Here is a 57,671-nt window from a genome sequence, read left to right as displayed (position 1 = left end):
CGGCTCACCGCAGCGCCGGCCAAATTGTCGTTCGCCGAGCGGCTGCGCAAGGCGGGCGGGCTTTCGCCGGTGCAGGCGGGACTGCTGCGCGAGGGCATGGGGGAGCGGCCCCACACTGCGGAGGCGCTGGCCCATCTCATCAAGGCCGTGCCGCTGACCGTCACCGGCGTCTGCGGCCTGGAACGGGCCATCTCCAGCGCCGGCGGTCTGGCCTGGTCGCAGGTGGGGGCGGACTATGGGGTGCGCGGGCATGACGGCCTGTTTGCCTGCGGCGAGATGCTGGATTGGGAGGCGCCCACCGGGGGCTATCTGCTGCAAGCCTGCCTCGCCACCGGCCGGGCGGCAGCGGAGGGGATCATCGCGTATCTGCGCGCGGATCCGGGTGAAAAGGATCGAAAATCATTCGAGTTTCGCTCCTGATTGATGATGAATAAAAATTTTAGGTAATGGTAGTCGAATAGAACATAGTTCCACCCGTAACCGTAATCTCGGGCGGGTGACATCATGGCCGTTCTTGTCGGGACTGAGGGCAAAGATAATCTGGCGGGGCAATCCGGGACGGGCGACACCATCATCGGTCGTGACGGCGATGATCTGCTGATCGCCCATGCCGGCTCTGGCGCCGACTATCTGGAAGGCGACGGCGGCAATGATCATCTGGTCGGCAATGGGGGGAACGACATTCTCACCGGCGGCGCTGATGACGACATCTTATCCGGCGGGGCCGGCGCCGACCTGCTCATGGGCGGCAGCGGCAGTGATCTGGCGGACTATTCCGCCCAGGCCGGCGTGCTGCAGCAGGGCATCATCGTTGATCTTGCGGCCGGCGAGGGCGCCGGCGGGGATGCGCAGGGCGACCTGTTGTTCGGCATCGAGAATATCCTCGGCACCAGCGGCGCCGACGTCCTGATCGGCGACGATGGCGCCAATGCCATCCATGTCGGCTCCGATTTCTTCCACGCGGTGGATGTGGTGGATGCGGGCGGCGGGGACGACACCGTCACCATCGGCACGGCGGCCGCCATCGTCGATGGCGGTGCGGGCGAGGACCGCCTGATTGTCACCCTGGCGGGCACCACGGGCTCCACCTTCACCTTCGCCAGCGGCACCACCGAAACCGGGGCCAGCTTCACCCATTTCGAGCACGTCACGATCACGGGCACCCAGGCGACCGACACGCTCTATGGGGGCGCCGGTCTCGACGTCCTCATGGGCGGCGCGGGACGGGACTATCTGCGCGGCGGCGAGGGCAATGACGCGCTGTTGGGCGGCGACGGCCACGACAGCCTGCGCGGGGGCGGCGGCGATGATCGCCTGGAGGGCGGCTGGGGCAATGATTATCTCGTGGGCGGGACCGGGGCCGACACCTTCGTGTTCGACGCCCTGAATTCCAGCCGCGATCGCATCCTGGATTTTCAGGCGGGCGCCGACGGTGACAAGATTGAGCTCTCCCTCGCCCGGCAGGGGGCCGCCGAGATCCATTCCTTCGACGACTTCATTGGCCACCTCACGGAGACCGATGCGGGGCTCTATCTTGATCTGTCCGGGGCGGCGCCCTGGCCCGTCGGTGTGCTGTTCGAGAACATGCACATCTCCGACTTCACGGCGGACAATCTGGTGCTGGTGGACCATCTAGCGTGAGCCTGCGCAGTGTCGCGCATACGTCGGGCCGGGCTATTCCCGGCGCGGCGTCGGCGCGGCTCAGCCGCGGCGGGAGAGGCCGGGAGGCGCCAGGGGGTTGTCGGTCAGCGCCGCCCGATCGGGCATGTCCACCGCAGGCACGCCCAGGAAGGCATCGAACAGGCGGCGGATGATCTTCGGGTCGAGATCCCGGACGATCATCACCAGGCGGGTGCGGTGGTCGTCGTCGGGCCAGTGCGGCAGGCGGGTGGGCGGGTGCATCACGTGCTGCACCCCGTGCAACACGATGGGCGCGCTCGGGTCGTCCTGGAGCTTCACGATGCCTTTGAGCCGCAGCAGGCTGTTGCCATGGGTTGCGCGCAGCAGTTCCAGGAACAGATCCAGCGTCGAGGCGGAGATCGCCGCGTCGGTGGCGAGCGTAAAGGCCTTGATGCGGTCGTCATGGCGATTGGGGTCGATGCCGGTCGGCAGGCCGCTCTCGGCCTCCTGCTGCGCGGCCACCCGTTCGTCCGCCAGCCAACGGGACACATCAGGGATCTTGCGCGCGGGATCATAGAGCCCGGCTTTCATCACCTTGTCGGAGGTCGCCTCGCCATCGGCAGCCACCAGGATGGGCGCGGCCGGCGCCAGACGGGACAAGCGCGCGCGCAGGTCTGCGACGGCGGCCTGCTGCTCGGGCGTGGTGGCGAGGTCGGTCTTGGTCAGCACGATGCGATCGGCCACCGCCGCCTGCTTCACGGATTCCGCCTGGCTGTCCAGGGTGTCCATGCCGTTGATGGCATCCACCACGGTGACGACGCCGTCCAAACGGTAGCGCATCAGCAGATAGGGATGGGTCATCAGTGTGTGCAGGATGGGCGCCGGGTCGGCCAGCCCTGTGGTTTCGATCAGCACGCGGGAGAAGGGCGGCAGACGATTGTTGTCGCGGCCGCGCAGCAGGTCTTCCAGCGCGGCCACAAGGTCCCCGCGCACGGTGCAGCAGACGCAGCCGCTGGCCAGCAGCACCACGCCTTCATCCACTTCGCGCACGAACAGATGGTCGAGCCCGATCTCGCCGAACTCGTTGATCAGGACAGCGGTGTCCGCCAGCGCCGGGTCGCTCAGCAGGCGGTTCAGCAGCGTGGTCTTGCCGGCGCCGAGGAAGCCGGTGAGCACCGTGACCGGCAGCGGGTCCGGCGGGCCGCGTCGCGGCTTCGCCGCAAAGGGCGAGGCGGCAGAGGGGGCAGAGACGGACGGCGGTGGCAAGCCGTCACCGGATGCGGCCAGGACGCGATCCGGTGTTTCACGCGTTTCGTTCAAGACATCGCCTTTCGGCCCAAAGCGGGTCAGGTGCCGGGCCGCGTGGCGGTCGCCGGGGCCGGGTCGGACTCTGGTTGCGTCGGCTTGGCGGCCGTCTTGGGCTTGGGCGCCGGCTGCGCACCGTCGGACGCCGGTTTTGCTGCAGTTGTGGTTGCAGGCTTGGCCGGCAGCGTCGGCTTGGGCGCTATGCCGCGCTTCTCCGCATTGGTCAGCGTGGCATTGGCAATGGGCTTGGCCGCGGGCTTGGCGGCTTCCTTGGCGGCAGCATCCTTGCCTGCGCCGGGCTTGGCGGTGCCGGGCTTGGCGGTGCCGGTCTTGGCGGCAGCGGGCTTGACCGGCGCGGGCTTGGCTTCGTCCGGCGCATAGGCGGTGTCGAGCGAAGCCGGAGCGCCCTTGGGGCCGATGAACACCGGAATGGGCGGCATGGAGGGCGGCAAATTCTGCAGCAGGGCTGCGCCGGGGTTCTTGCCGGAGAAGCCAGCGGCCGCTGCCGCTGAGGCTGCATAGGAACTGGCGGTGCCGCCATTGCCGAAGATCGCGTCGTCTTCGTTTTCAGCCGCCAGCATGCCGCGCTTGCCGCCGCAGATGAAGGGCTTCATGTCCGTGGGTTCGCCGCCGGTATCGGCGATGGAATCCAGCGTGGGCGCGGACGAGCCGAAGATAGACCACGAGGGCTGGAAGCCCTTCTCGAACAGCATGGCCGCCTGCTCGGTACGCACCACGGCGGAAGGCGCGCCGAGAATGACAGCGATCAGCCGCTTCTGGCCGCGGGTGGCGGTGGCCACCAGATTGAAGCCCGAGGAGCAGATGAAGCCGGTCTTCATGCCGTCGGCGCCCGGATAACGGTCGATCAGGCGGTTGTAATTGCGCAACACCGTCTTGCCGAGCTTGATGGCCGGGATGCGGAACAAGGCTTCCTGCTCGGGGAAGTGATAGATCAGCGCCCGCGCCAGAACCGCGAGATCCCGGGCCGTGGTATGTTGGTTGGGGTCCGGCAGTCCGTTGGGATTGGCGAAGTGGCTGCCGTTCATGCCGAGCTTGGCGGCGGTGTCGTTCATTTCATCGACGAAAGCGGGCACGCTGCCGCCGACGCCTTCGGCGATGACGACGGCCATGTCGTTGGCGGACTTGACCATGAGCATGCGCAAGGCGTTCTCAAGGGTCAGCTGCGTGCCGATCTTGAAGCCCATCTTGGTGGGTTGCTGCGAGGCCGCGAGCGGCGAGACGGTCATCAGCGTGTCGAAGCTGACCCGCCCTTCGCGCACCGCATCGAGCGCCACATAGACCGTCAGCAGTTTGGTCACCGAGGCGGGGTACCAGGGCTTGCCCGCATCCTGCTGCTCCAGCACCTTTCCCGTGTCGGCCTCCACCAGGAGGACCGGCGTGGCGGCGGCCTGAGTGCCGGCGAAGCACAGAATGGCCATCGCCGCGAGGGCGAGCCGGGACAACGCGGCGCGTGCGGCGGAACGAGACGGCGCTGAGCGCACGGAATAGCTGGACAGGCCCGGCAAAGCTGGCTCCCTCATGCGCGCCACGTGTGGCCTTCCTTGCGGTGATAACCGCCAAGATGACCGGCACTTTTTGCGCGCGTCGATGAAACGCGGCATAGGCGTGCGCCCATTGAGGAACGCTTCGACCATGCTTGGCTGAGACGCCCCCCGGCGACGCTGGTGTTTTCCTTAGCCTTTTTCGCCCCTTCGGAAAAGCCGCAATGGCACGTGTACGTGCAGGGCGGCCCATCACTTTTTGCACCGCATGCTGGCCTGGGCCTGACCTGCCACTCAGGCGAGTCCGTCAGCGGTTTGATTTCGATGGTATTTTTGAAGCTTTTTCGAACGATATGCCGAACTGGGTGGGTCCAACCCGCTCAGGTTTCCACCAGCGGCTTGTGCACCTGTTCCGACGCGGACAGGAACTGGGCCCGCGCCAGTTCCGCGAACCGTCCTCCCAGACGCACCAGATCGTCGAAGGTGCCGGCTTCGATAATGCGGCCCTGGTCGAACACCAGGATGCGGTTGGCATTGCGCACTGTGGCGAGGCGGTGCGCGATGACGAAGGTGGTGCGGCCCTTCATCACCTCGTCGAGGGCCGCCTGAACCTTGACCTCGGTGGTGGCATCGAGAGCGCTGGTGGCTTCGTCCAGGATCAGGATGGGCGGGTTCTTCAGCAACGCGCGGGCGATGGAGAGGCGCTGGCGCTCGCCACCGGAGAGGGAGCGGCCCCGCTCGCCCACCATGGCCTTCAGGCCCAAGGGGTTGCGCTCCACCAGTTCCAACGCTTGTGCCCGCTCCAGGGCTTGGCGCATCTCCGCCTCCGTGGCGTCCGGTTTGCCGACCCGCAGATTGTCCTCGACGGTGCGGTTGAACAGCATGGCCTCCTGAAACACCACGCCGATCTCGTGGCGCAGGGAGGCCAGGGTGACGTCGCGAATGTCGATGCCGTCGATCAGAATGGCGCCCGATTGCGGGTCGAATACCCGGTGTAACAAAGTCAGTGCGGTGGATTTTCCCGCGCCCGTGGTGCCCACCAACGCGATGGTCTCACCGGCGGCGGCATGGAACGAGATGTCGGCGAGGGCGCTGCGCTTGCCGTCATAGGAGAACGACACGCCCTCGAACCGGACATCGCCCTTCACATCGGTCAGGACTTTGGCGCCGGGGCGGTCGCGCACCTGACTTACGGTGTCCAGCACCTCGAAAAACTGGGCGAGGCCGGGCGCCGACATCACCATGCGGTTGACGAAGCTGACCGTATGGTCGAGCCGCCCGATCAGCATGCCGGCAAAGCCCACATAGGTGACGATGTCGCCAATGGCGGCGAGGCCGTGGAGGAAGAGCCAGGTGCCGATCAGCAGGATGGCCAAAATGCTCAGCGTGGTGGCGGCGCGGGTGGCCACCGACACCAGCGCCCACCACGACAGCACCGGGATTTGCGCCTCCAGCACCTGGGTGGCGGTATCCTTGAGGCCACGAACCTCCGCTTCAATGCGGGTGTAGCTTTGTACCAGCGCCACATTGCCCAAGGCGTCCGAGGCGTGCTCGGCGAGGCTGGCGTGGTGCTCCTCCACCGTGCGCTGGAGCGACTCGGTCTTGCGCAGCACGTAGGCGGTGACGAAGCCGAAGACGATGATCAGCGCCACCAGCACCACGCCCAGGCGCCAGTTGATCCACACCCCGACCGGCAGCAGCACCAACAGCGAGACCACGGCGGCGCAATCGTCGCGGAAGAAGGACAGCCACATGCCCCACAGCGCATCGGTGCCCTGGAGCATGATCTTCAGCAGCCGACCGGAATGGGTCTCGCCATGGAAGGAGAGCGGCAGTTGCAGCACATGCTCGAAATATTCGGTCAGCACGCCCAGCCGCCGACGATGGGACAGGCGGTCCGCATGCAACGAAATCAGCACTCCGGCGATGATGTTGAACAGGCCGAATGCCACCCAGGCCCCCAGGAGCGGCATGAGCTCTGCATATTCGGGCAGGCGTCCCTTGCCCTGGGCCCCGGCGAGCGCATCGATGATGCGGCCGAACAGAATGGGCTCGGCGAATTGCGCCACGGCAAGAGCAAGGTTGCCGACGGCCAGGGCGGCCCCGACCTTCGCCAGGGGCCCAAGCAGGGAGAGCGCGCGGGCGTAGATCAGCAACAAGTTCATGGGGTGCCCTGTCTCCCTGAGGCTCGCGAGAGAAGCTCACCTGCCAAAGGTATGCAAGGGGGGGAAACTACGCGCGGTTGCCAAGACCGCGGCGCACAGAGGTCCGGCCATCATCTGGTCCAGCTCTGGCGGCATCTCCCTGCTATGGTTGAAATCGGATCGGTTGGTCCCCTTCGACGCCACCTTGCGAGACTGCATGACCCATACGCGCGACCCCGCCGCTGACGCCCGGTTCCATATCGGTGCGACGGATCTCCAGGACGCCGTCGCGGCGGGGGTTCTCGATCGATCGCAGGCGGACGCTCTGTGGGCCTTCTGGCGCGCCGGCGCGCCGGGGACGGCAGCAGCGCGCGATCCCGGCACGGTCCGCTTCAGTTTCGGCCATACCCTCTATTATTTCGGTGGGCTGTTGGCGATCGGCGCCATGAGCCTGTTCATGACTCTGAGCTGGGACGCCATCGGCCCCTGGGGCGTGTGCATCCTCGCACTCGCCTATGGGGTTGCCTGCTGGATCGCGGCCGAGATGCTGCTGCAGCGCGGCTTGTCTATTCCCGCCGGGCTGCTGGGCGCGCTGGCAGTGTGCCTGGTGCCGGTGGCGGTGTGGGCGGGGCAGCATGCGCTCGGGCTTTGGCCAGAGCTGGCGGGCGGTATTTCCGGGCAGCGCTACAGCCAATACCACCAGTGGATCGACGGGCGGTGGCTGACGCTCGAGATCGCGACCCTTCTGGTGGGCGGGGCCTTGCTGGTGCGGCTGCGGCTGCCATTCATGGTCATGCCGCTGGCGGTGACGCTCTGGTACATGAGTATGGATCTGTCCCGGTTCCCCGCGCGGCCCGAGTCCGACTGGGATTGGGCCCATGCCCGCCTGGTCTCGCTGGTCTTCGGCATCGCCATGTGCCTGCTGGCGGGGGCGGTGGATGTCTATCGCCGCCGGCGCGGCGGGGCGGATTTTTCCACCTGGCTCTATCTGTTCGGCGCCATCACCGCCTGGAGCGCACTTTCCTTTCCCGACACCAGCACGCCGTGGACGCGCCTGATCTATGCGCTGTTCAATGGCGGACTGGTGCTGTTCGGGGCGGTGATCGGGCGGCGGATCTTCACCGTGCTGGGCGCGTTCGGTGTCGCCTTCTATCTGGGCTATCTGGCCTTCGAGCTGTTCGAGGACAGCCTCTTGTTCCCGCTTGCGCTCAGCGTGCTCGGGCTTGGGCTCGTGGCCGCCGGGGTGTGGTGGCAGAAACACGAGACGGCGATCCAGGACCGTATCGGGGCTTTGCTACCGAAGGCCTGGCGTCAGGCCTCCGGCCCTGGGGGAACGTGACGCCGCCGGTTCGGAGTGCGCAACGAATACCATCGCCAAGCGCAATCCCGGAGAGCGGTCCTGACAGGCGTCCGCCGTTGTCACGGTGCTCAATGGGATGGGGTGCGCATCAAAGGGATAATCGCACCCGATCCGGCGCGGGCACTAAGCCCGCACCGGAGAATTTGCCAAGCGATCAGACGTCGACGCTGGCCTTCAGGGCGTTTTCCTGGATGAACTCGCGGCGCGGTTCCACCAAGTCGCCCATGAGGCGGTTGAACAGATCGTCCGCCGCATCCACTTCCTTCACCTTCACCTGGAGCAGCGAGCGGGCCGTGATGTCGAGCGTGGTCTCCCACAATTGCTCGGGGTTCATCTCGCCCAAGCCTTTGTAACGCTGGAGCGACAGGCCCTTGCGGCCGGTGTCGGTGACCGCGTCGAACAAATCCACTGCGCCGAACACCGCATGCTCCTCGGCCTTGCGGCGCAGGATGGCGGTGCCGTCGAACACCCCCTGCAACTGGCGGGCGATGCTCTCCAGACGCCGGGCTTCCGGCGAGGCCAGGAAAGCGGCATCCAGCAGGTTGCTCTCCAGCACGCCGCGCACGGTGCGCGACAGGCGCAGGCCGGTCTCGTCCGCAGCGCCGACCCAGCCGCGCTCGGTGTCGTCGGCAAGCGTATCGAGGCGCGTTGCCACACGGGCGACGGCGGCAGTAGCCAGATCGGGATCGTCCAGCACACCGGCGGCGACCGCCAGGGCCAGCACGGCCTGCTCGGCCACGGCCTTGTTGTAGCGCGGGTGCAGATTGTTCAGCGTGGCACGCAGCTGCCGCGCCAGTTCCACCACGGCCGCCAGGTCCGCGCCGGTGCGCACTTCGCCGGAGGCGAGATGCAGAGAGGCGTCGTCAAGGCCGGCGGTGATGAGGTAATCCTCCAGCGCCTTCTCGTCCTTGATATAGGTCTCGGACTTGCCGCGGGCCACTTTGAACAGCGGCGGCTGGGCGATGTAAATGTGCCCGCGCTCAAGCACTTCCGGCATCTGGCGGAAGAAGAAGGTGAGCAGCAGGGTGCGAATGTGGGAGCCGTCCACGTCCGCGTCGGTCATGATGATGATCTTGTGGTAGCGCAGCTTGGCAATGTCGAAGTCATCGCGGCCGATGCCGGTGCCCAGCGCGGTGATCAGCGTGCCGATCTGCTCCGAGGACAGCATCTTGTCGAAGCGGGCGCGCTCCACATTGAGGATCTTGCCGCGCAGGGGCAGCACCGCCTGGAAGGCGCGATCGCGGCCCTGCTTGGCGGAGCCGCCGGCCGAGTCACCCTCGACGATGAAGATTTCAGACTTGGCCGGATCGCGTTCCTGGCAATCGGCGAGCTTGCCGGGCAGGGAGGCGATGTCCAGCGGGTTCTTGCGGCGGGTCAGATCGCGGGCGCGGCGGGCGGCTTCGCGGGCGGCGGCGGCTTCCACCACCTTGCCCACCACGGCCTTGCCTTCGGAGGGGTTTTCCTCAAACCAGTTGGAGAGCGCATCGCCCACCAGGCTTTCCACCACCGGGCGCACCTCGGAGGAGACCAGCTTGTCCTTGGTCTGGGACGAAAACTTGGGGTCCGGCACCTTCACAGACAGAACGGCGGTCAGGCCCTCGCGGCAGTCTTCGCCGGTGGGATCCACCTTTTCCTTCTTGGTGATGCCGGAGCGCTCGGCATAGCCGATCACCTGCCGGGTCAGAGCGGCGGCAAAGCCGGTGAAATGGGTGCCGCGATCCCGCTGCGGGATGTTGTTGGTGAAGCAGAGAATGTTCTCGTGATAGCCGTCGTTCCACGACAGAGCGGCTTCCACGGTGATGCCATCGCGCTCGGCGCGGATCACCACCGGCTTTTGCAGCAGCGCCTGCTTGTTGCGGTCGAGATAGCGCACGAACGCCTCGACGCCGCCCTCATAGTGCAGCTCCTCGCGCCGGGGCTCCGGCTCGCGGGCGTCCGTCAGCACGATCAGCACGCCGGAATTCAGGAACGCCAGCTCGCGCAGGCGATGCTCCAGGGTGGCGAAATCGAACACCACCTTGGTGAAGGTGTCGGTTGAGGGCAGGAATGTTACCTTGGTGCCGCGCTTGCCGCCGGGGGCGTCGCCCACGATCTTGAGCGGGGCGTCCGCATTGCCGTGGCGGAACCGCATGAAGTGTTCCTTGCCGTCCCGCCAGATGGTCAGGTCGAGGAAGGAGGACAGCGCGTTCACCACCGAGACGCCCACGCCGTGCAGGCCGCCGGAAACCTTGTAGGAGTTCTGGTTGAACTTACCGCCCGCATGCAGCTGGGTCATGATGACCTCGGCCGCCGAGATGCCCTCTTCGTCATGGATGCCGGTGGGAATGCCGCGCCCGTCATCGGTGACGGTCACCGAGCCATCCGCATTGATGGTGACGGTGACTTCCTTGGCATGACCGCCCAGGGCCTCGTCGATGGCGTTGTCCACCACCTCATAGACCATGTGATGCAGGCCCGAGCCGTCATCGGTATCGCCGATGTACATGCCGGGTCGTTTGCGCACGGCGTCCAGCCCCTTGAGGACCTGGATGGACTGGGCCCCGTATTCTTCGGGGGATGCCGCGGGCACGGGTTCGGCCATGGTGTGTCTCGAATCGTTAAAGAGCTTGGGATGCTTTTACCGCAAAGCCGCGGTTATTTGGTGGCAACCGCCACCGCAGTTCCGGCTAAAACTGTGCCGCACACACGATTTATCACCCGCATGGCAGAGGGGCGGGCGACCAGGCGGCGTGCGCGATCGGCCAAATACACGTAAAACGCGAAAATGACGGATAGGACGGCAAAGATGACGCCGGCCATCTCTGCGAAGCCGAGCGCGCTGAGGCTTTCCAGGTCCATCATGGCGGGCAGGAGTGCCAGATAGAAGGCCATGGTCTTGGGGTTGCCCATGGACAAGGCAAGTCCGGCACCGAACAGGCCTAGGGCGCCCTTAGGTTCCGGCAAATGGGCTGCATCCGGCGCGGCGGCAGGCGCGCGCCATAGCCGCACCGCCAGCACGACCAGATAGGCGGCGCCGGCGAGGCGCACCAGAAAGAACAGGCTGCCCAAGGCGGTCGCCAGCGCTGCAAGGCCCATAGTTGCTGCGGCAAGCCACAGCACGTCGCCCAAGGCGAGTGCGGCGATAAAGGCCACAGCGCCATTCCGGCCGCGGGCCAGGGTGCGGGCGATCAGCGCCACGACGGCGGGTCCTGGCGTCGCCGCCGCCACCGCGAGCACCGCGGCGAAGAAAGCGAGGGTGGCTAAATCCATGGGATTTGTGTGCGCTCATGGGCGCGCAAGGTCAAGGCTGCGTCGTTTCCGTTGGGGCAGGCTTTCTTTCCACGCAGAACGCACCCGCGGAAGAGCGGGCGGGGAGGGTGCCCCGCCATCGCATCAGTTGACGACGTAGACCCGGGTGCCCAACGGCACGCGCTCATAGAGGTCAATGATGTCCTGGTTCAGCAGCCGGATGCAGCCGGACGAGACCTGCGTGCCGATGGTGTCGGGCTCGATGGTGCCGTGCAGGCGGAACAAGGTGTCACGGTCGCCGTCATAGAGGTACAGCGCGCGGGGGCCGAGCGGGTTTTCCTCGCCGCCGGGCATGCCGGCCGCATAAGGCTTGTAGCGCGCCGGCTGGGTGGCGATCATGTTGGGCGTGGGGGTCCAGTGCGGCCACTTTTCCTTGCGCTTGATGGTCGCCCAGCCGCGATAGCTGTAGCCCTGGCGGCCGACGCCGACGCCGTAGCGAATGGCCTTGCCGTCCTTTTCCACCAGATAGAGGAAGCGGTTCTGCACATCCACGATGATGGTACCGACTGGATATTTGGTGGGATAGTTCACCACCTGCCGCAGAAACTGCGGGTCAATACCCGTGGTATCCACGGCGGGAACCTCGAACGGCTCGCCTGGGATCGGCCCATAGATGGACATGGGCCCCACCGGGGCCGGGGAGTTGGTAACGCAAGCCGCCAGGAAGAGGGGAGTGCCAACCACGAAGGCGCGCCGACTAAGGGCGGCGGAAGACGGGAAACGATCGCGGGCCATGATTCCCCGAAGCAGTGAGGTGATTCGATCTGGCTTCTAGCATGGGGAGTCCGTGGGCAGGTGGCATCTGCGCCACACCCCTGGGAAAAGGTCCTCACGGCGCCGTGAAACCCGTTGAGTCCATGGGGTTTGCTAGGCGGCCGGGGTGATCTGGCCGGGGCTTACGGTAAAGCGTTGCGCACGGGCGAGCATCTCGAAAGCGAGGGGGTCGGCGCCCGTCATCCAGACCTGTGCGCCCAAGGCCGCCAGGGCAGAGAACAGCCCGGCGCGGCGGTCGCTGTCCAGATAGGCCACCACGTCATCCAGCAGCACCACAGGGGCCAGGCCCTGCATGGCCGCAACCAAGCGGGCATGGGACAGCGACAGGCCGATCAGCAGCGATTTCTGCTCGCCGGTGGAGCAGCGGGCCGCGGGCAGATCCTTCGGGCCATGCGCAACGACCAGGTCGCACAGGTGCGGCCCCTCGAGGGTCCGGCCGGCGGCGCGGTCGCGCGGGCGGTTATCCTGCAGCAGGGCGCGGTAGCGATCTTCCACTTCCACGGCAGGGGCACTTGCCAGCATGCGCTCCAGCGCCCCGTCGAGACTGATGTCCGCGAACGGGAAGGGGGAGGCGGTGTCCCCATGGGCCGCGATCTCGGCGGCGAGGCGGTGCACCGTCTCCAGGCGGGCGGCCGATACCGCCACCGCCAGTTCCGCCAGTTCGTGCTCCACCGCACCGAGCAGGCGGGCGTCCCCGCCATCTTCCAGCACGCGATTGCGGCTGCGCAACGCGCGCTCCAGGGCATTGACGCGGCTGCCGTGGCTGGCATCCACCGCCAGCACCAGGCGATCCAGGAAGCGCCGCCGATCCGAGGGGGGGCCGATGAACAGCCCATCCATCTCCGGCGTCAGCCACACCACTTTCAGATGATCGAGGAACGCATTGGCGGAGGACGCGGTCTCGCGATCCACCCGGAAGCGCCGCGCCGCGCCTTCGGTGCGTCCCGCATCCGCGCCGGTGCCAAGGGCCACGGTCCCAAGCGCCCCCTCCACCTGCGCGGCAACCGCCCAGGCGCCGTCGCTGCCGGACTGGGCCACGGCATCCAGTGGGGCACGGCGGAGCCCCCGGCCGGGGGAAAACAAGGAGATGGCTTCCAGCAGATTGGTCTTGCCGGCGCCATTGGGGCCGGTCAGCACCACCGGGCCATCCGCCACGTCGATCTGCGCCGTCGCATAACTGCGGAAGTGCGTCAGGGAGAGGCGGCGGATGCGGGCGCGGGGGGCGGTCACGTCGGCGGCGACGCTCAGCTGCGTGGTGCTCACACCCGCATGGGCATGAGCACGTAGAGTGCGTCGGTCTTGGTATTATCCCGCACCAGGGTTGGCGAGCCGGGGTCGGCCAGCTTCAGTTCGGCGGTGTCGCCTTCCAACTGCGAGGTGATGTCCAGCAAATACCGGCTGTTGAAGCCGATATCGAGCGGCTCGGAGCCATACTCCACCTCCAGCTCTTCGGTGGCGCTGCCGCTGTCGGGATTGGTCACCGACAAGGTGAGCTTTCCGTCCGCCAGGGACAGCTTCACCGCCCGGCCGCGCTCGCTGGACACGGTGGAGACGCGGTCCACGGCGGCGGCGAAGTCCGCCTTGTCCACCAGGAGGATCTTGTCATTGCCGGCGGGGATGACCCGGCCATAGTCCGGGAAGGTGCCGTCGATGAGCTTGGAGGTCAGCACGATGGCCCCAACCGCCACGCGGATCTTGGTGGTGGACAGCGACACGGTGACTTCCGCATCCTTGTCTTCCAGCAATTTCTGCACCTCGGCCACGGTCTTGCGCGGCACGATGACGCCGGGCAGGCCGATGGAGCCCTCAGGCGCCTCCAGTTCGGCCTGGGCCAGACGATGGCCATCGGTGGCCACGGCGCGCAGCATGGGCTTGCCGCCGGCGCTATCGGCCACGTGCAGATAGATGCCGTTCAGATAATACCGCGTCTCCTCGGTGGAGATGGCGAATTGGGTCTTGTCCACCAGCCGGCGGAACTCCGCGCCCTTCACCTTGAAGGAGTGGGAGAAGTCGCCCGGTGCCAGATCCGGGAAGTCGGTCTCCGGCAGGGTCTGCAAGGTGAAGCGGGCGCGTCCGGCGCGCACCGCCAGGCTGCCGCGATCGCCGCCGGCCTCCAACTGCACCTGGGCGCCGTCCGGCAATTTGCGGACGATGTCATAGAGCACATGGGCCGGAACCGTAGTGGCGCCATCCTGGGAGACCTCGGCTGGCACTGTCTCCACCACCTCAAGATCGAGGTCGGTGGCTTTCAGCGACAATCCGTTGGTGCCCGTGCGGATCAGCACGTTGGCCAGGATCGGAATCGTATTGCGCCGCTCGACGACGCGATGGACGTGGCTGAGCGACTTGAGAAGCTCGGCGCGTTCGACGGTGACCTTCATGGCCCAGACCCGTGACTCTTCGCTCGGGGGAAAGTGAATGCACACGCTGGCAGGCACCACCGCGGCCCCTGCAAGGTTCGTCGAAACGAACCGCAGGGCCGCAGACATTGCCGCTGGCGTCGCCGCAACGCAAGGCCCGCGCCTCGATTTCCTGCGCGGCCTTGTCGCGACAACGCTCCGGGCGGACCCAGGCGGTGCGATGGAGCGAACCTTGTCCGCCGGGGGCTTGGCTGCGCAGGTGGTGCACAGATGATGACGGGCCCGCGGCGACGCGTGTGCAAGAACGCATCCCGTTGCCGCGGATCTCCGCAGGCGCAGGATGGTTTCGGCGAATGCTACTCGGCAACCAGACGCTTCAACGCCTCGATCTCATCGGCGAGCGAGCGGTCGGTGGCGATCAGGCCATCGATCTTGCGCACCGCATGGAGTACCGTGGTGTGGTCGCGTCCGCCAAACCGGCGGCCGATTTCCGGCAGAGACCGCAAGGTCAGCGTCTTGGCCAGGTACATGGCAATCTGGCGCGGCTTGACCACATTGGCGGTGCGGCGCTGCGACAGAAGATCAGCCCGCGACACGTTGTAGTGCTTGGCGACCACGCGAAGGATGTCGTCCACCCGCACCCGCTTTGGGTCACACGGGCGCACCAGATCCTTCACCGCGCCTTCCGCCATGTCGAGCGTGACCGGCTCGCCGGTCAGCTTGTTGACGGCGAGCAGCTTGTTCAGCGCCCCGTCGAGATCACGGCCGCTGGTACCCACGTGTCGGGCGAGGAATTCCAGGACCGCCGCCGGGACCGCAAAGCCCCGATGCTGCTCGGTGAGCACCTGGGAACGGGCGCGCAGGATCTGATGGCGCAACTCTTCCTCGAGCGGCGCCAATTCCACCACCAGCCCGCCGGCCAGTCGCGAGCGAACCCGCTCGTCAAGGGCGTCAAGCTCCGCCGGGGGGCGGTCCGCAGCCACAACCACCTGGCGGCCGGCATCCATCAGGGCGTTCAGCGTGTGGCAGAATTCCTGCTGCATGTTCTTGCCGGTGAGGAATTGCAGGTCATCGATCACCAAGGTGTCGATGGAGCGCAGGGCATCCTTGAAGGCAATGGCCGCATGCGACTTCAAGGCGGCGACGAAGCCATACATGAAGCGTTCGGCGGTGAGATAGACCACCCGGCGACCGCGCGCGGCACCGGCCCAGGCTACCGCCTGGAGAAGGTGCGTCTTGCCCAGACCAACGGCCGCGTGGAGATAGAGCGGGTTAAACAGCGGGCCTGCGCCCGGCACAGCCTCGGCCACCTGGCGGGCCGCGGCATGGGCGAGCGTGTTGGACTTCCCGACCACAAAGGTCTCGAAGGTGAAGCGCGGGTCCAGCGGCGAGCCGGCACCGACGTCCGCCGACGTGGTGGTTGCATTGGTAACGGGCGCCTGACGCACCATCGCAGGGCGTTCGGATACGCTTTCGCGGGTTTCGTTGGCGGCCTTCAGGGGCAAGGTGCGGGTGACGGCGGTGCGCACCGCCAGATCGACCTTGCTGGTCGCGCCGCTTTCCTCGTGCCACAGCTCCGACAGGCGACCCAGATAGTGATCCTGGATCCACGCCTTGAGGAAGCGGGTGGGGACGGACAGTTGCACAGCGTCAACGCCCACCTTGTCCACTTCCAGCCGGGCGAACCAGCTGGTGTAGGATTCCTCGCCGATCTCCTCGCGCAGCCGCTGACGCACCCGGTCCCACTGGTGGACGCAGACATCCGCGGCGACGGCTCCGGGCAATGCGGGCCGATATTTGGCGACGTCTACGGCTTCCGGCTTCAGCATGAGGGCTGCTCCCGCGCGAGGCGGTTCCCTAGTTGTGACGCGAAGGGTAATCGCGCCGACGAACGGCGCGCTCCACGCAGGTTGATGATGACGAATTACGGACGCCCGGGGGCGTGGTTCAGGTCATGCCGCCGTTGGGCTGGCCGACGCTGATGGCGCGGGTGTGGACCCCGCTGCGGTCGAGGATGCGGAACCCGCATCGGCAGGAGGAGCCGCAGAAATAGCGCAGAATGCGTCGCGCTGATCACTTCCGCAAAAAGTCATAGCCGCCCCATCCGCCACCGAAATTGCTTTCAGCGGACTCTTTAGTGATTAGATATATTTTGCTATAATTACAGAATGTCTAGGGTCGCTAAAGTTGCGCCCCTAGCATAACGCGCCCCCGCTCAAGTAATGCTGTGCCCAAACTGAGAGGTATGCAGAGGGGATAAGGATACTGGAGCACATAACATTCCCTCCCTCCACCCACGAAGAGTCGTGAAACCTTCAGTCTGTTGGTGAATGCCCGGGTCAGCCCCTGAGGTGAGATTGAACATACACAGGCCCCGAGAGCGGTGCAACGCCTTTCAAGGCGCTTTGGGATAGTGGGGGAAAGCCCCGCGATAGCGTCGTTCATGTGGTGCTTTATGTCAGCCGGCAAACCTCTGAGTAGACAAGGAGAATCCTGGTGCACTCAACGTTTGCGGCCGGTCGCCTGCGGAGTAGGTTCATAAGTATTTTAATACCGCATCGCGCGGGCTGGAAGTGCCGTCTTCAGCGCTTGGCCCATAACTCGTTCAATCTGATTGGCTTTTCCTGTGCGGTCCGGAGAGAACTCCTGTGTCCGCGCCTTGTTGCCGCCACCCAGGGGGCTTGACCAGAGCTACAAAAAACGTGCAGCGCCCGGGGCGCTCCTGAGTCGTGATGTTCCCGTGCTTCCACAAAACTAAAAAAGCCCGGCAGAGCCGGGCTTTTGTTTCGAAAGCGCTCACAACGACGCGCAGACCTTGCTGTTGCTTCAGGCGCTCAGCTTGCGGACGCGTGCTGCAAGGCGCGAGACCTTGCGAGACGCGGTATTCTTATGAAGAACACCCTTGGTCACCGCGCGCATGATCTCGGGCTCGGCAGCCTTGAAGGCGGCGTCGGCGGAAACCTTGTCGCCTGCGGTCAGGGCGTCTTCGAGCTTGCGCAGATAGGTGCGCACACGCGAGCGGCGCGAGCGGTTCACTTCGGTGCGCCGCTCGATCTTGCGAGCCGCCTTCTTGGCGGAGGGCGTATTGGCCATCGGCCATCCTTCGGTTTGGCGAACGCAGATCGAAGCCCGTCGGGCTTGCCTGCATTACGTCTGGAATGAATATCAATGCGGGCGACCGGAGCCACCAGCGAAGTGCCGGGCTTATAAGGTCAGAGCGCGGCGGCGTCAACTGGGTTCCGGTCCAGGCTGGGCCGATTTGACCGCCGGCGCCCCTTCCTGGAGGGCTTGCGCGACGCGGTGGCGCTTTACGCCCATGGCGACCATCGCGTATGTGCAGGGGCGTCGTATATAGAGTGCGGGACAGCAGGTCGACGGGCGCGACGGCGCACCCGGAACGGCGGGAGAGGGCAGATGAGCGAAGTGACGGTGGCGGATCAGCCGGTGACCAACAGCTTGGTGACCGTTTTCGGCGGGTCCGGCTTCCTCGGACGCCATGTGGTGCGCGCCTTGGCCCGCCGGGGCTACCGGATTCGGGTGGCGGTGCGCCGCCCCGAACTGGCGGGCTTCCTCCAGCCCTTGGGCTATGTGGGGCAAATTCAGCTGGTGCAGGCGAACCTGCGCTATCCCCAGTCCGTGCGCCGCGCGGCGGAAGGCGCTGACGCGGTGGTCAATCTGGTGGGCATCCTGAGCCCTTCCGGCCGCCAGTCGTTCAAGGCCGTGCAGGCCTTTGGGGCCCGTGCCGTGGCGGAGGCCGCCGCCCAGGCCGGCGCCCGTCTGGTTCATGTCTCCGCCATCGGTGCCGATTCTCACAGCGAGTCGGTCTATGCCCGGACCAAGGCGGAAGGGGAGGCGGCTGCGCGCGAGTTGGTGCCCGATGCCATCATCCTGCGCCCGTCGCTGGTGTTCGGTCCGGAAGACGAATTCTTCAACAAATTTGCCAGCATGGCCCGCATGAGCCCGGCGCTGCCCCTGATCGGCGGTGGCCAGACCCGATTCCAGCCCGTGTTCGTGGGTGACGTGGCCGCGGCGGTGGAAGCGGCGGTGGACGGCAAGGCGAAGGCCGGGACCACTTATGAACTGGGCGGGCCGGAGGTGCGCACCTTCGAAGACCTCCTCAAGCTGGTGCTGCACGAGATCGGCGCCAAGCGGCCGCTGGTGACGCTGCCGTTCGGACTGGCATCGGTGATCGCCGGCATCGTGGAGCATTTCCCCATGGCGCCGCTGACCAGCGATCAGGTGACGCTGCTGAAGACCGACAATGTGGTGTCGGATGCGGCGCAGTCCGAGGGCCGCACCCTGGCGGCGCTGGGCGTCACCCCCATGGCGTTGGCCTCGATTCTGCCGAGCTATCTTTGGCGATTCCGCAAGGCGGGCCAGTTCACCCATATCGAGACCTGAGCGACGGGCGCCCACCGGGACGATCCGGACAGGGCGTGCGAGGAGAGCGGCCAAGCCCATGGGCATCGAGGTGAAGATCTGCGGGCTAAGCACGCCGGACACGCTGGAAGCCGCGCTGGAGGCCGGCGCCGATCTGGTGGGCTTTGTACACTTCCCCAAAAGCCCGCGCCATGTGGCGCTAGCCGCCGCTCCGGCGCTGGCCGCCCAGGTGGGGACGCGGGCCGGCAAGGTGGCGCTGCTGGTGAACCCAGATGATGCCACCGTGGCGGCGGTGATCGCTGCATTCCATCCAGATCTGCTGCAATTGCATGGTGCCGAGACTCCGGAGCGAGTGGCGCAGATCCGTGCGGCCTTCGGCTTGCCGGTGATGAAGGCCATTCCGGTGGCCCGTGCGGCCGATCTGGCCGGAGTGCCGGCTTATGCCGCCGTGGCGGACCGGCTGCTGTTCGATGCCAAGCCCGATGCCGGCGATGTCCTGCCCGGCGGCAACGGGCGGGTGTTCGACTGGACGTTGCTCGCCGGCCTTGACCCCGGCGTCCCGGTCATGCTTTCCGGGGGGCTCGATGCCGGTAATGTGTCACAGGCCCTGTCTGTCATCCGGGTAGACGGGGTGGACGTATCCTCCGGAGTCGAGACCGCACCCGGTCTGAAGTCGGCGGAAAAAATCTTTGCCTTCGTCCATGCGACAAGGGCAGCAGAGGCGGCCGGTGCAGCCGCCCCCAGGTGGAAAGTTCAAGCTCCGTGAACGCGCTCAATTCCTATCGCACCGGCCCCGACGAGGGTGGCCATTTCGGCATTCACGGCGGTCGCTTCGTGGCCGAGACGTTGATGCCGCTCATCCTCCAGCTGGAACAGGCCTACGAGGCCGCCAAGGTCGACCCGGCCTTTCGGGCGGAGATGGACGGCTACCTGTCCCATTATGTGGGCCGGCCCTCGCCGCTCTATTATGCCGAGCGGCTGACCGAGCATCTGGGCGGCGCCAAGATCTATCTGAAGCGCGAGGAGCTCAACCACACCGGCTCCCACAAGGTGAACAATGTGCTGGGGCAGATACTGCTCGCCCGGCGCATGGGCAAGGAGCGGATCATCGCCGAGACCGGCGCTGGGCAGCACGGGGTCGCCACCGCCACTCTGTGCGCCCGCTTCGGGCTGAAGTGCGTGGTCTATATGGGCGCCGTGGACGTGGAGCGCCAGAAGCCCAACGTGTTCCGCATGGAGATGCTGGGCGCGGAGGTGATCCCGGTCCAGTCCGGCTCGCGCACGCTGAAAGATGCCATGAACGAAGCCCTGCGCGATTGGGTCACCAATGTGCATGACACCTTCTATTGCATCGGCACCGTGGCAGGTCCCCATCCTTATCCCTCCATGGTGCGCGACTTCCAGTCGATCATCGGCAAGGAAACCCGCGCCCAAATGCTGGAGGCGGAAGGCCGCCTGCCGGACAGCCTGATCGCAGCGGTCGGCGGCGGCTCCAATGCCATCGGGCTGTTCCACGAGTTCCTGGACGACGCCAGTGTGGAGATCTTCGGCGTGGAAGCCGCCGGGCATGGCATCTCCAGCGGCCAGACCGCCGCTGCCATCCTGGCGGGCCGGCCGGGCGTGCTGCACGGCAACCGCACCTATCTGCTGATGGATGACGACGGGCAGATCGCCGAGGCGCATTCCATCTCCGCCGGCCTGGATTATCCCGGCATCGGGCCTGAGCACTCCTGGCTGCACGATATCGGTCGCGTAAAATACATCCCCTGCACCGATACTGAGGCGCTGGTGGGGTTCCAGTTGCTCTCCAAGCTCGAAGGCATCATCCCGGCGCTGGAATGCGCGCACGCCATCGCCAAGGTGATGGAGATCGCGCCGGCCAAGCCGAAGGACCACATCATGGTGGTCAATTTGTCGGGTCGCGGCGACAAGGACATCTTCACCGTGGCGGAACATCTGGGGGGCCAGATATGAAACGTGCAGCATTCGGACTTTTCGCCGTGGCCATGGCTGCGTTCGCACTCCCGGCCTTCGCCCAGGCGCCAACGCCTGCGGGGCTGCAGCTGACGGCGGACAATGTCGTGACGGACCCCGCCGGTGCTTTCGTCAATGTGCGGGTGAAGAATGCTGGCACCACCGTGATCTCGCAGATCGACGTGGGATGCCAATTCCTTGCCAAGGGCAAAGTGGTAGGCAATTCCACCACGACCCTTTATGCGTCCGTTCCCGGCGTCACCGGCATCGGCCAAGTGCGCCTGATGGGGGCCACCGGCGCCACGGATGCGCGCTGCGGCATCCTGAAGGCCAATTGAGCCTTCGGCTCGATTTCCGGCCATTGCGTGCGGCGGGGCTGGACCCTCGCCACCACTTCCTTCGCCCTCCGGCCGCGTGGCGGCCGACCCCTCGCACGGGAGGGGAAGAAACCCACGGATCATGACCACCCGCATCAGCACCCGCTTTACCGATCTTGCCGCCGCAGGCCGTCCCGGTCTGGTGACCTTCATCACCGCCGGTGATCCGGACTATGAGACCTCGCTGGCGCTGCTGAAGACACTGCCGGAGGCAGGGGCAGACCTGATCGAGCTTGGCATTCCGTTCACCGACCCCATGGCGGACGGTCCGGCCATCCAGGCGGCGGGGCTGCGGGCGCTCAAGGGCGGCCAGACCTTGGCCAAGACCATCGATCTGGTCCGCGCCTTCCGTGAGGAGGACGCCACCACCCCCATCGTCCTCATGGGCTATTTCAATCCGATCTACGTCTATGGCGTCCCGCGCTTTCTGGCGGATGCGAAGGCGGCCGGCGTCGACGGCCTGATCGTGGTGGATCTGCCGCCGGAGGAGGATGCGGAACTCTGCCTGCCGGCGCTGGCCGCCGGGATCGACTTCATCCGTCTGGCCACGCCGACCACGGACGAGAAGCGCCTGCCCACGGTGCTCGCCCACACCGCCGGCTTTGTCTATTACGTTTCCATCACCGGCATCACCGGCTCGGCGACCCCGGATGTAGATCTGGTGTCGGCGGCGGTCGCCCGCATCAAGCGGCACACGACCCTCCCCGTTGCGGTGGGTTTTGGCGTTCGCACCCCCGAACAGGCCGCCGCCATTGCCGCCGGTGCCGATGCGGTGGTGGTCGGTTCTGCACTGGTGGAAATGGTGCGCAAGACCCTGGAAAATGGCCAGGCAACGGCCAATACCGTGCCGGCGGTAGAAGCCATGGTTCAGGAACTGGCCGAAGCGGTGCGCGCAGTTCCACGTCGCGTCACTCTCTAGGCAAGCAGCCGGTGGCCGGCGTTGGATGATTGAGATGAGTCATTGCCAGGATGGCAATGGACCTTATTGGTTCTGCTGTACCGTCACTGGGGCAGAATGATATGTTTTGGAATACCTTAAAGCGCCGCCTTCTCGGCGCTGTTGCCATGGCGGCGGCGCTCTTGGCCACCCTGCATCCTGCTGCGGCCTGCACCCGGGCGCTCTATGTGGGCACTGACGGCACCGTGATCACCGGTCGGTCCATGGACTGGGCCGAGGACATGCGCTCCAACCTTTGGGCCTTTCCAAAGGGTATGACGCGGGACGGCGCCGCCGGCCCCACATCGCCGAAATGGGTGTCGAAATACGGCAGCCTCATCGCCGCGGGCTATGACGTGGGCACCGCCGACGGCATGAACGAGGTGGGGCTGGTGGCCAACCTGCTCTATCTGGTGGAATCGGACTATGGCCAGCCGAACGGCAAGCCGCCGCTCTCCATCTCGCTGTGGGCACAATATGCGCTCGATCATTTCGCCACCGTCTCCGAGGCCGTGGACGCGCTCGCCAAAGAGCCGTTCCAGGTGATTGCGCCGACGCTGCCGAACGGGCAGCGGGCGCAACTGCATCTGGCGATTTCCGATGCCTCCGGGGATTCGGCCATCTTCGAATATGTGGGTGGCAAGCTGGTCATCCATCACGGCAAGCAGTTCCAGGTGATGACCAATTCGCCCACCTTCGACCAGCAACTGGCGCTCAACGCATACTGGGAGCAGATCGGCGGCCTCACCTTTTTGCCCGGCACCAATCGGGCGGCGGATCGTTTCGCACGGGCCTCGTTCCTGATCGGGGCCATCCCCAAGGCCACCGACCCCAATTACATCAAGGCCGTGCCGGGGCAGCTCTATGCCAACCAGGCGGTGGCGAGCGTCATGAGCGTCATGCGCAGCGTCAGCGTGCCCTTGGGCATCACCACGCCAGGGCAGCCGAATATCTCCTCCACTTTGTGGCGGACGGTGTCGGACCAGAAGGACAAGGTTTATTTCTTCGATTCCTCCACCAGCCCCAATGCGTTCTGGGTGCCGCTCGGCGATCTGGACCTTAAGGCGGGGGCGCCGGTGAAAAAGCTGACGCTGGAAGGCGGCAAGGTCTATGCGGGCAATGCGGCGAGCCAGTTCCAGGTGGCGCAGGCCTTCGCCTTCCTCCCCGCCAAGCCCTGAGCGTTCAGCGGTAGTCTGGTCTGCATGACGGGCGGCGCCCCGATGCCCGGCATCGGGGCGCACCCGCGAACGGAGCCTCAAAAGGCGCGCGCACGGCTGCAATGCCGCACGATCGGCCTTTCGTTCGCCATCGAGGGGTATTACATGGAGCCCAGACAGACTGGAGACGCGTGTTGAACTGGATTTCCAACGTCGTTCGCCCGAAAATCCGCAATTTCCTGAACCGCAGGGAAGTGCCGGAGAACCTTTGGGTGAAGTGCCCGGAAACCGGGCAAATGGTGTTCCATAAGGATTTGGAAGCCAATCAGTATGTGATCCCCGGCTCCGGCTACCATATGCGCATGAGCGTGCTGGACCGGTTGAAGACCACATTCGACGATGGCGCCTATGAAGAGGTGGCGCTGCCGGAGGTGGTGATCGATCCGTTGAAATTCCGCGACGAGCGCCGCTATGCGGATCGGCTCAAGGATGCCCGCACCAAGACCGGGGCGCAGGATGCGGTGAAGGTGGCGACCGGCCTGCTGGAGGCTCTGCCTGTCACCATTGCGGTCCAGGATTTCGGCTTCATGGGCGGATCCCTCGGCATGGCCGCGGGCGAGGCGGTGGTGACCGGCTTGCAGACTGCGGCCGCGAAAAAATCTCCCTTCATCATGTTCGCGGCCTCCGGCGGCGCGCGCATGCAGGAAGGCATTCTCTCGCTGATGCAGATGCCCCGCACCACGGTGGCGATCCAGGAACTGCGCGAGGCCAAGCAGCCTTATATCGTGGTGCTGACCAACCCGACCACAGGCGGCGTCACCGCCTCCTACGCCATGCTGGGGGATATCCAGATCGCCGAGCCGGGCGCGCTGATCGGCTTTGCCGGCCCGCGGGTGATCGAGCAGACCATCCGCGAGAAACTGCCTGATGGCTTTCAGCGGGCGGAATATCTGTTCGAGCACGGCATGATCGACATGGTGGTCCATCGCCACCAGATGCGCGAGACGCTCGCCCGCATCTGTCGCCTCATGGTGAAGGCGCCCGGCGTGCCGCCGAAGGCGCGGCTGCCGCGCCCCACAGTGGCCGCGTGAGCCTCCGCAACGTTACCAACCATACTGCACGCGCCCCATGGCCGGTCCCGACCCCGTGAGCCCTCCCGACGCCATTCTGGAGCGCCTCTCCGCGCTCCATCCCAAGCGCATCGACCTGTCGCTGGAGCGCATGGAGCGTCTGGTGGCGGCGCTGGGCCATCCCGAGCGGCGCGTGCCGCCGGTGGTCCATGTGGCGGGCACCAATGGCAAGGGATCGACCATCGCCTTTCTGCGCGCAGCGCTGGAGGCGGGGGGGCGGCGGGTGCATGTGTACACCTCGCCCCATCTGGTGCGGTTCAATGAGCGCATCCGGCTGGCCGGGCGGATCGTGAGCGATGCGGCGCTGTCGCAGGCGCTGGATCGGGTGGAGGCCGCCAATGACGGCGCGCCGATCACTTTTTTCGAGATCACCACCGCCGCGGCGCTGCTGCTGTTCGCCGAGGAGCCGGCAGATGTGCTGTTGCTGGAGGTGGGTCTGGGTGGTCGCCTCGACGCCACCAATGTGATCCCCGCGCCCCTGGTGAGCGTGATCACGCCGCTCTCCATCGACCATGTGGAGTTTCTCGGCGATACGCTGGCGGCCATTGCCGGGGAAAAGGCGGGCATCATCAAGGCCGGCGTGCCGGTGGTGGTGGGGCAGCAGCCGGATGAGGCGCTGTCGGTGATCGAACGGGCCGCTGCGCGCAAGCGCGCCCCGGTGTTCGTGCGCGGGCAGCAATGGACCGTGCATGAGGAAGCGGGCCGCCTGGTCTATTCCGACGAGGACGGGCTGCTGGATCTGCCCTTGCCGCGGCTGGTGGGGCCGCACCAGATCGACAATGCCGGCCTTGCGGTGGCGACGCTGCGGGCGGTACCGGTGTTGCGGATGCCTGGTCCGCTGATTGAGCACGGCATCCGTGCCGCCGAGTGGCCCGCGCGGTTGCAGCGCTTGCCGTCCGGGCCGCTGGTGGACCGGGCGCCTGCCGGGGTCGAGGTGTGGCTGGATGGCGGCCACAACGCCGCTGGCGGCGCGGCGCTGGCCCATGCGGTCGCGGCATTGGAGGAGCGCTATTCGCGCCCGCTGGTGCTGGTGGTCGGCATGCTGAACAACAAGGATGTCACCGCCTTCCTGGAACCGTTCGCCGGTCTGGCGCGTGAGGCAATCGCGGTGCCGATTTCCGGCGATCACGCCGGTCTCGCGCCTGAGGATCTTGCGACCGCTGCGGCGGCGTTGGGCTTTTCAGCATCCATGGCCCGGGATGTGGGATCTGCGCTGGACGGCCTGGCTGCCTTTCCGCTGGTGCCACCGCCGCGCGTGTTGATCTGTGGCTCGCTTTATCTGGCCGGGTCCGTGCTGGCGGCGAACGGAACACTGCCCGTCTGAGCGACACAGCATAAACGGCCGCCCGTTCGAGTGGCCGAGATCTCCATCCCCCATACGAAAAAACCCCGCCGAAAATCGGCGGGGTTTGATCAGCGGGCTAAGCGCTTTGCGATACGTCGGGCTCTCTCGACTATCCGTGACCGTGATGGCCCCGCGAGCACGATGTCCGTGACGGCGCAGGCGTGCGTCTCAGGCCGCCTGTTCCGCTTCCATGTCGGGTTCGATTTCGGCCTCGGCTTCCGCCTCGACGTCTTCGGCATCTTCCACCTTGGCGGCACCGCGCTTGGGACCCTTCTGGAGGTTCTGCTCGATCATCTTGACCGATTCCGTCTCGGTGATGTTCTCCACCGCCGACAGTTCCCGGGCCATCCGGTCGAGCGCGGCTTCGTACAGCTGCCGCTCGGAATAGGACTGCTCAGGCTGGGCGTCGGAGCGGTACAGATCGCGGACCACTTCGGAAATGGCGATGAGATCGCCGGAATTGATCTTGGCTTCGTATTCCTGCGCGCGGCGGCTCCACATGGTGCGCTTGACGCGGGCGCGGCCCTTGAGGGTTTCGAGCGCCTTGGCGACCACGGGGGCTTCTGAGAGCTTGCGCATGCCCACGGTGGCGATCTTCGGCACCGGAACGCGCAGCGTCATCTTGTCCTTTTCGAACGAGATCACAAACAGTTCGAGCTTGAAACCGGCCACTTCCTGTTCTTCAATGGAGGTGATACGACCGACCCCGTGCGACGGGTACACGATATGTTCACCCGTCTTGAAACCGAGACGGGCCTGCGTGCTGATCTTCTTCGTCGTCGTCATGCTCTGAACCGCTCCTGACCAGGCCCGGGGGCCGGATCGTGTTGGCGCGCGGAAACCCGTGTCCGGCTCAAACCGGCTTCGGCGCACCTTGTGCTGACAACTTGGGTTGCGGCCGGAACGCCCGACAACCCGCTCTGGCAGTCGAAATCACAATCAATCCTTCGCGCCAAGCCGTACCCCGCGGCTGGACACGCCAATTCTCGCCCCTATGTTCCCGAGAATGCGCAGATGATTTGAGCGCGGGATGGCTGACTGAGACGCAATCGACTGTAACTGCTTGTATAACACAAAAATCGCATGAATCAAAGCGCTGCTCGTTTCGCGGCTGTCAGCCACGCGCAATGCACGCATGCGAATTCCGGTGGGGCCTGCGCTCAAGTGGATCAATAGATATAAACATTTCTTTATATCCTTATTGATGGTTTCCGCTGTCCGTGCTACTGGCCCGCCATGGGTCGCTCGCGTCGCATCGCGCCGACCGCCAGGCCCGACAGGGAGAAGAACATGACCATCGATTATGTGGTGAAAGACATCAATCTCGCCGATTGGGGCCGCAAGGAACTCGATATCGCCGAGACCGAAATGCCGGGCCTGATGGCCACGCGCGCCGAATACGGCGCCGTGCAGCCGCTCAAGGGCGCCCGCATCGCCGGCTCGCTGCACATGACCATTCAGACCGGCGTGCTCATCGAGACGCTGACGGCTCTCGGCGCCGACGTGCGCTGGGCCTCCTGCAACATCTACTCCACCCAGGACCATGCCGCCGCCGCCATCGCGGCCGCCGGCACCCCCGTCTTCGCCGTCAAGGGCGAGACGCTGGAGGAATACTGGGACTACACCCATCGTATCTTCGAGTGGGCCGACGGCGGCGCCCCGAACATGATCCTCGATGACGGCGGCGATGCGACCTTGCTGGTCCATCTGGGCCTGCGCGCGGAAGCCGGCGACACCGCCTTCCTCGAAGGCGCCACCAATGAGGAAGAAGAAGTCCTCTTCGCTGCCATCAAGCGTCGCCTGAAGCACAAGCATGGCTGGTACACCATGCTCGCCAAGTCGATCCGTGGCGTGACCGAAGAGACCACCACGGGCGTGCATCGCCTGTACGAGATGCAGAAGAAGGGCACGCTCCTGTGGCCCGCGATCAACGTCAATGACAGCGTCACCAAGTCCAAGTTCGACAACCTCTATGGTTGCCGCGAGAGCCTGGTGGACGGCATCCGCCGCGGCACCGACGTGATGATGTCTGGCAAGGTCGCCATGGTCGCCGGCTTCGGCGACGTGGGCAAGGGCTCGGCCGCTTCGCTGCGCAATGCCGGCTGCCGCGTGATGGTGTCCGAAGTCGATCCCATCTGCGCCCTGCAGGCGGCGATGGAAGGCTATGAAGTCACCACGATGGAAGACGCCGCCCCGCGCGCCGACATCTTCGTGACCGCAACCGGCAATTTGGACGTGATCACCGTCGATCACATGCGCTCCATGAAGGATCGCGCCATCGTCTGCAACATCGGCCATTTTGACAGTGAAATTCAGGTCGCCGGCCTGAAGAACTTCAAGTGGCACAATGTGAAGCCGCAGGTGGACGAGATCGAGTTCCCCGATAAGAAGCGCATCATTCTTCTGTCGGAAGGCCGTCTGGTCAATCTTGGCAACGCAACGGGCCACCCAAGCTTCGTCATGTCTGCGTCGTTCACCAATCAGACGCTGGCGCAGATCGAGCTTTGGACCAAGCCGGGCCAGTATGACAAGAAGGTCTACACCTTGCCCAAGAAGCTCGACGAAAAGGTCGCCGCGCTTCACCTGGACAAGATCGGCGTGAAGCTGACGAAGCTCTCCGACAAGCAGTCCGAATACATCGGTGTGGCTCAGGAAGGCCCCTTCAAGCCGGAACTGTACCGCTACTGATCCATGCCTGCGCACCCGGCCTCGTGCCGGGTGCGCCCATCAGGCCGGGGGCGGGGCCCGCTTGCTCCGATCCGGCGCATTGTCATGCCTCTCGAACGGAGCTAGGTGTGAGCGGCGGTCGTCCTGCGAGGCGGCCTGTTGCGGGGGGCAGCCTTGAACCGTTTCGACTTGAGATCGGGGCGCCTCAAGCGCAGCCGATGCAGAGAGATAGCCTTGAGCGCTCGCCGTCCGTTCGTCACGTCCCCGTCAAAACCTTAAGCGGCCGGATCTCGAGACATGTCCTTGAGCCTCAGTCGCAGCCGCAAGCTTATCCTGCCGTTCGCGGCCGAGATCGGTGCGCTCGGCGTCGTGTTCGGTGATATTGGCACCAGCCCGCTCTATGCCCTGAAGCAGGGCGTTCTGGCGGTGGGGGGCACCGACTTCCTGCCCTCCGACGTGCTCGGACTTCTGTCCCTGATCACCTGGAGCATCATCCTCTCCATCACCGTGAAATACGTGATGCTGGTGCTGCGGGCGGACAATGACGGTGAAGGCGGCATCCTCGCGCTCGTCACCTTGCTGGATCTGCATCGCAGCGCCCTCGGCCTGCGCTGGTATCTGCTGGGCGCCGGCCTTATCGGCGCGGCCATGCTCATCGGCGACGGCGTCCTGACCCCGGCCATGTCGGTTCTCTCCGCCATCGAGGGCCTCCAGGTCATCTCGCCGGCCCTGAATGCCTGGATCGTGCCGATCACCGTGCTGGTGCTGCTGGGGGTGTTCCTGTCGCAGCGGCTCGGGACGGAGCGCATCGCCAGTTTCTACGGCCCGATCATGATGGTGTGGTTCGGTTCTCTGGCGGTGCTGGGCGTCTATGGCATCGTCCAGGCGCCCGAGGTGCTGGCGGGCCTGGATCCGCGCCTCGGCGTGCGGCTCCTGCTGGACCATACCGCGCTGGCCGGCGTGATTCTCGGCGCCTGCTTCCTGGCCATCACCGGCGGCGAGGCGCTGTATGCGGATCTCGGCCATTTCGGCCGCAGGGTCATCGCTCGCGCCTGGCTGGTCGTGGCGATGCCCGCCCTGCTGCTGAATTATTTCGGCCAGGGCGCGATCCTGCTGCGCGACCCCGCCGCAGTGCGCAATCCCTTCTATGATCTGTGCCCGGATCTGTTCGACCTGCCCATGCTGGTCCTGGCGACGGCGGCCACGGTGATCGCCTCGCAGTCCATCATCACCGGCGTGTTTTCGCTGGCCAAGCAAGCCATCGAACTGGGCTATCTGCCGCCCATGCGCATCCGCTACACCAGCGAGCACAATGAGCAGCACATCTATGTGGGCCGGCTCAACTGGCTTTTGATGATTGCCTGCATTGCCGTGGTGCTCGGCTTCGAGGCGTCGGACCGGCTGGCCTCGGCCTACGGCATCGCCGTGGCCTTCGCCATGGTCACCACCACCATCTTGTTCGTGGCCCAGGTGCATCGGTCCTGGCACTGGCCCAAGCCGGCAGTCTGGGCGCTGGGCATCGGTCTGATGGCGCTCGACCTTTCCTTTGCGACATCGAACCTCACCAAGCTGCATGAGGGCGGCTGGCTGCCGCTGACCATTGCCGGCGTCGTCATCTTCGTCATGGTGAGCTGGCGCCGCGGCCTGGAGGGCGTGGTGGCGCAGCAGGTGCGCTTCACCGAGCCGCTGGACAATTTCATCGCCCGCAAGGAGACGGCGAGCGATGCGGAAAGTCCGCGCACCGCCATCTTCCTGTCGCGGGCGGGCGCGGTGACGCCTGTGGCGCTGTCGCGCATGTCGGACCTGCTGAAGGTGCGGTTCCACCGGGCGGTGATCGTCTCGGTGTGGATTGCGGCCCGCCCGCGGGTGTCGGTGGATGACCGGGTGCGCGTGACCGCCATCGACGGTTCCTTCGTGCGGGTGGACCTGCGCTTCGGCTACATGCAGCAGATCGACGTGCCCTCGGTGCTGGGGCCGGCCTTGAGCGCGCGGGGCCTGGATCCCGACGAGGCGATCTATGTGATCGGCCACGAGCGCATCATTCCGCCCGACGAGGTCACGCGCATGAGCGACGTGGTGGCGCACGTGTTCGCTTTCCTGGCCCGCAATGCGGAGCGCTCGGTGGATCGCTTCGGCCTGCCGCGCAGCCGGACGGTTGAAATCGGCTATCCCGTGAAATTGTGAGCGTTCAGGGCGACGCCACGGGAGCGCCGTCTTGAGGCGTTAAGGCATCAATGCAAGGATGGTGGCGACGTAACGTCAGTCCTTCCGGCCCGTACAGTGCCATCCTTTGGTGGTCACCGTTTCGGGGTATCGACGTACTGGGTATCCCGGAGGCTGTTCGGCCGTCGGCGGGGAAAACGGTGCCTTATGAGCGTTCCATCACGGATTTGGCGTTTCCTGCGCGACAAAGTGGGGCTGCATGGCCTTGGCTTTATCGCCAGCCTTGTGGTGATCGGCATTGCCGGCACCGTGCTCTACCGCATGCTGCACAATCTGAATTTTGCGGACGTGGTCGCGGCGCTGAAGGCCAAGGACCCGCTGCATGTGGCCGCCGCCTTCGTGCTGGTGGCCTGCGCCTATGTGACGTTGACCTTCTATGACTGGTTTGCCCTGCGCACCATCGGCAAGACCGAGATCCCCTATCGCGTGGCGGCGCTGTCCGGCTTCTGTTCTTATTCGGTCGGGCACAATGTGGGCTTCACGGTGTTCACCGGCGGTTCGGTGCGCTATCGCATCTATTCCGCCTGGGGTCTGAATGCCATCGACGTGGCGAAGGTCTGCTTCATCGCCGGCGTCACCTTCTGGCTGGGCAACATCGCCGTGCTCGGCCTGGGTATCCTCATCCATCCGGAAGCGGCGACGGCGGTGGATCAGCTGCCGCCCATGGTCAATCGCCTGCTGGGCGCCGGTGCCCTGGTGGTGCTGGTGGGCTATGTGCTCTGGGTCAGCGCGGCCCCGCGCAAGATCGGTCGCTCCACCTGGTTCGTCACCTTGCCGGCGGGCAAGACCACCCTGCTGCAGATTGGCATCGGCATTCTCGACCTCAGCCTGTGCGCGGCAGCCATGTACATGCTGATGCCTGCCAGCCCCTATATCGATCCCATCGCCCTGGCGGTGATCTTTGTCACGGCCACGCTGCTGGGCTTTGCCAGCCATGCGCCGGGCGGTCTCGGGGTGTTCGATGCGGCGCTGCTGGTCGCGCTGCCGCAGTTCGAGGCCGGCGAGATGGTCGGCGCGCTCCTGGTATTCCGCCTGTTCTATTACATCATCCCGTTTGCCCTGGCGTTGACGTTGCTGGGCGTGCGGGAGATCGGCCTCGGGCGCAAGCGTGCGGCAGCCCTGGTGGCGGGCACCGATGAAGCGCCGGCGGCTCCGCCGTTGGCGCCTGTGGTCGGCGAGGCCGCGGCGGAGCCAAAGCCGAACCGGGTCACCGCCGCCGAATAGGGCCGGGCCGTCGCCCGCTCTTACACGGGGGCCTGGCGCCAGGTGCACCGTCCTGATCCGCCCGTGTTAGCGCGACCGATTGGCGTCGCGTCAGTGTAACCCATACGGCATCGGGACTTGGCCGCCGCTCCCGTGCCGGGACTGCGGGTCAGCGGACCATGCCGCCGGGAATGAGGCTGGGGAGGGCCGCAGCGGACGCGCCCTTGGGAATCTTGATGGTCTGCACCCCGGTGGGCATGACGAACAGATGGGGATCCTGCGGGCCGCGGGTGACCGACGTGGCCTCGTAGATCAACTGCTGCTTGCCCTGGATTTCCACTTCCGTGCGCAGCGAGATGCCGTCCGGCGTGATGCATGCCGTGGTCGGCCCGGCGGAGGCGCTGGTAACCGAGGTCTCCACCTTCCAGATCTCGCAGGGCTCGCCCGCCACCGTTGACCGGCCCATGGGGGTGCCGGAGCCCGTCAGCGCGGCGAAATGATATTCCGGGGGAAGATCGGTCTGCACCGCCATCTTCGGCATGGATGGCACCATCACCACGATCTTGCCCGCCTTCAGATCAATGAGGCCCACCACCATGGCGGGCGAGGCCTTGGGCTGCATCTCCATCCGCATCTTGCCGTTGGAATGGGCGAGATCCAGCGTGCCGCCATCCCGCAGCTTGGCCTTCAGGGCGAAATCGAGGGTGGGCATGGGCAAGGGATCGGCATGAGCGGGGGATTGGCCTGCGATGCCGCTCGCCAGTGCGAGCACCAGAAAAGCGGAGCGAGCGGATGACATGGCAACCCCCTGAACACACGAAGGGTTAGCAATCTAACCCCTTCTGACAGCAAGACGGAACGCCGGCGAACGGTTCCGCGCCGCGGCAATGATCGAAATCCATCGATACACCGAAATGTTGTCTTATTGCTTTCGTCGGACCGATTCACCATGACGGGAATCGCCGCACCATGCGGGTGCTCCCGCACCGTGCGGCTGTCGAGGAAGAAGCCCATGACGGGCCTGAAGCGCCGGGGCCTCCCACGGGCTCCTTCAGAGGTGACCGCCCCTTTGGCGGGGCAGGACGCCTGTTTATGACGACGCCGACAGAAGACGAACCGGGGACCAGGCCCGGCACCGCCGGACGAGCAGCACCCGCGAAGGCGTGGTTTGCGCGCGCCATGGTCTGGCTGTGGCTGGCGGGCCTGCTCACCCTTGCGGGCGCCGCGGCGGACCGGGCCCATCCCCTGGTCGCCATGGGCGTGCTGCTATGTGCCGTGCTTGGCACGCTCTGCGTGCGGCGGGACGATCGCCAGGTTGTCCAGGCACCGGCGCCCGAGCCAGAACCGCCGCAGGCGTCCCGCCCGCCGGTGGAGGCCCCGGTGGCGGCGCTGGTGGCCGCTCTCCCGGAGCCGGCGCTGCTGCTGAGCCCCGATGGGGAGATTTTGGTGGCCAACGAACGGGTGGGTCTGGCCATCGGTGCCGCGCGGGTGGGCGATCCCCTGTCGTTCCTGGTGCGGGTGCCCGAGGTGCTGGCCGCGGTGCGGGCGGCGGCGCAGGACGGCTTTCCCCGTCGGGTGGAATTTGCCGAGCGGGTGCCCCTGGATCGCTGGCTGGAAGCTCATGTGGTGCCACTCCACCTCTATAGCGCCAAGGGACGGGATAGCGGCGTGCGGGGCGCCGCCGATGCCGCCGCGCGCATTCCCGCCCCCGACGCGGTGCTCCTCACCTTTCGCGATCTCACCCAGCAGCGCCGGGTGGAACAGATGCGCGCCGACTTCGTGGCCAACGCCAGCCACGAACTGCGCACGCCGCTCGCCTCGCTCTCCGGCTTCATCGAGACCCTGCTGGGGCCGGCGCGCAACGATGCTCCCGCCCGGGAACGCTTCCTCACCATCATGGGTGCCCAGGCGCGGCGGATGTCGCGGCTGATCGACGATCTGCTGTCGCTCTCGCGCATCGAACTGAACGCGCATGTGCGCCCGGACACGCCGGTGGATCTGGGCGGCATCCTGTCTCACGTCTGCGACACGCTGACCCCGTTGGCCAATGATCGCGGAGTCGTCATCGAACTGACCCGCGAGACCCGCCCGCTGGTCATCCGTGGCGACCGGGATGAACTTATTCGCCTGTTCGAGAATCTGGTGGAGAACGCCCTGAAATACGGCGTCACCGGAAAGCGCGTGGCGGTGGATCTGGCGTGCGAGGCCGGCCCCGCCGGTCCAGTGGCGGTGATCAGCATCCGCGATTTTGGCCCCGGCATCGCCCCCGAGCATCTGCCACGCCTCACCGAGCGCTTCTACCGGGTGGATGTGGCCGCCAGCCGCGACCATGGCGGCACCGGCTTGGGCTTGGCCATTGTGAAGCACATTGTTGCCCGCCATCGCGGCCGTCTGGGGGTCGAAAGTACCCCCGGCGAGGGGGCAAAGTTTACGGTCCGGCTCGATGTTTTTGATGAGGCGGCAAAAAATCAAATTTCGGCAAAGGCTTAGTCTGTCATTCAGGTGTCACGGGTCGGTCATAGAACGGTGCAGCCCAGCCGCTATGTCTTGGCGGTCCAATGGTGCGTCGCGATGGAAACGTCGAGAGGCGGCACCAGATTGGCAATGGAGAGAATCCCGTGAAACTCACCACCGCATTCGGCGCAGCGCTCGCTGTCGCCGGCACACTGTTCGCCGGTAGCGCATCAGCCCTTGATTTCAATGGCGCCGGCGCTTCCTTTCCCGCTCCCGTGTACCAGTCCTGGGGCGCTAAGTTCAAAGAGAAGACCGGCAACGGTCTGAACTACCAGTCGATCGGTTCCGGCGGCGGCCAGAACCAGATCATCAACCGTACGGTTGATTTCGGTGCGTCCGACGCCCCGATGGACAGCGCCAAGCTCGCCTCCGCGAACCTGCTGCAGTTCCCGGCCGTGATCGGTTCGATCGTCGCCACGGTGAATGTGGACGGCATCGCTTCCGACCAGCTCAAGCTGACCGGCCCGGTCCTCGCCGACATCTATCTCGGCAAGATCACCAAGTGGAACGACAAGGCCATCGCCGACCTGAACGCCGGCGTGAAGCTGCCGGACCAGGCCATCGTGCCGGTGTATCGTTCGGACTCGTCCGGCACCTCCTACGTGTTCACCAGCTACCTGGCTGAAGTGAGTCCGGAGTGGAAGTCCAAGGTCGGCGCCGCGACTTCGGTCCAGTGGCCCGCCGGCGCGGGCGCCAAGGGCAACGAAGGCGTTGCCGGCACCGTGAAGAACACCAAGGGCGGCCTCGGCTACGTCGAGTTCGTCTACGCCGCCGCCAACAAGCTGGTGGTGACGCAGCTGCAGAACAAGGCCGGCAAGTTCGTCGCCCCGTCCGTCAAGGCGTTCATGGTTGCGGCCGACGCCGCCGACTGGACCGGCTCGAAGGATTTCGCGGCCTCCATGCTGAACACTGCCGGCGAAACCGCTTGGCCGATCGTGTCCGCCACCTACATCCTGCTGCCGAAGAACCCCACCAACGTGGAAGCTTCGCGCGAAGTGATGAAGTTCTTCGAGTGGTCCTACGGCAAGGACGGCGGCGAGATCGCCGAGAAGCTGCACTACATCCCGCTGCCGGAGTCGGTGGTGGAGCGTGTGAAGGCCGCTTGGAAGGCCGAAGTGAAGGCCCCGGACGGCAAGCCGGTGTTCTGATCGCCCTGAGAGGCGCCGCTCCCCACACGGGAGAGGCGCCTCCGGGCAGCCTGAGGGCGCCGCCGGATCTCGGCGGTGCCCTTCGCGCTGGAGGTCGCGATAACCTCCAATGAATATGCGCGCGGGTGCCAGGGTCGGGACCGCCGGTCCCGACCGGAGCTTAGGGCTTCGGACCTTAGGGCTTCGGACCTTGGGGCTTCGGATCTGCGGCTCCAGCCCTGACCGTCGGTTTATCCAGGGTTCGCGGGTGGCACGGCGCGCCAGTTGAGCAGAAGCGGGCCGGGTTCCGGACGGTGGCGTCGGCGCGAAAATCGCTGCCGAGGCCGGGCTGTGGGAACCCGCGATGAGGCAGACACATGGGATTGGCCGCCCGCGAGGCGCGGCTCACGGAACGAGGGGTGTCGGGGATGGACGCGACGATGGATACGACGGGAGAGGTGGGCCGGATCCCCATCCACAAGGCCAAGAGCGTCGGCGGGGTGTCCGATCCGCTGTTCGTTGCTGCCTTGTGGGCCAGTGGCATCTTCGTCCTGATCCTGCTGGGCCTGATCATCGCGCAGCTGTTCATCGGTGGCTTCCCGGCGCTGCAGGAATTCGGCCTCGACTTCATCTGGACCGCCAGCTGGAATCCGGTGACCGAGAAGTTCGGCGCGCTGGTGATGGTCTATGGCACGCTGCTCAGCGCCATCATCGCCGTGGTGGTGGCCCTGCCGCTGTCGTTCGGCATTGCCTTCTTCCTCACCGAGATCGCGCCCCAAGCCTTGAAGCGTCCCATCGGCGTTGCGGTTCAGCTGCTGGCGGCGGTTCCGTCCATCATTTACGGCATGTGGGGCTTCTTCGTGATCGCCCCCTTGATGGCCCAGTATGTGCAGCCGCCGCTGATCGAGTTCCTCGGGCCGATCCCGCTGCTGGGCGTGCTGTTCCAGGGCCCGCCGCTGGGCTCGGGCATGTTCACCGCCGGCCTGATCCTGGCGGTCATGATCGTCCCCTTCATCACCGCGATGTTCGTGGAGACGCTGGAATCCGTGCCGCCGATGCTCAAGGAATCCGCCTACGGCGTCGGTGCAACGACCTACGAAGTCTATAAGAACGTCTCGGTGCCCTATGGCAGCACGGCCATGGTGGGCGCGGTGATGCTGGGCCTCGGCCGCGCTCTGGGCGAGACCATGGCGGTGACCTTCGTCATCGGCAACGCGACCCGCCTGTCAGCGTCGCTGTTCGCCCCGGGCGCCACCATCGCCTCGACCATCGCCAATGAATTCCCGGAAGCGGCGATCGGATCGCTGAAGCTGACCTCGCTGCTGCAGCTCGGCTTCATCCTGTTCGTCATCTCCTTCATCGTTCTTGCACTGTCCCGGGCGCTGGTGCGCTCGCGGCTCGACTGACCGGGGAAACCGCACATGGCCTCGCTCGCCGCACGCCGGACCAAGGACTACACGATCAAGGCGATTTCCGTCGCCTTCGCCGCCCTCGCCATCTTCCTCCTGGCCTGGATCCTGCTCACTTTGATCGCCAAGGGCCTGCCGGCCCTCGGCCTCAACGTGTTCACCAACATCACCATGCCGCCGGGCCAGAACGGCGGCCTGCTGAACGCCATTGTCGGTTCGCTGATCCAGATCGCCATCGCCCTGGTGATCGGCGGCCCCATCGGCATCTTCGCCGGCACCTTCCTGGCAGAGAATGGCAAGGGCACCCGGATCGGCGCCGCTGCCCGCTTCGTGAACGACATCCTGCTGTCCGCCCCGTCCATCCTGGTGGGGCTGTTCATCTACCAGCTGCTGGTGGTGCCGTTCGGCGGCTTCTCCGGCTGGGCCGGGTCGCTGGCTCTGGCGATCCTGGTGATCCCGGTGATCGTGCGCACCACCGAAGACATGCTGAACCTGGTGCCGGTGGGCCTGCGGGAAGCCGCCTTCGCGCTGGGGGCTCCGCAGTGGAAGGTGGTGATGATGGTCACCTGGCGCGCGGCTCGCGCCGGCATCGTCACCGGCATCCTCTTGGCCATCGCCCGCGCCGCGGGTGAGACCGCGCCGCTGCTGTTCACCTCGCTGGGCAACAATTCCTGGTCGGTGGATCTGAGCAAGCCCATGGCGAGCCTGCCCATTGCCATCTATCAATATGCCGGCAGCCCGTTCGACGACTGGGTGTCGCTGGCCTGGGCGGGAGCCCTGCTGATCACGGTGGGCGTGCTGGTGCTCAACGTGGTGTCGCGGCTCGTGCTGTCGCGGTCACATTGACCGCGTCCCGTGATCTTCCTGGGATGCGCGCTGCGCGCCCGATCGACTTTCGCCCGATTGCCCCCGCCTTGTCGCGGCGGGCGCCCGAGACCGAACGAGGCCTGCCATGAACTCTGCCGTCGATCCGACCTTCAATCTGTCGTCCTCCGTGTCGGCAAAGCCGGGCGCTGTGGAGGCGCCGACCAAGATCAAGGTCAACAATCTCAATTTCTACTACGGGCAGAACCATGCCCTGAAGAGCATCAACTTCCAAATTCCCGAGAAGCGGGTCACCGCCATGATCGGGCCGTCCGGTTGCGGCAAGTCCACGCTGCTGCGGGTATTCAACCGCATGTATGACCTCTACCCCGGCCAGCGCGCCGAGGGCGAGGTGCTGTTCGACGGCGTGAACGTGGTGGGCAAGGAACTGGACTCCACCGTGGTGCGCAGCCGCATCGGCATGGTGTTCCAGAAGCCGACGCCATTCCCCATGTCGATCTATGACAACATCGCCTTCGGCGTGCGCCTGCACGAGCGCATCGGCAAGGCGGCCATGGACGAGCGGGTGGAAAGCTGCCTGCGCAAGGCGGCGATCTGGGAAGAGACCAAGGACCGCCTGCACACCTCGGCACTGGGCATGTCCGGCGGCCAGCAGCAGCGCCTGTGCATCGCTCGTACCATCGCGGTGCGCCCGGAGGTGATCCTGCTGGACGAGCCCACCTCGGCGCTGGATCCCATCTCCACCTCGAAGATCGAAGACCTGATCGACGAGTTGAAGCAGGAATTCACCATTGTCATCGTGACGCACAACATGCAGCAGGCTGCCCGTTGCGCGGATCTCACTGCCTTTTTCTATCTTGGCGAACTGGTGGAAGTCGGAACCTCCGACGTGATCTTCACCAACCCCAAGGAGATCAAGACGCGCGACTACATCACCGGCCGTTTCGGCTGAGCAGCGGGGGACCCCCCTTATGTCCGACCATACCGTTTCGGCCTTCGACGCCGAACTCAAAGAACTCGGCCGCAAGATCGTGGAAATGGGCGGCCAGGCCGAGCGCCTGGTGTCCGATTCCGTCGGCGCCCTGATCCGCCGCGATGGCGTCGCCGCCCAGCGCGTGGTGGTGATGGATGCGGCCATCGACCAGTTGCAGCGTGAGATCGAGGACAAGGCCGTCCTGGTGATCGCCAAGCGCCAGCCGGTGGCCAGCGATCTGCGCGACATCGTCGCCACATTGCGCATCTCCAACGATCTGGAGCGCATCGGCGATCTGGCCAAGAACGTGGGCAAGCGCGTGCTGGCCATCGAGGGCGAATATCACCCTCAGAAGCTGGTGCGCGGCGTGGAGCACATGTCCGACCTGGTGCTCGAGCAACTGAAGGAAGTGCTCGACGCCTATGCGGGCCGCGACCAAGCCAAGGCCCTGGACGTGTGGCGCAAGGACGCCAACGTGGACACCATGTACACGTCCTTGTTCCGCGAATTGCTGACTTACATGATGGAAGATCCGCGCAACATCTCCGTGTGCACGCATCTTTTGTTCTGTGCCAAGAATATTGAGCGCATCGGCGATCATGCGACCAATATTGCTGAAACCGTGTTCTACATGGTGTCCGGGAGCATGATTTCGGACGACCGCCCCAAGGCGGACGTCTCCAGCGAGACGACGGTGTCGTTTCCCACGCGGACCCTTCAGGGGTAATCATTCGTGGCTGCGCGTATTCTGATTATCGAGGATGAGGAACCCCTCACCCTCCTGCTCCGGTACAATCTGGAGTCGGAGGGGTATTTCGTCGAGAACGTGGCCCGCGGCGACGAAGCCGAAACCCGGTTGCGCGAGAGCGTACCGGATCTGGTCATTCTCGATTGGATGCTGCCGGGTCTCTCCGGGATCGAACTGTGTCGGCGCCTGCGCACCAGGCCCGAGACGGAGCGCCTCCCCGTCATCATGCTGACCGCGCGCGGCGAGGAAACCGAGCGCGTGCGGGGGTTGGCCACCGGGGCCGACGATTATGTGGTCAAGCCGTTCTCGGTGCCGGAACTTCTGGCACGGGTGCGGGCGCTGCTGCGCCGGGCCAAGCCCGAGCACGTGGCCACCTTGCTGCGCGCCGGGGACATCGAACTGGACCGGGAGACCCATCGGGTGCACCGGGCCGGTCGCGAGATCCATCTCGGGCCGACCGAATTCCGCCTGCTGGAATTTCTCATGCAGAGCCCCGGCCGGGTGTTCTCCCGCGAGCAATTGCTCGACGGGGTCTGGGGCCAGGACGTCTATATCGACGAGCGCACCGTGGATGTTCACGTCGGGCGCTTGCGCAAGGCCATCAACCGCGGCCGTCAGTCGGACCCCATCCGCACAGTGCGCGGAGCCGGCTACTCGTTCAACGAGATGTTTGCCCGCGCCCATTGAGGCAAAGATGGCCCTGCCGCCGGTGCGCCGGCATCTGGCGGCAGTGGCGCCACCGCGCCGCTGGAACCGCCTCGGCTGCCTGGCGTGGGGATAACGCTCCGACCACGAGATCCTCTGGTGTCAGGATGCTTCTTCCTTTGCGGCATATTCCGCTAAGGTAGCGGCGGAGGAGACCTGACACATGAAGCGATTGTTCGGCATTATCGCGCTTGCCGCTACCGTGTGGGCCAGCGGCGCCGCGGGGCAAGAGACCTATCCCAACCGGCCGATCCGGCTCGTGGTGCCGTTTGCGGCGGGCGGATCGACGGATATCGTCGCCCGCATCATTGCCGCGAAGATGGGCGACATCCTTAAGCAGCCCGTCGTGGTCGACAATCGCGGCGGCGCCGGCGGCAATCTCGGGGCGGCGGCGGTCGCCCGCGCAGCGCCCGATGGCTACACGGTGCTGATGGGCACGGTGGCGACCCACGCCATCAATCCGGCCCTCTACACCAAGATGCCCTATGACCCGGTCAAGGATTTCGCACCCGTCTCTCTGCTGGTGAACGTGCCGAACGTAGTGATCGTGCACCCATCGCTGAACGTGAAGACCACCGCGGAACTGATTGCGCTCTTGAAAGCCAATCCGGACAAATATGACTATGCCTCCTCCGGTGTGGGCACGCCGCTACATCTCTCCGGCGCTCTGTTCGAGAGCATGGCGGGGGTGAAGATGGTGCATGTGCCCTACAAGGGCGCCGGCCCGGCCATGCTGGATCTGGTCGGTGGCCAGGTGAAGATCATGTTCGACAATCTGCCCTCCGCCATCGGCCATATCCGCAAGGGTTCCGTGGTCGGCCTCGCCATCACCACCAAGGAGCGCTCGCCAGCGGCCCCCGACCTGCCCACGGTCTCGGAATCCGGCCTGCCGGGCTATGAGACCTATTCCTGGAATGCCATCTTCGCGCCGGCGGGGACGCCCATGGCGATCATCGACATCCTGGCCAAGGCCGGGGCGCAGGCGGTGGCGGACCCTGAGGTCCAGGCCAAGCTGGCCGACCTCAGCGCCGTCACCGTGGGTAGCACGCCGGACCAACTGGCTGCCCATGTGAAATCCGAACTGGCGAAATGGGGGCCGGTGGTGAAGGCTTCCGGGGCGTCCATCTCCGAGTGACCGCATTGGCCTGCCGGGCGCTTGGTCCGGCAGGCCCTCCCGCACCAAGGGGCGGCCGCGACGGGCGTAGTGCTTTCCCGCGCGCCCGAGTGACATCTTGGTTAGGGCGTGAGCGCCGGACGCATCGATCCGGCCCTTGCTGCGGCAGGCGGCACCGCATTTCGTGCATGGCAGCCCTGCGACTACACCGCTCGTGGCAACCAGCGGAGGACGAAGCATGCGATCCGATCAGCTATCCTTGCGGCGCCCGGCCTGCCTCGGCCGGCCGGTTGTGGCAATCGCTCTCGCCTGTCTGGCCATGGCAGGCCCAACATCCGGTGCGAAGGCGCGCCCCGCCACCACCGCCATGACCTGCGCCGCCGCGGCGGCGCTGGTGGCGCGCAGCGGCGGCATCGTCCTCGACACCTCCGCCACCACCTTTGACCGCTACGTGTCCGATCGCCGCTTCTGCATGCCCGACGAAGCGACAAGGCCCGCCTTTGAGCCCACCCGGGACAACCCGCAGTGCTTCATCGGCTACACCTGCTTCGAGCCCGAGCGCGACCGCTGGCGGTGGTAACGTCCGCGTGGGTGCGCCGCTGTGCCGCCCTCCGGTTGTTCCGGGTGCGCCGATTTGGGGGTAAGGTCCGCCCGCCGCGTGCCGGTATGACCCGCACGCACGCCAGGATCGTCCGGGAGAATTCCATGTGGAAGTTTGCGCGCCATGCGGGCGCGGCGCTGGCGGCCTCGGCCGCATTCCTGCCTCTGGCGGCCATGGCCCTGCCGGCGAGCCCGCAGATGACCTGTAGTCAGGCCGCCACCCTGGTGCGCACCGGCGGCGCCGTGGTGCTGTCCACCAGCGCGACCACCTATGACCGCTTTGTGATCAGCCGGCAGTTCTGCCCAGCGGACCAGACACTCGATCCCGCCTGGGTGCCGACCCGCAATAATCCGCAGTGCTTTGTGGGCTATACCTGCTTCGATCCGACCCGCGACCGGCGCTGACCGGCCAGCAGAATTGTCCAGGCGGCATCCGCCGTCCGGTGACGGGCGCGGCGCCGGCAATCCACGGCGCTGCAGGCGCGCAGAACAGCAATGTCATTTTGAGCGTGTTCCGGCCAAGCCGGGACGGTGGAGCAGGGGCTGCGTTGCACCGTCGTCGATCTGCAACATCCAGACCGTAGGCTGTCGGCTTGAAGTGGTGGCCCGACCTCCCGGTGGCCGCGTGCGGCTGAGACCGGGATGACGGAACAACACGTCGGCATGACCGCGGCGAGTGCCGCGGGGTTGCCGTATCTTCACCTCGCAGAGCGCCGGCGACTTTGACCTCTGAAACCGCAAAATCAGGTCGTCCCGGCGATCCGCGTGATGCCTCAGATCCGCGCCACGCGCCGATCACGCCGGCGATCCTGCACCGGCTGGTAGGCCATGCGGGCGTGCTGGGTGCAGTAAGGCAACCCGGACACGCTGCGCCCGCCGCAGAAGTAGAAGGACTCCGTGCCGGGCTCGCCGAGCGGCCAACGGCAGGTGGATTCCGTGAGGTTCATGATGGTGCAGCGCTGGCCGATGGCCAGAACATTGTTGGACTGCTGTGGCGCGGGTGCGGGCGCAGGAGCGCTCTCCACCATGGCGTCGAGAGCAGGGGCGAGCGCGGTATTGCCGTGCGTCGCCGGCCTGTTAGGGGCCTGGGGCCGTTGGGCCGGGGTCTCCGGGCGCGCGGTCTTGCGCGGACGGGCGGCCACTGCGGGGGACTTCGCCCGCCCAGACAGTCCAAGACGGTGGACTTTACCGATCACCGCATTGCGGGTGATGCCGCCGAGCTCTCCAGCAATCTGGCTGGCGGACAAACCCTCGCCCCAGAGCTTCTTCAAGAGTTCGACGCGCTCGTCGTTCCAGCTCATCGCTCTCCTCCTTGGCTGCCTCATCGCAATCCCCGGCCGCACCCGAAACGCGCGAACCGCGCGCGGGATATGGGGATCCGACGCCACTTGGGAACGGTGCCGCACGACATCTCGTGTCCGGCGAGGAGCAACCTACAATATGGGGCGTGCCCCGCGAAGAGTCAGAATCGCCTCAGGGTCTGTTTTCCCCAAGTCGTTGCGAAATCGTTAACCACGCAAGGTGTGTTGACCCGCCGCAATCGATCATTAGAATCCCAGATGTGGGGCTGCTCCCGTGAGCGGCCTTTTTCCGTTTCTCCAAAGGCGTCGCATTCCGTGGCGTCTCCTTCCACCCTCGCAAGGAGGGGTCCGTGATCACCCCCGTTCTGCCCACCTACGCACGCGTCAATCTCGAATTCGAGCGGGGGGAGGGCTGCTGGCTCGTCACCACGGACGGGCGACGTTACTTGGATTTCACCGCGGGCATCGCCGTGAACGTCCTCGGCCACGCGCACCCCTATCTCGTGGAGGCCTTGACGGCGCAGGCGCAGAAGCTGTGGCACACCTCCAACCTGTTCCGGATTTCCGGCGGCGAGCGGCTGGCCCAGCGCCTCACCGAGGCGACCTTTGCGGATACGGCCTTCTTCACCAATTCCGGTGCGGAAGCGCTGGAGTGCGCCATCAAGATGGCGCGCAAATACCAGTACGTATCGGGGGCGCCGCAGCGCAATCGCATCATCACCTTTGAAGGTGCGTTCCACGGACGGACGCTGGCGACGATCGCCGCCGGGGGCAATGCCAAGTATCTGGAGGGCTTCGGCCCCGAGATGCCGGGCTTTGACCAAGTGCCCTTCGGCGATCTGGATGCGGTGAAGGCGGCCATTGGGCCGGAGACCGCCGCCATCCTGCTGGAGCCCGTTCAGGGTGAAGGCGGCGTGCGCGTGCCGCCGCCGCAATTCCTGGCGGCCTTGCGGGCGCTCTGTGATGAGCATGGCCTGCTTCTGGTCCTGGACGAAGTGCAGAGCGGCGTCGGGCGCACCGGCAAGCTGTTTGCGCACGAATGGGCGGGCATCACCCCGGACATCATGGCTGTGGCCAAGGGCATCGGCGGCGGCTTCCCCATGGGCGTGTGCCTCGCCACGGAAGAGGCGGCCAAGGGCATGACCTTGGGCACTCATGGCTCGACTTATGGCGGCAATCCGCTCGCCATGGCGGTAGGCAATGCGGTGCTGGACAAGGTTTTGCTGCCGGAATTCCTCGACCATGTGCGCCAGATGGGCCTGCGCTTCACCCAGATGCTGGCGCAGGTAAAGGATCGTCATCCCGATGTGATCGCCGAAGTGCGTGGGCAGGGCCTGCTCATGGGCCTGCGCGCCCAGGTGCCTGCCGCCGACTTGGTGATCGCGCTGCGCGAGGAAGGCATGCTGGTGCCGGGCGCCGGCGACAATGTGGTGCGCCTGCTGCCGCCGCTGGTGGTCAGCGAGGACGAATTGAGTCTCGCGGTGGAGAAGATCGAGGCCGCGTGCCAGCGGATCGAACAGCGCCTTGCGGCCGCGCCGGTGCGGGGGGCAGCGGAATGATCGGCAATGGTGTGCGTCATTTTCTCGATCTGTCGGACATTTCGTCCGACGATCTGCGGCAGGTGCTCGACCTCTCCAAGGATTTGAAGGCGCAGCGCAAGGCCGGCACCGCCGACAAGCCGCTGGCCGGCAAGTCGCTGGCCATGGTGTTCGACAAGCCCTCCACCCGGACGCGGGTGTCGTTCGATCTGGCCATGCGCCAGTTGGGCGGCGATCCCATCATGCTGACCGGTGCCGAGATGCAGCTGGGCCGCGGCGAGTCCATCGCCGATACGGCGCGGGTGCTGTCTCGCTTCGTGGACGCCATCATGATCCGCATTCTCAGCCATGAGGATCTGATGGAACTGGCGCGCAACGCCACCGTGCCGGTGATCAACGGCCTGACCCGCATCTCCCATCCCTGCCAGGTGATGGCCGATGTGCTCACCTTTGAGGAGCACAAGGGTAATATCCAGGGCCGGAAGGTGGCCTGGACCGGGGACGCCAACAACGTGCTGGCCTCCTGGGTGCATGCGGCAGAACGGTTTGACTTCTCGCTGAACGTGGCCTCCCCCAAGGAACTGTCGCCCCGTCAGGCGCTGAAGGAGTTCGTCAAGCGCACCAAGGCCAAGGTCCGCTTCATGCGCGATCCCGAGGAAGCGGTGGAGGACGCCGATTGCGTCGTCACCGATACCTGGGTGTCCATGGGCGACAAGGAGGCCGAGCGCCGCCACAATTTGTTGAAACCCTACCAGGTCAACGGCGCGCTGATGGCACGGGCAGCCCCCGGCGCCATCTTCATGCACTGCCTGCCCGCCCATCGCGGGGAGGAAGTGACCGACGAGGTGATGGACGGTCCACAGTCCGTGGTGTTCGACGAAGCGGAAAATCGTCTCCATGCCCAGAAGGGCATCCTTGCCTGGTGCCTCGACAAGGCCCACCTGTGAGGTTCACCCGCGCCGTTCTGGCCGGGTGATGCGTCCCCCCTCCCGCGGGCAGGGCCCGCAGGGGGATTGCGGACGACCTTCGGACACGGCGCCGGGCTCTCAGCTTCCGGCGCCGCCTTGCATAAGTGGAGCCCCCATGGGTGAAGAGGCCAGATCCCCCCGGCAGGACCCGGAGGACGATTGCGTCACGCCGTTTCAGGTGGACGCGCTGGATGTGCGCGGCCGGGTGGTGCGCCTGGGGGGCAGCCTCGACGCGGTTCTGGCCCATCATGCCTATCCGGCTGCGGTGAAGCGGGTGATCGGCGAGGCGGTGGTGCTGACCACGCTGCTGGGGTCGTCATTGAAATTCGAGGGCCGCTTCATCCTGCAGACCCAGACCGATGGGCCGGTGGACATGGTGGTGGTGGACTTCGTCACCCCCGACAAGATCCGCGCCTATGCCCGGTTCGATGCGGACGCGGTGGCGGAGGCCGAGCGCGGCAACACCGCCACCCCCGCCGCGCTGCTGGGCCGTGGCCATCTGGCCATGACCATCGACCAGGGCATTTCCACCAATCGCTACCAGGGCGTGGTGGCGCTGGACGGGGCGGGGCTGGAGGAAGCGGCGCACGAATATTTCCGCCAGTCCGAACAGATCCCCACCAAGGTGCGCCTTGCGGTGGGCGAGGAAATCCGCCCCGGCGGCGAGCCGTCCTCCTGGCGTGCCGGTGGCCTTCTCGTGCAGTTCTTGCCCCAGGAGGCCAATCGCGCCGCCCAGGCCGACCTGCATCCGGGCGATGCGCCTGAGGACGCCGCGTTCCACGATGTGGCCGAGGACGACGCCTGGGCTGAGGCCCAGGCGCTGGTCTCCACCCTTGAGGATGTGGAACTGGTGGACCCGGTGCTGCCGGGCGAGCAATTGCTGTTCCGGCTGTTCCATGAGCGCGGCGTGCGGGTGTTCTCCACCCAACCGGTGAACGCGCAGTGCACCTGCTCGCGCGAGCGGGTGGCCGGGGTGCTGGCCAGCTTCTCCCGCGACGAGCGGCGGGACATGATCCAGGATGACGGTCGGGTCACGGTGACCTGCGAGTTCTGCGGCAGGTCCTACGGATTTGCCGGCGAAGAAGTTCTGGGGCAGGCGGACGCCTGATCCCCAGGCTCAGAGGCATGGGGCTGGAGTCGCGCTCAGCGGCTCCAGAAGCGTGGCATCACCAGCACCAGCACGGTGACGATCTCCAGACGGCCGAGCAGCATGGCCAGGGTCAGGATCACCACCGCAGGATCGCTCAGATTGCCGTAATTGGTCGCCGGCCCCACGATGGGGCCGAGCCCCGGCCCCACATTGGATAGGCAGGCGATGGCTGCCGAGAAGGCGGTGCGCAGGTCCAGCCCTATCGCGCTCAGCGCCACCCCCACCACAGCAAAGGTGGCGATATACAAAAACACGAAGCCGAGCACCGAGGCGACCACATCGTCCGCCACCGGCGCACCGCCATAGCGGATCGGGAACAGCCCGTTGCGGTAGGAAATCCGCTTCAAATGCTGTCGCACCGCCTTCATGGCGATCAGCAGGCGCAGGGTCTTCAGGCCGCCGGCGGTGGAGCCGGTGCAGCCGCCCAGGAACATCAGCACAAAGAACAGGGCGTCCGAAAGCGGGCCCCAATTGGTGTAGTCCACGGACATGAAGCCGGTGGTGGAGATCAGCGAAGCCACGGTGAACAGCGCCCCGCGCAACGCCACCTCGCCCGCGGCGACCCCCTGAAACACCTGCTGCAGGAAGGACGCCACCGTGAACACCAGCACGATGGCAAAGAAGGTCCGCACCTCCGGGTTGCGGAACAGCCGACCCGGATCGCCTGCGAGCGCGCGCACATAGAGCGGGAAGGGCAGGCTCGCAGCCAGCATGAACACGATGGCGACATAGTCCACCGCCGGATCGGCGAACACGCCGAGCGACGAGTCCGAATTGGCGAAGCCGCCGCTCGACACGGTTGAGAGACCTAGGGTCAATGCATCGAATAGTCCCATCCCCGCCAGCGCATAGCCGATGATGCATAGAACCGAGAGCACGCCGTAGGCCAGTAGCAAGCCCTTGGCCACAGCGCCCGCCCGCGGCAGGAACTTCTCCGAGCGGTCCGAAGATTCGGTGCGGAACAATTGCATGCCGCCGATGCTCAGCGCCGGCAGCACGGCGATGGCGATGACCACGATGCCGATGCCGCCGAACCAGTGGAGCATGGCCCGCCACAACAGGATGCCGGGCGCCATGGCATCCAGCCCGGTCATGACGCTGGCTCCGGTGGTGGTGAGGCCGGACACGCTCTCGAACAGCGCATGCACCACGCTCAGGTGTGGCGGCCCCCAGATCAGCGGCAAGGTGGCAAAGATCGCCAGCACCACCCACACCGAGGTGGTGAGCAGGAAGGCCTGGCGCAGGTCCAGCCGCGGCACGCTGGCGCCACGTCCGGAAACGGAGAGCAGGACACCGACGAAGATGGTGACGGCGGCCGATCCCACGAAGGCCCCCGCGCCACCGGAATTGGCGCGGAAATCCGCCAAAGCCGGCAGCAGCATGCTGGCGCCCAGGATGCTCAGGAGCGTGCCGAGCGTGGCTGCGATCGGGCGCAGGTCGAGGGCCGGCGTGGCCTCGGTCTGAACCCGTGAGGCTTTCGCCAATGTCATCGGAATGGCCGCTTCAGTTCAGGACGCGGGGCATGTGCGGGATATCGAGCGAAAAGGCTGGAATTTCCACGGAAAAGGCCTCTCCAGCGTCGGTCCGCATCTCGTAATGCCCGCTCATGATGCCGGTGGCAGCGGAGAGCGGGACGCCGCTGGTATATTCGAAGCGGCTCCCCGGCGGAAGCACCGGCTCCTCGCCCACCACGCCGGCGCCGTGGACTTCCTCCACATGGCCGTGGGCGTCGGTGATGACCCAGTGCCTGGCCTTGAGTTGAACGGTCTCGCTGCCGAGGTTCACCACCTCGATGGTATAGGCCCAGAAATGCCGCCCGTGTTCCGGCTCGGACCGTTCCGCCACATAGCGCGGCGTCGCGGTGACCTGGATCTTCCGCGTGATCGCCCGATACATGCCCTGTCGCCTCCACCCGCCGGGGATCGCCCCGTCGCTTGGCGCTAGTGAACCCGCCAAACGGGCGCCGTGCAATGGGAACCTTGGGAAAGGGGCGGTTCAGTTCAAGCTGGGGGCCACCGGGGCCGGGGGCAGCATGTCGTCCAGTTTGCGGATCATCTCCTCCCGCGACAGCGGTGCGGCGGGCGCGGGCCGCGGCACCGCAAAGGGCGAGGCCGGATGGGTCAGCGCCGGCACGGCGAATACCGTCGCCAGCACCAGCATCTGCACCGCCACATAGGGCGCCAGGGCGGTGAGCATGGCGCGCAGGCTGGCCGGCCCCTTCAAGAGGTCGCGGGTCACCACCAGGGCGTAGCCGAGCGGCGGCAGCAGGAAGCTCATCTGCAGCGTGAGCAGGATCAGCACCGCCACCCAGGTGGCGTCCTGCACCCGAATCAGCAGCGGCGGGACGATGATCGGGACGATGACGAACACGATCTCGAACGCATCCAGCACCAGGGCGCAGGCGGCCAGCACCGCCAGAACCACCAGCACCGCCACCGTGTCGCCGCCGGGCAGCAAAGCGATCAGGTCCGCGATCAGCCGGTCGGTGCCGAACAGGCGGAACACCAGGGTCAAGGTGGTGGCGGCGGCCAGCAGCGCGAATAGCGCGCCGGTCATGCGCATGGTTTCGTCCAGCAGCGGGCCGATATTGGCGCGGTTCACATGCCCGCTCACGAGGCCGGCGATGAACAGCACCATGGCGCCGCAGGCGGCCGCTTCCACCGGATAGATGTAGCCCAGGGTCACGCTGGTCAGCAGCCCGCCCACGAACGGCACCGCCAGCGCGCCGATGATGGCATCGCCCAGTCGCAACGGGGCATGTCTCGGCCGCACCACCAGGGGGCCGCGCCGGCGCCACGCCAGCAGGGTCACCAGCAGCGCACCGGCGACGAACAGCAGCGCCGGCAGCAGGGCGCCCTGGAACACGTCCTGGGTGTTGATGACCCGCCCGCTGCGCCCGCTGACGTTCAGCGCGATGGAATGGGCGTTGAGCATGGCGTCGCCCAGCAGGATCAGCACCAGCGAGGGGGGGATCACTACGCCCAGCGTCGCCGCCGTGGCCGTCACCGCCTGCACGGTGGCGAGCGGGATATGCCGCGCGCGCATTTCCGGGGCGATGGTGCGGGCCAACGCCATGGCGCTGGCGCCCACCGAACCGTTCATTGGGCCGAGCAGTGCGCCGATGACGATGCCCACCACCGGGGCGCTGGCGTCGGCGCGGGGCAGCAGGGCAATGCCGGTGCGGAACAGCGCAGAGGCCACCGGCAAACGGTTCATCAGCACGCCCATGAGCACGAACAGCGGCAGCGCCTGGAGCAGATCATTGCTCATCAGATCGACGATGCGCGAGGGCAACGCCGACATCAGGTGCGCGTCGATGCTGCCGGTGAGAAGGCCCACAAGCAGGCCGAAGACAGCCACCGCCAGGAGCACCACCACATTGGGCAGGCCGGTGAAGACGGTGCCCCAGCCGATCAGAACCAGCAGAAGCAGGCCGAAGGCGCTCATGGGCGGCGCACGTCCGTCGGCGCCCACACATCCAGCACCGCCTGCAGGAAGGCCATCAGCCCCATCAGCCACATGGCCGCCTTCACCAGGAAGAAGCCGGGATTGGTGGTTTCGGGAAAGGCTTCCAGGCTGGCCACCGATTGCAAGGTCAGGCTCGCACCGGCCGTCAGCAGCCAGAGCGACCAAGGCAGCAGGCCCACGGCGGCGCCGATGCGGGCGAGCCGGGCGCGGGTGGCCGGGGCGTAGCGATGGGCGAAGAGGTCGCTGGCCAGATGCGCCTTCGCCCGGGTGGTGGCGGTGACAGCGGCGGCCACATAGAGCGCGAACATCCATTGCCCAAGGTCATTGGCCTCGCGGGCATAGGCCTTGACCAGATCGCGCAACGGCCATTGCAGGAACAACAGCAGCGAGATGGGCAGGATCAGCCAGCGCGTGGCCCTGAGGCTCGCGGCCAGCGCCGCCGATACGCCCGCTGTTGCCCGTGCGCGCATGGGACACCGCCCCCCTCAGCCTCTCTTTGTGGGAGGCGTCAGGGGACGGTAGCTTTTCACCGGGCAATGTCCAGGGGCCACCAGCCCCCGGACCAACGGCTCAGACCGCCTTCAGCGCCTGGGCGATGTCGGCGAGCAGATCGTCGGGATGCTCCAGGCCTACGGACAGCCGCACCAGCCCATCGGAAATACCCATCTGCGCCCGCGCCTCGGGGGTGAAGCGCTGATGGGTGGTGGTGGCCGGATGGGTGAGCAGGCTCTTGGCATCGCCCAGATTGTTCGAGATGCGGATCACCTTCAGCGCATTGGCGAAGCGGAAGGCGCCCTCTTTGCCGCCGGCGACCACGAAGGTCACCAGCGTGCCGCCGCCACTCATCTGCCGACGGGCCAAGTCCGCCTGGGGATGATCGGCGCGGAAGGGATAGAGCACCTTCTCCACCTTCTGCTCGCCCGCCACCGCATCGGCCAAAATGGCCGCGGTGCCTTGGGCGCGGGCGACCCGCAGGCCCAGCGTCTCCAGGCCCTTCAGCAGCACCCAGGCGTTGAACGGCGAGATGGAGGGGCCGGTCTGGCGCAGGAAGGTCTGCAGATGGTCGGTGACGAATTGCTGCGAGGCCAGAACCACGCCGCCCAGGCACCGGCCCTGGCCGTCGATATGCTTGGTGGCGGAATAGACCACCACGTCGGCGCCCAGCTGGAACGGCTTCTGCAACAGCGGGGTGGCGAACACATTGTCGACGATCAGCATGGCGCCGGCGGCATGGGCGATGTCGGCCACGGCGCGGATGTCGATGATTTCCAGGGTCGGATTGGTGGGGCTTTCCAGGAAGTAGATCTTGGTGTTGGGCCGGGCCGCGGCTTTCCAGGCCTCCAGATCGGTGCCGTCCACCAGGGTGGTCTCGACGCCGTAGCGGGGCAGGAAGTCTTCCAGGATCCAGCGACAGGAGCCGAACAAAGCGCGGGCCGCCACCACATGGTCGCCGGCCTTGAGCTGGCACAGCAGCGAGGCGTTCACCGCCGCCATGCCGGAGGCGGTGGCGCGGGCGGCTTCCGCGCCGTCCAGCAGCGCCATGCGCTCCTCGAACATGGCGGTGGTGGGATTGCCGTAGCGCGAATAGACGAAGCCGGGATCCTCGCCCTTGAAGCGCGCTTCACAGGCTTCGGCACTGTCGTAGACGAAGCCCTGGGTCAGATAGAGCGCTTCCGAGGTCTCGCCATAGGGCGAGCGGGTGGTGCCGCCATGGACGAGCAGCGTCTCGGAATGCAAAGTGGAGGGGTCCGGCGGAACGAATTTTTGTGCCACGGTCATAAGCCTTCCAGCGAGGCCGAGGACGCGTGACCGGGTGCATGCGGAGTTGGCATGCGTGCGGACCCATCACGATCCCCGGCCTTTTAGCAATTTTGTTTAACGTGGCAGCAAGCCGGCCGGGCTCAAATTCACCACGAGTGCTCGGCAGTTAAAGCCCTCGCTCCCTTGGCGTCAAGGGAAGCGTCCGTTAAAACGAACGATATGACCGGAACGGAGTGCAGCGTGGCCGAACAGTTGAGAGCAGGCATTCTTCCGGCCCAGGCCATCGCCGCCATGGCCGCCGATGGCAGCATCACCACGCGCCGCCCGCTGGATGAGGACCAGATCCAGCCCGCGAGCCTGGACCTGCGGCTGGGGCGCAGCGCGTGGCGCATCCGTGCCAGCTTTCTGCCCGGTGCCGGCATCACGGTGAAGGATCGCCTCGCGGACCTCGCCCTGCACAAGCTGGATCTGGCCGATGGGGCGGTGCTGGAGACCGGCTGCGTCTATCTGGTGCCGCTGTTCGAGAAGTTGCGCCTGCCGGCGGATGTGGCGGCCTCCGCCAATCCCAAAAGCTCCACCGGCCGCCTCGACGTCTTCACCCGCGTCATCGCCGATGGCGCGCGGGCGTTCGATGCCATTCCGCTCGGCTATGAGGGGCCGCTTTATCTGGAGATTTCCCCGCGGACCTTCCCCATTCTGGTCCGCACCGGCTCGCGTTTGTCGCAGGTCCGGTTCCGGCGGGGGATCTCGCGCCTGTCCGACCTGGAACTGCTCACGCTGCAGAAGGAGCAGCGCCTGGTGGATTCCGACGCCCCGGACGTGGCCGGCGGCGGCATCGCGCTGGGGGTCGATCTGGCGGGCGATGCCTGGAACGGCCTGCTGGGCTTTCGCGCCAAGAAGCATACCGGCGTGGTGGATGTGGACCGCCGCGCCAGCCTGGATGTGGAGGATTTCTGGGAGCCGATCCGGGTGCGCGGCGCCGCCGCTCTGGTGCTGGACCCGGACGCTTTCTATATCCTTGCCTCCCGCGAGGCGGTGCAGGTGCCCCCGGATCAGGCCGCCGAAATGGTGCCGTTCGATCCCCTGGTGGGCGAATTCCGGGTGCATTATGCCGGCTTCTTCGATCCTGGATTCGGTCATGCGGCGGCGGGCGGGCAGGGCGCGCGGGCGGTGCTGGAAGTGCGTTCGCGCGAAGTGCCGTTCATCCTGGAACACGGCCAGACCGTGGGCCGGCTGGTGTATGAGCGCATGGCCGCACGTCCCGACCAGCTCTATGGCGAAGGGGGCAGCTCAAACTATCAGGGGCAGGGGCTGAAGCTGTCCAAGCACTTCCGCCCATTCCTGCCGCAGGGATAGGACGACCGAGACCGGGACGGGATCGGGCCGCGGCCTCTACGCCGCCCGCTTCTCCGTCGGCGGCGGGGATTCCAGGGCGGGGGGCGGCGCCGTGGTGGTCTTCGCCGGCGGGTTGAGCACGGTGCGCAGGTCGGACAAGGGCTGGAGGATGGCGTCGGAGAACGCCAGATAATCCGCCACGAACGGCAACAGCCGCCGGGTGGCGTCATCGGACGTGATGCCCAGGGCCGAGGACAGGGCCGCGTCCACTTGCGGGGCGTTGGTCACGTCCGCCGCCGGAGGCGCATCCCCCAGCGCCAGATCAAACCCCAGCAAGGTGCGCGAGCGGGCGGCCTCCAGCACGTTGACGATTTCCTCCGGCGGCGACAGCACCGCCAGCCGCTGGGCGGCATCCTCCAGCAACGCCAGATAGGTGGTGAGGACGTCGAGGGTGGACACCAAGTTTACCACGTCGCCGGCGCCGCGATGTCCGAGCGAGGATTCCGCATCCAGCTGCGGCAGGCGGTCCATCACCGGGCGCATCTCCCAGGCCAGCGCGCTCACCGACTCGCGCTTCTCGCCGCGCGGCCACCAGCCGGCGAAGGCGTGGCGGCAGCGTCCCACCATGGTCTTCACCTGGCTGATGACTTCGTCGCTGCCATAGATGGGCAGCACCAGATAGGAGATCACCAGCGCCACCACCGCACCGATGGCGGTCTCATAGATGCGCGAGAACATGCCTTCGGCGCTGAGACCAGTGACGAGGTGCAGGCCGACCACCACCGAAAGGCCGGTCGCGGCGGAGGCGATGTCGTAGCGATCGCGCATGGTCAGCAGGCCCGCCACCTGTCCCACCAGACAGACGGCGGCCAGCAACCAGATGTTGGTCTCGAACACATAGACCGCCACCACGCCCGCCAGCACGCCCAGAATGGTGCCCCAGGTGCGATAGCGCACCCGGATATAGGTTTCGCCCAGGCTGTTCCCCAGCACGAACATCACCGTCATGGTCGCCCAATAGGCGTGGTCGAGGCCGATGGCGAGGTCGAGGCCGGTGGTGATGCTGGTGGCGACCAGGGCCTGGATGGCCACCCGCATGGCGGGCGAGAGCCCCGGTGTGACTGGCACGGCGGGCGGCGCGGTCTTGGGCTGGGTCGGCGGTGAAAAAGCAGCCAAGCTCTGTTCCACCGGCCGTTCCAGGCGAAACCGCTCCAGCCCCCGGATGAGCAAAGTCAGGCGCTCGAACGCCGTCACCGCGCGCAGCAGGGTGAGCTGAACCTTCGGGTCGATGGCCGGGTCGGTGGCGGAGCGGCGCAGCCGGGTCAGCCCTTCATCCATGCGTGCATCGCCGAACGAGGGGCCGATGCCGATCTGGTCCAGATGGCGGGCGACTTCTTCCGCCATCGCGGCCACCGGCCCGCTCCAGGCATTGTCCGCGCCCTCGGCCCGGCGCACGGAGGGAATGCAATCGTGCAGCAACTGGGTGGCGACGCGCAGCCGGTAGACATTGGTGCGTACCGCTTCCACCCAGGCACGGGCGTCTGGGTCCTCGGCGGTGGCGGTGAGCAGAGCCACGCGCACCCGCACCCGCAGGCGGTTCAGCATGGTGTCGCCCGGCATAGGGGCATCCTGGCCGGTGCGCACTGCTTCCGCGAACACGCGCAGATAGTCGCCCACCCCCTGCACCGCATCCACCACCGCGTCATTATAGGCCTGCATGGCGCTGGGCCGGAACGGCGCGAGGCGGATGAGGGCGGTGACGACAAAGCCCTCCAGGGCCGCCAGTAGAAGCCACATCGCCTGGGCCTGGGTCGGCCGCAGGATCGCCTCGACGGTGGCGATGATGATGAAGGCGATGCCCAGGCGCTGGCCGTCCATGCCGTAGCGGCGCAGATACATGGCCACGAAGGACAGCGGCACCAGCATCAGTTTGAGGATCAGCGCGTTCTGCGGATGATCGCCGGGTCCAACCGCCACCACCAGCAGCAGATAGCCCAGCACCACGCCGAAGATGCGCAGGAAGGTCTTGGCCTCGATGGCGATGGAGGCCGCGGGCGTGAAGGTGATCAGCACCGAGGCGGTCATCGCCCCGGTCATGGGGAACACCACCTCCATGTTCAGATTGAAGGTCCAGGAGGTGGCGACGCCGAGGATGATGATGACCACATAGGCCAGCGCCAGATGAAACGAGCGCATCCGGTCGATGCCGCCGGGATCGTGGTCGTCCAGCCACGCGCTCAGCCGCTGCATCAAGGGGCTGTGGTTGGGAAGGGTCTGGAGGGAAGGCCGAAACTTCACCGCGCGCACCCCGGGTCCATCCGCATCAAGGGGATGGGTTCATGGCCTGCAAAAAATGTCCAGAGCACGGCGGTGCTTTGCGGACGGCCCCGTCCACTGTGGACAGCACAACCGTCGCTGCCGCGGCGGTCAATAGGGCCGATAGCCGGGCATGGCGTAGCTGGGATAGCCGGGCAGGCCATAGCCGGGCGCCATGTATCCGGACGAGCCGTACCAAGGCTGAACGACGGTGGTGGGAATGAGCGCAGGGCCGGGCAACGCCTGCACCACCGGCACGCCGACCACCATGGGACCCGGCGCCATCACCGGAGCCGGGGCGACCACGGGACCTGGAACCACGACGGCTCCGGACCTGGGCAGGGGAATGGTGGTGACGAAAATCTGGCCGGCGGGCGCAACGATATTGGCGCCCGGCTTGCCGACCGACTGGGCGGTCTGATCCTGGATCAGCACATAGCCGCCGCGCTGGCCGAAATAGTCCATCTGGCGCTGGAGGACCATGCTGTCATTGCCTTGGCTGACGGAATCATCCGCCCGCGCCGCCGACAGGGCAGCGGTCATCCCGCCAGCGAGGACAATCGCAAGGGCGAGGGTCCGCCGCGCGTTGGCTGTCATCGTCCACTCCAGGGCTCGTCCGCATCGGCGTTTCGACACGGCGCTTTCGCGGCGAAGTCTGGCAGGACGAACTTGCGGGACGCTGACCTCAGGCGACCGGCCCCGTTCGGGGGGATTGGCGCAACGGACGCGGCACGGCGGGCGCCGCAGCGCCCGCCCATCGATCAACCGTCAGCCTGTCGCTGAGGTCAGCGATAATAGGGCGCATTGCCGGGGACCACGTAGGTGGTCGGGCCGTAGCTGGTGCGGCCATACGTGGCCGCACCATAGCCGGCCGGCACCTCGATCACATAGGTGGGCGTCGCCGGCGCATACACCCGCTGCATCGGCTCAATCATGGTGGAGTTGCGACCGCCCACCGCCTGGGAATTCAGATCCTGGGTCAGCACATAGCCGCCATGGCGGCTGAGGTAGTCCATCTGGCGCTGGCGCACCATGCTGTCATTGACCTGATTGATGGAGTCGTCGGCGGAAGCGGCCATCGACAGACCGGCAACGCCGGTGGCCAGGGCCAAAGTGAAGGCGGCGGTTCGCAGAATGCTCTTGGTCATAGGTGTTCTCCTATTGCTTAAGCCCGCCGCGTGACGTCGAGCGAAACCGCTCGGACGGGTACTGGTGCGACGGCTGTTGCGCTCACATGGGAGCCAGGATTGCGCAGGGGCCGCGGGATGGTCTCGCCATCCCTTCTGCCGCTGCACACACGCATCTGACCAACGTCGCCGGTCTGATTTGGTTTCGTTCACCGAAGCGGAGTTCGGCGGTTGCGGGTGCTTGCGGGGGGGCGGGCGGGCGTCTAAGCGAGGGCTCGGGCACCGATCATGTCGCGGTGCCGCACGGGCGGAGGCCATATGGGGATCGAGAACGCGCGGGTGTTCGGCCGCTATCGGGCGATGCTGACGGCGGGCGAGATCCAGCCCGATGCGGCGCAGGAAACCGTGGTTGCGGCGCTGGCCCGCCTGGAACAGGACGTGCGCGATCGCACGCTGGCCAAGAAATCGTCCGCGCTCGGCTGGCTGTTTCATCGCCGCACCCCGACCGTGCCACGCGGCCTCTACATTTACGGCCGGGTGGGCCGGGGCAAGACCATGCTCATGGACCTGTTTTTCGAGGCCCTGCCCGGTCCCTCCAAGCGGCGGGCGCATTTCCATGAGTTCATGGCCGACGTCCATGAACGCATCTATGCGGAGCGCGAGGCGCAGAAGCGCGGCGAGCGCAAGATCGCCGATCCCCTGCTGCCGGTGGCGGCGGCTCTGGCGGCGGAAGCCAGCGTGCTGTGCTTTGACGAATTTCACGTCACCGACATTGCCGATGCCATGATCCTGGGCCGGCTGTTCCAGCGCCTGTTCGATGATGGCGTGGTGCTGGTGGCCACCTCCAACGTGGCCCCGCAGGATCTCTATGCGGGCGGGCTCAATCGCGCGCTGTTTCTGCCGTTCATCGCCATGATCGAGGCCAAGACCCAGGTTCTCGCCCTCG

50 protein-coding genes and 1 riboswitch (1 of these 51 running past the window's edge) are annotated in these 57,671 nt (G+C 66.2%); of the genes, 29 read left to right on the top strand and 21 right to left on the bottom strand.

Features of this window, described 5'->3' with window-relative positions; genetic code table 11:
* Both AAG816_RS08390 and AAG816_RS08385 read left to right on the top strand, forming a co-directional pair.
* A protein-coding gene (locus AAG816_RS08390) for a TIGR03862 family flavoprotein (RefSeq protein WP_341989143.1) crosses the window boundary here: on the top strand, positions 1-420 show its final stretch. Its footprint begins 882 nt before the window's first position; the window shows 420 of its 1,302 coding nt (coding positions 883-1,302); the start codon falls outside the window, past its left edge; the stop codon is at positions 418-420.
* Positions 421-504: 84 nt separating this feature from the next.
* Positions 505-1,641, top strand: coding sequence for a calcium-binding protein (locus tag AAG816_RS08385; protein ID WP_341989142.1), 1,137 nt, complete (start codon positions 505-507; stop codon positions 1,639-1,641).
* Positions 1,642-1,701: 60 nt separating this feature from the next.
* Here the strand turns inward: AAG816_RS08385 and AAG816_RS08380 are convergent, their stop codons facing one another.
* The 3 genes from AAG816_RS08380 to AAG816_RS08370 form a co-directional block, all read right to left on the bottom strand.
* On the bottom strand, positions 1,702-2,808 hold the full coding sequence (locus AAG816_RS08380; RefSeq protein ID WP_341989205.1) for a GTP-binding protein: 1,107 nt from the start codon (positions 2,806-2,808) through the stop codon (positions 1,702-1,704).
* Between the two features lie 158 nt (positions 2,809-2,966).
* Positions 2,967-4,466, bottom strand: coding sequence for a serine hydrolase (locus tag AAG816_RS08375; protein WP_341989203.1), 1,500 nt, complete (start codon positions 4,464-4,466; stop codon positions 2,967-2,969).
* 341 nt (positions 4,467-4,807) lie between these two features.
* Entirely contained in the window at positions 4,808-6,592 is a 1,785-nt protein-coding gene (locus AAG816_RS08370; RefSeq protein ID WP_341989141.1) for a glucan ABC transporter ATP-binding protein/ permease, read from the bottom strand.
* A gap of 196 nt (positions 6,593-6,788) precedes the next feature.
* Here AAG816_RS08370 and AAG816_RS08365 point away from each other — a divergent pair, with 196 nt between their 5' ends.
* Positions 6,789-7,910 (top strand): hypothetical protein, encoded by a 1,122-nt coding sequence (locus AAG816_RS08365; RefSeq protein WP_341989140.1) that lies wholly within the window; start codon positions 6,789-6,791, stop codon positions 7,908-7,910.
* A 175-nt stretch (positions 7,911-8,085) separates the two neighbouring features.
* On the opposite strand, the gene gyrB is transcribed toward AAG816_RS08365, so the two are convergent.
* The 7 genes from gyrB to rpsT form a co-directional block, all read right to left on the bottom strand.
* Positions 8,086-10,512 (bottom strand): DNA topoisomerase (ATP-hydrolyzing) subunit B, encoded by a 2,427-nt coding sequence (gyrB, locus tag AAG816_RS08360; protein WP_341989139.1) that lies wholly within the window; start codon positions 10,510-10,512, stop codon positions 8,086-8,088.
* Between the two features lie 53 nt (positions 10,513-10,565).
* Positions 10,566-11,180, bottom strand: a complete 615-nt coding sequence (locus AAG816_RS08355; RefSeq protein ID WP_341989138.1) for a LysE family translocator — start codon at positions 11,178-11,180, stop codon at positions 10,566-10,568.
* A 123-nt stretch (positions 11,181-11,303) separates the two neighbouring features.
* A complete protein-coding gene (locus AAG816_RS08350; RefSeq protein WP_341989137.1) occupies positions 11,304-11,954 on the bottom strand; it encodes a L,D-transpeptidase in 651 nt (216 codons plus the stop codon).
* Positions 11,955-12,086: 132 nt separating this feature from the next.
* Positions 12,087-13,256 (bottom strand): DNA replication/repair protein RecF, encoded by a 1,170-nt coding sequence (gene recF, locus AAG816_RS08345; RefSeq protein WP_341989136.1) that lies wholly within the window; start codon positions 13,254-13,256, stop codon positions 12,087-12,089.
* Complete coding sequence (dnaN, locus tag AAG816_RS08340) at positions 13,253-14,374, bottom strand: DNA polymerase III subunit beta (protein ID WP_341989135.1); 1,122 nt, start codon at positions 14,372-14,374, stop codon at positions 13,253-13,255. Before dnaN ends, recF begins: the two co-directional genes overlap by 4 nt.
* A gap of 335 nt (positions 14,375-14,709) precedes the next feature.
* Complete coding sequence (gene dnaA, locus AAG816_RS08335) at positions 14,710-16,182, bottom strand: chromosomal replication initiator protein DnaA (RefSeq protein ID WP_341989134.1); 1,473 nt, start codon at positions 16,180-16,182, stop codon at positions 14,710-14,712.
* Between the two features lie 997 nt (positions 16,183-17,179).
* Positions 17,180-17,446 carry a 30S ribosomal protein S20 gene (gene rpsT / locus AAG816_RS08330; protein WP_341989133.1) on the bottom strand — a complete coding sequence of 89 codons (267 nt, stop codon included), beginning with the start codon at positions 17,444-17,446 and terminating at the stop codon, positions 17,180-17,182.
* Between the two features lie 330 nt (positions 17,447-17,776).
* Between rpsT and AAG816_RS08325 the strand changes: the two genes are divergently transcribed.
* The 8 genes from AAG816_RS08325 to AAG816_RS08290 all read left to right on the top strand — a co-directional run bounded on the left by AAG816_RS08325 (position 17,777) and on the right by AAG816_RS08290 (position 25,632).
* A complete protein-coding gene (locus tag AAG816_RS08325; protein WP_341989202.1) occupies positions 17,777-18,754 on the top strand; it encodes a complex I NDUFA9 subunit family protein in 978 nt (325 codons plus the stop codon).
* A 58-nt stretch (positions 18,755-18,812) separates the two neighbouring features.
* Positions 18,813-19,499: a phosphoribosylanthranilate isomerase gene (locus AAG816_RS08320; protein WP_341989132.1), complete on the top strand. Its 687-nt coding sequence runs from the start codon at positions 18,813-18,815 to the stop codon at positions 19,497-19,499.
* Positions 19,496-20,707, top strand: a complete 1,212-nt coding sequence (gene trpB, locus AAG816_RS08315; protein ID WP_341989131.1) for a tryptophan synthase subunit beta — start codon at positions 19,496-19,498, stop codon at positions 20,705-20,707. Before AAG816_RS08320 ends, trpB begins: the two co-directional genes overlap by 4 nt.
* On the top strand, positions 20,704-21,045 hold the full coding sequence (locus AAG816_RS08310) for a hypothetical protein (RefSeq protein WP_341989130.1): 342 nt from the start codon (positions 20,704-20,706) through the stop codon (positions 21,043-21,045). The genes trpB and AAG816_RS08310 overlap by 4 nt, the downstream gene beginning before the upstream one ends.
* A gap of 121 nt (positions 21,046-21,166) precedes the next feature.
* Positions 21,167-22,003 carry a tryptophan synthase subunit alpha gene (trpA, locus tag AAG816_RS08305; RefSeq protein WP_341989129.1) on the top strand — a complete coding sequence of 279 codons (837 nt, stop codon included), beginning with the start codon at positions 21,167-21,169 and terminating at the stop codon, positions 22,001-22,003.
* 146 nt (positions 22,004-22,149) lie between these two features.
* Complete coding sequence (locus AAG816_RS08300; RefSeq protein WP_341989128.1) at positions 22,150-23,199, top strand: linear amide C-N hydrolase; 1,050 nt, start codon at positions 22,150-22,152, stop codon at positions 23,197-23,199.
* 173 nt (positions 23,200-23,372) lie between these two features.
* Positions 23,373-24,269 carry an acetyl-CoA carboxylase, carboxyltransferase subunit beta gene (gene accD, locus AAG816_RS08295; protein WP_341989127.1) on the top strand — a complete coding sequence of 299 codons (897 nt, stop codon included), beginning with the start codon at positions 23,373-23,375 and terminating at the stop codon, positions 24,267-24,269.
* A gap of 37 nt (positions 24,270-24,306) precedes the next feature.
* On the top strand, positions 24,307-25,632 hold the full coding sequence (locus AAG816_RS08290) for a folylpolyglutamate synthase/dihydrofolate synthase family protein (RefSeq protein ID WP_341989126.1): 1,326 nt from the start codon (positions 24,307-24,309) through the stop codon (positions 25,630-25,632).
* A gap of 189 nt (positions 25,633-25,821) precedes the next feature.
* On the opposite strand, the gene AAG816_RS08285 is transcribed toward AAG816_RS08290, so the two are convergent.
* Complete coding sequence (locus tag AAG816_RS08285; RefSeq protein WP_341989125.1) at positions 25,822-26,439, bottom strand: CarD family transcriptional regulator; 618 nt, start codon at positions 26,437-26,439, stop codon at positions 25,822-25,824.
* A 504-nt stretch (positions 26,440-26,943) separates the two neighbouring features.
* Here AAG816_RS08285 and ahcY point away from each other — a divergent pair.
* The 3 genes from ahcY to AAG816_RS08270 all read left to right on the top strand — a co-directional run bounded on the left by ahcY (position 26,944) and on the right by AAG816_RS08270 (position 31,767).
* Entirely contained in the window at positions 26,944-28,341 is a 1,398-nt protein-coding gene (gene ahcY / locus AAG816_RS08280) for an adenosylhomocysteinase (RefSeq protein ID WP_341989124.1), read from the top strand.
* A gap of 276 nt (positions 28,342-28,617) precedes the next feature.
* Positions 28,618-30,504 (top strand): KUP/HAK/KT family potassium transporter, encoded by a 1,887-nt coding sequence (locus AAG816_RS08275; RefSeq protein WP_341989123.1) that lies wholly within the window; start codon positions 28,618-28,620, stop codon positions 30,502-30,504.
* 186 nt (positions 30,505-30,690) lie between these two features.
* On the top strand, positions 30,691-31,767 hold the full coding sequence (locus tag AAG816_RS08270; protein WP_341989122.1) for a UPF0104 family protein: 1,077 nt from the start codon (positions 30,691-30,693) through the stop codon (positions 31,765-31,767).
* Positions 31,768-31,915: 148 nt separating this feature from the next.
* Here AAG816_RS08270 and AAG816_RS08265 read toward each other — a convergent pair whose 3' ends face one another.
* A complete protein-coding gene (locus AAG816_RS08265) occupies positions 31,916-32,545 on the bottom strand; it encodes a hypothetical protein (RefSeq protein ID WP_341989121.1) in 630 nt (209 codons plus the stop codon).
* A gap of 293 nt (positions 32,546-32,838) precedes the next feature.
* Here AAG816_RS08265 and AAG816_RS08260 point away from each other — a divergent pair, with 293 nt between their 5' ends.
* The 10 genes from AAG816_RS08260 (at position 32,839) to AAG816_RS08215 (ending at position 42,166) form a co-directional block, all read left to right on the top strand.
* Positions 32,839-34,236: an ATP-binding protein gene (locus AAG816_RS08260; protein WP_341989120.1), complete on the top strand. Its 1,398-nt coding sequence runs from the start codon at positions 32,839-32,841 to the stop codon at positions 34,234-34,236.
* A 128-nt stretch (positions 34,237-34,364) separates the two neighbouring features.
* On the top strand, positions 34,365-35,408 hold the full coding sequence (pstS, locus tag AAG816_RS08255; protein ID WP_341989119.1) for a phosphate ABC transporter substrate-binding protein PstS: 1,044 nt from the start codon (positions 34,365-34,367) through the stop codon (positions 35,406-35,408).
* 356 nt (positions 35,409-35,764) lie between these two features.
* A complete protein-coding gene (gene pstC, locus AAG816_RS08250) occupies positions 35,765-36,793 on the top strand; it encodes a phosphate ABC transporter permease subunit PstC (RefSeq protein ID WP_341989118.1) in 1,029 nt (342 codons plus the stop codon).
* 15 nt (positions 36,794-36,808) lie between these two features.
* Positions 36,809-37,642 carry a phosphate ABC transporter permease PstA gene (pstA, locus tag AAG816_RS08245; protein WP_341989117.1) on the top strand — a complete coding sequence of 278 codons (834 nt, stop codon included), beginning with the start codon at positions 36,809-36,811 and terminating at the stop codon, positions 37,640-37,642.
* A gap of 106 nt (positions 37,643-37,748) precedes the next feature.
* Positions 37,749-38,573 (top strand): phosphate ABC transporter ATP-binding protein PstB, encoded by an 825-nt coding sequence (gene pstB, locus AAG816_RS08240; RefSeq protein WP_341989116.1) that lies wholly within the window; start codon positions 37,749-37,751, stop codon positions 38,571-38,573.
* A gap of 19 nt (positions 38,574-38,592) precedes the next feature.
* Positions 38,593-39,321 (top strand): phosphate signaling complex protein PhoU, encoded by a 729-nt coding sequence (phoU, locus tag AAG816_RS08235; protein ID WP_341989115.1) that lies wholly within the window; start codon positions 38,593-38,595, stop codon positions 39,319-39,321.
* A 6-nt stretch (positions 39,322-39,327) separates the two neighbouring features.
* Positions 39,328-40,029, top strand: a complete 702-nt coding sequence (phoB, locus tag AAG816_RS08230) for a phosphate regulon transcriptional regulator PhoB (RefSeq protein WP_341989114.1) — start codon at positions 39,328-39,330, stop codon at positions 40,027-40,029.
* 181 nt (positions 40,030-40,210) lie between these two features.
* Positions 40,211-41,182: a tripartite tricarboxylate transporter substrate binding protein gene (locus AAG816_RS08225; RefSeq protein ID WP_341989113.1), complete on the top strand. Its 972-nt coding sequence runs from the start codon at positions 40,211-40,213 to the stop codon at positions 41,180-41,182.
* A gap of 298 nt (positions 41,183-41,480) precedes the next feature.
* Positions 41,481-41,741 (top strand): hypothetical protein, encoded by a 261-nt coding sequence (locus tag AAG816_RS08220; RefSeq protein ID WP_341989112.1) that lies wholly within the window; start codon positions 41,481-41,483, stop codon positions 41,739-41,741.
* A gap of 125 nt (positions 41,742-41,866) precedes the next feature.
* Positions 41,867-42,166 (top strand): hypothetical protein, encoded by a 300-nt coding sequence (locus tag AAG816_RS08215; RefSeq protein ID WP_341989111.1) that lies wholly within the window; start codon positions 41,867-41,869, stop codon positions 42,164-42,166.
* A 368-nt stretch (positions 42,167-42,534) separates the two neighbouring features.
* On the opposite strand, the gene AAG816_RS08210 is transcribed toward AAG816_RS08215, so the two are convergent.
* On the bottom strand, positions 42,535-43,062 hold the full coding sequence (locus tag AAG816_RS08210) for a GcrA family cell cycle regulator (protein ID WP_341989110.1): 528 nt from the start codon (positions 43,060-43,062) through the stop codon (positions 42,535-42,537).
* Between the two features lie 350 nt (positions 43,063-43,412).
* Here AAG816_RS08210 and AAG816_RS08205 point away from each other — a divergent pair, with 350 nt between their 5' ends.
* From AAG816_RS08205 to AAG816_RS08195, 3 genes are all read left to right on the top strand, one after another.
* Positions 43,413-44,621 (top strand): aspartate aminotransferase family protein, encoded by a 1,209-nt coding sequence (locus AAG816_RS08205; RefSeq protein ID WP_341989109.1) that lies wholly within the window; start codon positions 43,413-43,415, stop codon positions 44,619-44,621.
* On the top strand, positions 44,618-45,547 hold the full coding sequence (argF, locus tag AAG816_RS08200) for an ornithine carbamoyltransferase (RefSeq protein ID WP_341989108.1): 930 nt from the start codon (positions 44,618-44,620) through the stop codon (positions 45,545-45,547). Before AAG816_RS08205 ends, argF begins: the two co-directional genes overlap by 4 nt.
* Before the next feature lie 136 nt (positions 45,548-45,683).
* Positions 45,684-46,676, top strand: coding sequence for an Hsp33 family molecular chaperone (locus tag AAG816_RS08195; RefSeq protein ID WP_341989107.1), 993 nt, complete (start codon positions 45,684-45,686; stop codon positions 46,674-46,676).
* A 35-nt stretch (positions 46,677-46,711) separates the two neighbouring features.
* Here AAG816_RS08195 and AAG816_RS08190 read toward each other — a convergent pair whose 3' ends face one another.
* From AAG816_RS08190 to AAG816_RS08170, 5 genes are all read right to left on the bottom strand, one after another.
* On the bottom strand, positions 46,712-48,208 hold the full coding sequence (locus AAG816_RS08190; protein WP_341989106.1) for a TrkH family potassium uptake protein: 1,497 nt from the start codon (positions 48,206-48,208) through the stop codon (positions 46,712-46,714).
* A gap of 13 nt (positions 48,209-48,221) precedes the next feature.
* A complete protein-coding gene (gene apaG, locus AAG816_RS08185; RefSeq protein WP_341989104.1) occupies positions 48,222-48,614 on the bottom strand; it encodes a Co2+/Mg2+ efflux protein ApaG in 393 nt (130 codons plus the stop codon).
* A gap of 99 nt (positions 48,615-48,713) precedes the next feature.
* Positions 48,714-50,165 carry a TRAP transporter large permease subunit gene (locus AAG816_RS08180; RefSeq protein ID WP_341989102.1) on the bottom strand — a complete coding sequence of 484 codons (1,452 nt, stop codon included), beginning with the start codon at positions 50,163-50,165 and terminating at the stop codon, positions 48,714-48,716.
* Positions 50,162-50,656 carry a hypothetical protein gene (locus AAG816_RS08175; RefSeq protein WP_341989101.1) on the bottom strand — a complete coding sequence of 165 codons (495 nt, stop codon included), beginning with the start codon at positions 50,654-50,656 and terminating at the stop codon, positions 50,162-50,164. Before AAG816_RS08175 ends, AAG816_RS08180 begins: the two co-directional genes overlap by 4 nt.
* Before the next feature lie 100 nt (positions 50,657-50,756).
* Positions 50,757-51,965, bottom strand: a complete 1,209-nt coding sequence (locus AAG816_RS08170; protein WP_341989100.1) for an O-succinylhomoserine sulfhydrylase — start codon at positions 51,963-51,965, stop codon at positions 50,757-50,759.
* Between the two features lie 63 nt (positions 51,966-52,028).
* Positions 52,029-52,110: riboswitch (SAM riboswitch) on the bottom strand.
* A 77-nt stretch (positions 52,111-52,187) separates the two neighbouring features.
* On the opposite strand from AAG816_RS08170, the gene AAG816_RS08165 reads away from it, so the two are divergent.
* On the top strand, positions 52,188-53,303 hold the full coding sequence (locus AAG816_RS08165) for a 2'-deoxycytidine 5'-triphosphate deaminase (protein WP_341989099.1): 1,116 nt from the start codon (positions 52,188-52,190) through the stop codon (positions 53,301-53,303).
* Between the two features lie 36 nt (positions 53,304-53,339).
* On the opposite strand, the gene AAG816_RS08160 is transcribed toward AAG816_RS08165, so the two are convergent.
* From AAG816_RS08160 to AAG816_RS08150, 3 genes are all read right to left on the bottom strand, one after another.
* Positions 53,340-55,580: an FUSC family protein gene (locus tag AAG816_RS08160; protein WP_341989098.1), complete on the bottom strand. Its 2,241-nt coding sequence runs from the start codon at positions 55,578-55,580 to the stop codon at positions 53,340-53,342.
* 129 nt (positions 55,581-55,709) lie between these two features.
* On the bottom strand, positions 55,710-56,195 hold the full coding sequence (locus AAG816_RS08155) for a hypothetical protein (protein WP_341989097.1): 486 nt from the start codon (positions 56,193-56,195) through the stop codon (positions 55,710-55,712).
* Between the two features lie 188 nt (positions 56,196-56,383).
* Positions 56,384-56,746 (bottom strand): hypothetical protein, encoded by a 363-nt coding sequence (locus AAG816_RS08150; protein WP_341989096.1) that lies wholly within the window; start codon positions 56,744-56,746, stop codon positions 56,384-56,386.
* 297 nt (positions 56,747-57,043) lie between these two features.
* Between AAG816_RS08150 and zapE the strand changes: the two genes are divergently transcribed.
* On the top strand, positions 57,044-57,671 hold a 628-nt coding region (gene zapE / locus AAG816_RS08145), incomplete at its 3' end, for a cell division protein ZapE (protein WP_341989095.1).

Source organism: Azorhizobium sp. AG788 (genome assembly GCF_943371865.1).
In the GTDB taxonomy this organism is placed as follows: Bacteria; Pseudomonadota; Alphaproteobacteria; order Rhizobiales; family Xanthobacteraceae; genus Azorhizobium.
This window is presented reverse-complemented; position numbering and strand designations above follow the sequence as displayed.

Coding starts and splice junctions, on each gene's coding strand:
- AAG816_RS08385 (WP_341989142.1), top strand. CDS start 505: ATGGCCGTTCTTGTCGGGACTGAGGGCAAAGATAATCTGGCGGGGCAA.
- AAG816_RS08375 (WP_341989203.1), bottom strand. CDS start 4,466: ATGAGGGAGCCAGCTTTGCCGGGCCTGTCCAGCTATTCCGTGCGCTCA.
- AAG816_RS08370 (WP_341989141.1), bottom strand. CDS start 6,592: ATGAACTTGTTGCTGATCTACGCCCGCGCGCTCTCCCTGCTTGGGCCC.
- AAG816_RS08365 (WP_341989140.1), top strand. CDS start 6,789: ATGACCCATACGCGCGACCCCGCCGCTGACGCCCGGTTCCATATCGGT.
- gyrB (WP_341989139.1), bottom strand. CDS start 10,512: ATGGCCGAACCCGTGCCCGCGGCATCCCCCGAAGAATACGGGGCCCAG.
- AAG816_RS08355 (WP_341989138.1), bottom strand. CDS start 11,180: ATGGATTTAGCCACCCTCGCTTTCTTCGCCGCGGTGCTCGCGGTGGCG.
- AAG816_RS08350 (WP_341989137.1), bottom strand. CDS start 11,954: ATGGCCCGCGATCGTTTCCCGTCTTCCGCCGCCCTTAGTCGGCGCGCC.
- dnaN (WP_341989135.1), bottom strand. CDS start 14,374: ATGAAGGTCACCGTCGAACGCGCCGAGCTTCTCAAGTCGCTCAGCCAC.
- dnaA (WP_341989134.1), bottom strand. CDS start 16,182: ATGCTGAAGCCGGAAGCCGTAGACGTCGCCAAATATCGGCCCGCATTG.
- rpsT (WP_341989133.1), bottom strand. CDS start 17,446: ATGGCCAATACGCCCTCCGCCAAGAAGGCGGCTCGCAAGATCGAGCGG.
- AAG816_RS08320 (WP_341989132.1), top strand. CDS start 18,813: ATGGGCATCGAGGTGAAGATCTGCGGGCTAAGCACGCCGGACACGCTG.
- AAG816_RS08310 (WP_341989130.1), top strand. CDS start 20,704: ATGAAACGTGCAGCATTCGGACTTTTCGCCGTGGCCATGGCTGCGTTC.
- trpA (WP_341989129.1), top strand. CDS start 21,167: ATGACCACCCGCATCAGCACCCGCTTTACCGATCTTGCCGCCGCAGGC.
- AAG816_RS08300 (WP_341989128.1), top strand. CDS start 22,150: ATGGCGGCGGCGCTCTTGGCCACCCTGCATCCTGCTGCGGCCTGCACC.
- AAG816_RS08290 (WP_341989126.1), top strand. CDS start 24,307: ATGGCCGGTCCCGACCCCGTGAGCCCTCCCGACGCCATTCTGGAGCGC.
- AAG816_RS08285 (WP_341989125.1), bottom strand. CDS start 26,439: ATGACGACGACGAAGAAGATCAGCACGCAGGCCCGTCTCGGTTTCAAG.
- ahcY (WP_341989124.1), top strand. CDS start 26,944: ATGACCATCGATTATGTGGTGAAAGACATCAATCTCGCCGATTGGGGC.
- AAG816_RS08275 (WP_341989123.1), top strand. CDS start 28,618: ATGTCCTTGAGCCTCAGTCGCAGCCGCAAGCTTATCCTGCCGTTCGCG.
- AAG816_RS08270 (WP_341989122.1), top strand. CDS start 30,691: ATGAGCGTTCCATCACGGATTTGGCGTTTCCTGCGCGACAAAGTGGGG.
- AAG816_RS08265 (WP_341989121.1), bottom strand. CDS start 32,545: ATGTCATCCGCTCGCTCCGCTTTTCTGGTGCTCGCACTGGCGAGCGGC.
- AAG816_RS08260 (WP_341989120.1), top strand. CDS start 32,839: ATGACGACGCCGACAGAAGACGAACCGGGGACCAGGCCCGGCACCGCC.
- pstC (WP_341989118.1), top strand. CDS start 35,765: ATGGGATTGGCCGCCCGCGAGGCGCGGCTCACGGAACGAGGGGTGTCG.
- pstA (WP_341989117.1), top strand. CDS start 36,809: ATGGCCTCGCTCGCCGCACGCCGGACCAAGGACTACACGATCAAGGCG.
- pstB (WP_341989116.1), top strand. CDS start 37,749: ATGAACTCTGCCGTCGATCCGACCTTCAATCTGTCGTCCTCCGTGTCG.
- phoU (WP_341989115.1), top strand. CDS start 38,593: ATGTCCGACCATACCGTTTCGGCCTTCGACGCCGAACTCAAAGAACTC.
- AAG816_RS08225 (WP_341989113.1), top strand. CDS start 40,211: ATGAAGCGATTGTTCGGCATTATCGCGCTTGCCGCTACCGTGTGGGCC.
- AAG816_RS08220 (WP_341989112.1), top strand. CDS start 41,481: ATGGCAGGCCCAACATCCGGTGCGAAGGCGCGCCCCGCCACCACCGCC.
- AAG816_RS08215 (WP_341989111.1), top strand. CDS start 41,867: ATGTGGAAGTTTGCGCGCCATGCGGGCGCGGCGCTGGCGGCCTCGGCC.
- AAG816_RS08210 (WP_341989110.1), bottom strand. CDS start 43,062: ATGAGCTGGAACGACGAGCGCGTCGAACTCTTGAAGAAGCTCTGGGGC.
- argF (WP_341989108.1), top strand. CDS start 44,618: ATGATCGGCAATGGTGTGCGTCATTTTCTCGATCTGTCGGACATTTCG.
- AAG816_RS08195 (WP_341989107.1), top strand. CDS start 45,684: ATGGGTGAAGAGGCCAGATCCCCCCGGCAGGACCCGGAGGACGATTGC.
- AAG816_RS08190 (WP_341989106.1), bottom strand. CDS start 48,208: ATGACATTGGCGAAAGCCTCACGGGTTCAGACCGAGGCCACGCCGGCC.
- apaG (WP_341989104.1), bottom strand. CDS start 48,614: ATGTATCGGGCGATCACGCGGAAGATCCAGGTCACCGCGACGCCGCGC.
- AAG816_RS08180 (WP_341989102.1), bottom strand. CDS start 50,165: ATGAGCGCCTTCGGCCTGCTTCTGCTGGTTCTGATCGGCTGGGGCACC.
- AAG816_RS08175 (WP_341989101.1), bottom strand. CDS start 50,656: ATGCGCGCACGGGCAACAGCGGGCGTATCGGCGGCGCTGGCCGCGAGC.
- AAG816_RS08170 (WP_341989100.1), bottom strand. CDS start 51,965: ATGACCGTGGCACAAAAATTCGTTCCGCCGGACCCCTCCACTTTGCAT.
- AAG816_RS08155 (WP_341989097.1), bottom strand. CDS start 56,195: ATGACAGCCAACGCGCGGCGGACCCTCGCCCTTGCGATTGTCCTCGCT.
- AAG816_RS08150 (WP_341989096.1), bottom strand. CDS start 56,746: ATGACCAAGAGCATTCTGCGAACCGCCGCCTTCACTTTGGCCCTGGCC.